Here is a 41,973-nt window from a genome sequence, read left to right as displayed (position 1 = left end):
GGGTTTGCCGGGGGTGTCGTTGGCGTGGGGGTTGTGGGGTGAGTCCAGTGGGATGACGGGTTCGCTGGGCCGGTCCGATCAGGCGCGTATGCGGCGCGGTGGGATCAGGGCGTTGTCCGTGGAGGAGGGGATGGCGCTCTTCGACGCCGGCCTCGTCAGCGACGAACCCGCCCTGGTACCGATCAAGTTCGACCTCGCCGCACTGTCCACGCAAGCGGGGAACGGCCAACTGGTCCCCATGTTGCAGGGCCTGGTGCGCCGGCCCCGGCGTGTTGCCGCCACCGCTGGACCGGCACCCGCCGAATCCCTCTCGGCCCGGCTGGCGCGGCTCCCGGACGAGCAGCAGACGGAGACGCTGTTGAACCTGGTCCGCGACGAGGTGGCCGCCGTACTCGGGCACACGGAACCCGACGACATCGTTCCGGGGCAGGCTTTCAGCGAGATGGGGTTCGATTCGCTCACCGCGGTCGAGCTGCGCAACAAGCTGGCCGGGCTGACCGGCATCCGCCTGCCGGCCACGCTGATCTTCGACTACCCGTCACCCACCGCGATCACCGAGCACCTGCGCGCGGAACTCGTTCCGGACGCTGCGACCGGACCCGTGGACCTCGCCGACGTGGACGAGGCCGGGCTGCGCAAGGCTCTCGCCTCCGTACCACTCAAGCGGCTGGAAGAGCTGGGCGTGCTGCGCCAGTTGATGCACCTGGTGGCTGCGGCCCCCGGTGCCGCGGACGTGGGCGCGGCACCGGCAGCCTCTCCGGAAGCGCGGCAGAACGCGGCGCACCTGATCGCCGACATGGACGTCGCCGACCTCATCGAACGCGCGATGGGCAACACCAACAACTGAGCCCGTCGCGGCCTACGGAGGAACTCAAGTATGTCTGTGTCCGAGGAGAAGCTCGTCGCGGCACTGCGTGCCTCGCTCATGGAGAACGAGCAGCTCAAGGAGGAGCGCGACCGGGTCATCGCGGCCTCGTCCGAACCGATCGCGATAGTCTCGGCCGCGTGCCGGCTGCCCGGTGGCGTCTCCTCGCCGGAGGACCTGTGGCGCCTCGTCGCAGAGGAACGTGACGGCATCACACCGTTCCCGGAGGACCGGGGCTGGGACGTCGACGGCCTCTACGACCCCAGCCCTGGCCTGCCCGGCAAGTCCTACGTCCGCGAAGGCGGGTTCTTACATGACGCGGGGGAGTTCGATCCGGCGTTCTTCGGGATCAGTCCGCGTGAGGCGTTGGCGATGGATCCGCAGCAGCGGTTGCTGTTGGAGACGTCGTGGGAGGTGCTGGAGCGGGCCGGGATCGATCCGACCACGCTGAAGGGCAGCCCGACGGGCGTCTTCGCCGGGGTGATGTACCACGACTACGAGGCAGCCGTGGCCGCCGGAAGTATCGTCTCGGGTCGGGTGTCGTACACCTTCGGTTTCGAGGGTCCGGCGGTGACGGTGGACACGGCGTGTTCGTCGTCGTTGGTGGCGTTGCATTCGGCAGTCCAGGCGCTGCGGAATGGTGAGTGCTCGCTTGCGCTGGCCGGTGGTGTGGCGGTCATGGCCCGGCCGGGGAGTTTTGTGGAGTTCTCGCGGCAGCGGGGTCTGGCGCCGGATGGTCGGTGCAAGTCTTTTGCGGCGGGCGCGGACGGGACGTCGTGGGCCGAGGGTGTGGGTCTGCTGCTGTTGGAGCGTTTGTCGGATGCGCGGCGCAACGGTCATCAGGTGCTGGCGCTGGTGCGGGGCAGTGCGGTGAATCAGGATGGTGCGTCGAATGGGTTGACGGCGCCGAATGGTCCTTCGCAGCAGCGTGTGATCCGGCAGGCGCTTGCCAGTGCCGGGCTGTCGGCCGCTGATGTGGATGCGGTGGAGGCGCACGGGACGGGTACGTCGTTGGGTGATCCGATCGAGGCGCAGGCGCTGATCGCGACGTATGGCCAGGAGCGTCCTGGGGCGGGTCGTCCGTTGTGGCTGGGTTCGTTGAAGTCGAACATTGGTCATGCGCAGGCCGCGGCGGGTGTGGCGGGTGTGATCAAGATGGTGGAGGCGATGCGGCACGGGGTGTTGCCGAGGACGTTGCATGTGGATGCTCCGTCGCCGAAGGTGGACTGGTCGGCGGGCGCGGTGGAGTTGCTGACGGAGACGCGGGAGTGGTCGAGGGAGGGCGAGCGCCCGCGTCGGGCGGCCGTCTCCTCCTTCGGCATCAGCGGTACCAACGCGCACGTCATTCTGGAGGGCGTAGAGGCCGCGGAGGCCGTGGCGAGTGAGGCGTCCGAGCCGGCTGCCGCGCACGGATTGCTGCCACTCGTCCTGTCGGGCAGGACAGCCGATGCCGTGGCCGCGCAGGCTCGCCGTCTGGCCGGTCACCTGGAGCTGAACCCGGCGCTGAGCCTCGCGGATACGGCGTATTCGCTGGCGACGTCTCGTGCTCGGTTTGATCACCGTGCGGTGGTGGTGGCGGGTTCGGTGGAGGAGGCGCGGGAGCAGCTGGCGTCGGTGCGTGGGGAGGCGGTGGTCGGGGGCCGTCTGGGGGTGCTGTTCACGGGTCAGGGTGCGCAGCGTGTCGGGATGGGGCGTGAGCTGTATGCGGCCTATCCGGTGTTCGCGGAGGCTTTCGACGAGGTGTGCGCCGCGGTGGACGGGAGCCTCGGTGGGTCTTTGAAGGAGGTGGTGTTCGGGGGCGGTGATCTGCTGGATGAGACGCGGTATGCGCAGCCGGCGTTGTTCGCCGTTGAGGTGGCGTTGTTCCGGTTGGTGGAGTCGTGGGGCGTGCGGGCGCATTGCCTGGCGGGTCATTCGATCGGTGAGGTGGTGGCGGCGTATCTGGCGGGTGTGTGGTCGTTGGAGGATGCCGCGGCGTTGGTGGTGGCGCGGGGCCGGTTGATGCAGGAGCTTGCCGTGGGTGGGGTGATGGTGGCGGTCGAGGCGTCGGAGGACGAGGTCGCTGCGTTGCTGACGGCCGGGGTGAGCATCGCGGCCATCAACGGTGAGGCGTCGCTGGTCCTGTCCGGCGTGGAGGACGAGGTGAAGGCGGTGCTGACCCGGTTCGAGGGGCGCCGGACGAAGCGGCTGCGGGTCTCGCACGCGTTCCATTCGCCGCTGATGGACCCGATGCTGGAGGAGTTCCGCCGGGTGGCGTCCACGCTCACCTATCACGCGCCGTCCGTCCCGGTGATCTCGAACCTGACGGGCGAGGTCGCGGACGCCGAGCGGCTGTGTTCGCCGGAGTACTGGGTGGAGCACGTGCGGGGCACGGTCCGTTTCTACGACGGTGTGCGTGCGCTGCGGGAGCGGAAGGTGACCACGTTCCTGGAGCTGGGCCCCGACGGGGTGCTCTCCGGGATGGTGGCCGAGGGAGGGTGCGTGCCGTCGCTGCGGCGCGACGTGCCCGAGGACCGCGCTCTGATGACCACCCTTGCCCGGCTCCACGCCCGCGGTGTCGACGTCGACTGGGAGAAGGTCTTCGCCGGTACCGGTGCACGCCGGATCGACCTGCCCACCTACGCCTTCCAGCACCAGCGCTACTGGATGAACCCGACTCCGTCCGGTGGGGACCCGGCGCTCGCCACCGGACATCCGCTGCTCGACACGGTGATCAGCGTTCCCGACACGGGCGGTGTCGTGTGCACCGGCCGACTCTCCCTGGCCGCGCAGCCGTGGCTGTCGGACCACTCGGTGGCCGGCACGGTGCTGCTGCCGGGCACCGCGCTGGTGGAACTCACGGTACGCGCCGGGGACGAGGTGGGTGCGCGCTCCCTGCGGGAACTGATCATCGAGGCGCCGGTCGTGATCCCCGACACGGGTGCGGTGCGTGTCCAGGTGTCGGTGGGTGAGGACGCGGACGGCGTGCGGCCGGTCGCGGTGTACTCGCGGCCGGACGACGCCGACTCCGATGCCCCGTGGGTCCGCCACGCCCGAGGCCAGCTGGCCGACGACGCGGCGACTCCCGGCGCCTCCTCCGCCGTGTGGCCCCCGGAGGGCGCGCGGCCTGTCGACCTGACCGGTTTCTACGCGGACCAGGCGACCGCCGGATACGGGTACGGGCCGTTGTTCCAGGGCCTCAACACGTTGTGGACCCACGGAGAGGACATCTACGCCGAGGTCGCGCTTCCGGTGGACGACAACGAGGCGGCGGCCGGCTTCGGACTGCACCCCGCGCTCCTCGACGCGGTGCTGCACTGCGGGGCCTTCACCGAGCGGAAGGCCGAGGAGGGCAAGCTCATCCTGCCGTTCGCGTGGAACGGCCTGACGCTGCACGCTTCCGGCGCGACCGCCCTGCGGGTGCGCATGACGCCCACCGGACCCGAATCGGTGGCACTGGAACTCGCCGACGGCGAGGGGGCCCCGGTCGCGTCGGTCGAGTCCCTCGTACTGCGGGCGGTGGCCGAGGACCAGGTCAAGGCTGCCGTCGGCGCCGATTACGGGGCGGACGCCCTGTTCGCCGTCGAATGGACCGCGCAGCCGACCGGGACGACGGCCGAGGCCACCTCCGCGGTCGTCCCGCACCCGGTCGCCATGGGCCTGGACATCGAGGAACTGGTGCGGTCCGGCGCGTCGATGCCGGAAGTACTGGTCGTCGACGCCGTCGACGGCGTCGTCAGTCCCGAACGGGTCCGGGGTCTCGTCGGCCGTGTCCTCGGCATCGTCCAGGCGTTCCTTGCCGCGCCGGAACTCGCATCGACCCGCCTGCTCGTCGTGACGCGCGGTGCGGTGGGCGTCCGCGGCGACACCGAGGTGAGCGATCCGGCGGGCGCCGCGGTCTGGGGCCTGGTCCGCGCGGCACAGGCCGAGAACCCGGACCGCGTCCTGCTGATGGACGTGGACGAGCTCCAGTCGTCCCGGCCGGCTCTGGCGGGCGTCCTGGCCACCGGGGAGCCCCAGGTGGCGGTGCGTGCCGACGTCGTCCACATTCCCCGGCTGGTGCGCGCCACGGCAAGTACCGGAACCGGAACGGTGCTGGACCCTGCGGGCACGGTACTCGTCACCGGCGGCACCGGAACGCTGGGCGGCCTGGTCGCCCGTCACCTCGTCACCGCGCACGGCGTATGCCACCTGCTGCTGACCAGCCGTCGAGGACCGGAGGCGCCCGGCGTCCAGGAGCTGACGGCCGAACTGGAGGCGGCCGGAGCGAGCGTCACCGTGGTGGCGTGCGACCTGTCGAAGCGCAGGGCGGTGAAGAAGCTCCTGGCGACGGTCGCGCCCGACGCGCCGCTGACCGGCGTCGTCCACGCGGCGGGAGTCCTCGACGACGGCGTGATCGCGAGCCTGACCCAGGAGCGGATCGGCACCGCCTTCCGGCCCAAGGCCGATGCCGCACTGATACTGCACGAGCTGACACGCGACATGAACCTCTCGGCATTCGTCCTGTTCTCCTCGGCCGCCGGTGTGATCGGTGGCCCGGGACAGGGCAACTATTCGGCCGCGAACGCGTTCCTGGACGCCTTCGCCCAGTGGCGCCGCGCACAGGGACTGCCGGCCGTCTCGCTGGCCTGGGGCCTCTGGGCCGAGTCCGGCGGCATGATCGCCACGATGAGTCAGTCGGACCAGGCGCGCATGAGCCGCGGCGGAGTGCTCCCGTTGGCCACCGAGGACGGCATGGCCCTGCTCGACACCGCCTTGTCCGGCACGGCGTCCACGCTGGTGCCGGTCAGGTTCGACTTCGCCGCCCTGGCGGAGCAGGCACGTGCCGGACAACTGCCGTCAGTGCTGCGAGGTTTGGTCCGCCGGCCGCGCCGTACGGCGCGCACCAGGGCCGCGGTCTCCGGCGGGACCGCCGCGGACTCCTTGGCCGGCCGGCTCGCGACGCTGTCCCGCGACGAGCAGCGGCGTCTTGTGGTGGAGTTGGTGTCGGGTGAGGTCGCGGTGGTGTTGGGGCATGCGGATGCGGGGAGTATCGGTGCCGGGCAGGCGTTCAACGATCTGGGTTTTGATTCGTTGACGGCGGTGGAGTTGCGGAACCGGTTGAATGCGGTGACGGGGTTGCGGTTGCCGGCGACGTTGATCTTCGATTATCCGTCGCCGGGTGTGCTGGCTGAGTTCTTGTGCGGGGAGTTGGTGGGTGAGGGGGCGGTGGCCGGTTCGGTGGTGGCGGGGGGTGTGTCTGTCGTCTCGGTGTCGGAGGATCCGATCGCGATTGTGGCGATGGGGTGTCGGCTGCCGGGTGGGGTGGGGTCGCCGGAGGATTTGTGGCGGCTGGTGGTCGAGGGACGTGAGGGCATCACGGCGTTTCCGGAGGACCGGGGTTGGGATGTAGCGGGGTTGTTCGATCCTGATCCGGACAGGGTGGGTAAGTCCTACGTTCGGGAAGGCGGGTTCCTTCATGACGCGGGGGAGTTCGACCCGGCGTTCTTCGGGATCAGTCCGCGTGAGGCGTTGGCGATGGATCCGCAGCAGCGGTTGCTGCTGGAGACGTCGTGGGAGGTGCTGGAGCGGGCCGGGATCGATCCGACCACGCTGAAGGGCAGCCGGACCGGCGTGTTCACCGGCGCCATGTACCACGACTACGCCACCAACCTCACCCGCGTACCGGAGGAACTGGAAGGCTTCCTCGGCAACGGCAACGCCGGCAGCTTCGTCTCGGGCCGGGTGTCGTACACCTTCGGTTTCGAGGGTCCGGCGGTGACGGTGGACACGGCGTGTTCGTCGTCATTGGTGGCGTTGCATTCGGCAGTCCAGGCGTTGCGGAATGGTGAGTGCTCGCTTGCGCTGGCTGGTGGTGTGGCGGTCATGGCCCGGCCGGGGAGTTTTGTGGAGTTCTCGCGGCAGCGGGGTCTGGCGCCGGATGGTCGGTGCAAGTCGTTCGCGGCGGGTGCGGACGGTACGTCGTGGGCCGAGGGTGTGGGTCTGCTGCTGTTGGAGCGTTTGTCGGATGCGCGGCGCAATGGTCATGAGGTGTTGGCGCTGGTGCGGGGCAGTGCGGTGAATCAGGACGGTGCGTCGAATGGGCTGACGGCGCCGAATGGTCCTTCGCAGCAGCGTGTGATCCGGCAGGCGCTTGCCAGTGCCGGGCTGTCGGCCGCTGATGTGGATGCGGTGGAGGCGCATGGGACGGGTACGTCGTTGGGTGATCCGATCGAGGCGCAGGCGCTGATCGCGACGTACGGTCAGGAGCGTCCTGGGGTGGGTCGTCCGTTGTGGCTGGGTTCGTTGAAGTCGAACATTGGTCATGCGCAGGCCGCGGCGGGTGTGGCGGGTGTGATCAAGATGGTGGAGGCGATGCGGCACGGGGTGTTGCCCAGGACGTTGCATGTGGATGCTCCGTCGCCGAAGGTGGACTGGTCGGCGGGTGCGGTGGAGTTGCTGACGGAGACGCGGGAGTGGTCGAGGGAGGGGGAGCGCCCGCGTCGGGCGGCCGTCTCCTCCTTCGGCATCAGCGGGACCAACGCGCACGTGATTCTGGAGGGGGTTGAGCCTGCCGATCCTGCGGTTCCGGTGGAGCGTGCGGGGGCGCCGGAGGGTCTGGTGCCGTTGGTGGTCTCGGCGAGGACACCGGAAGCGGTGCGCGCCCAGGCGGCGCGGCTGGCCCGCCACCTGGAGCTGAACCCGGCGCTGAGTCTCGCGGATACGGCGTATTCGCTGGCGACGTCTCGTGCTCGGTTTGATCACCGTGCGGTGGTGGTGGCGGGTTCGGTGGAGGAGGCGCGCGACCAGCTCGCTTCCATACGTGCGGAAGCCGTGGTTGCGGGTCGTCTGGGGATGTTGTTCACGGGTCAGGGTGCGCAGCGTGTCGGGATGGGGCGTGAGCTGTATGCGGCCTATCCGGTGTTCGCGGAGGCTTTCGACGAGGTGTGCGCGGCGGTGGACGGGAGCCTCGGCAGGTCGTTGAAGGAGGTGGTGTTCGGGGGCGGGGCTCCACTGGATGAGACGCGGTACGCGCAGCCGGCGCTGTTCGCCGTTGAAGTGGCACTGTTCCGGTTGGTGGAGTCGTGGGGCGTGCGGCCGGACTGCCTGGTGGGTCATTCGATCGGTGAGGTGGTGGCGGCGTATCTGGCGGGTGTGTGGTCGTTGGAGGATGCCGCGGGGTTGGTGGTGGCGCGGGGCCGGTTGATGCAGGAGTTGGCGGTGGGTGGGGTGATGGTGGCGGTCGAGGCGTCGGAGGACGAGGTCGCTGCGTTGCTGACGGCCGGGGTGAGCATCGCGGCCATCAACGGGGAGGCGTCGCTGGTCCTGTCCGGCGTCCGGGACGAGGTGGAGGCGGTGCTGGCCCGCTTGGAGGGGCGTCGCACGAAGCGGCTGCGGGTCTCGTACGCGTTCCACTCGCCGCTGATGGACCCGATGCTGGACGAGTTCCGCAGGGTGGCGTCCACGCTCACCTATCACGCGCCGTCCGTCCCGGTGATCTCGAACCTGACGGGCGAGGTCGCGGACGCCGAGCGACTGTGCACGCCGGAGTATTGGGTGGAGCACGTGCGGGGCACGGTCCGTTTCCACGACGGTGTGCGTGCGCTGCGGGACCGGAAGGTGACCACGTTCCTGGAGCTGGGCCCCGACGGGGTGTTGTCAGGAATGGTGGCGGAGGGATGCGTGCCGTCGCTGCGACGGGACGTGCCCGAGGACCGCGCCCTGATGACCACCCTTGCCCGGCTCCACGCCCGCGGTGTCGACGTCGACTGGGAGCGGGTCTTCGCTGGTACCGGTGCACGCCGGATCGACCTGCCCACCTACGCCTTCCAGCACCAGCGCTACTGGATCGAGGGTGACGGACCCGCCGTCTCGGAAACGGTGGCCGAGCCGGCCGATGCGGCGTTCTGGGAGATCGTGGACAGCGGCGACGCGGAGTCGCTGGCGCGGTCCCTGCGGCTCGACGCCGCGGCTCTGGACGGCGTGCTGCCCGCCCTGTCCTCGTGGCGCCGCCGCCATCAGGAGCAGGCGGTGCTGGACGGCTGGCGCTACCGGATGGTCTGGCGGCCCGTCGCTCCCGAGCTTGCGGCGGGCGCGGCCGACGCCGGCCCATGGCTGCTGCTGGCGCCCGCGGGGCACGCCGAGGCCATGGCGGAGGCGACGAGTGGTGCGCTGACCGCGCACGGCGGCCGCGTCGTACGGGTCGACGTGGACGGTGAGGGCCGCAAGGGCTTGGCCGAGCTCGTCCGGGCGCGTCTGGACGCGGAGCCGGGCACACCGGCCGGGGTGCTGTCCCTGCTGGCACTGGACGAGCGGCCCGACCCGGAGCACGCCTCGCTGTCCAGGGGTATGACGGCCACCGTCACCCTCGTGCAGTCGCTGAAGGACCTGGACGTCACCGCGCCGCTGTGGTGCCTGACCTCAGGGGCCGTCGCGGTCCAGGAGGACGGGGAGGTGAGGAGCGAGTCCCAGCCCGCGATCTGGGGACTGGGCACGGTACTTGCCCTCGACCATCCCAGGGCCTGGGGCGGGCTCGTCGATGTGGCCGCCGAGCCGGACGAGACCGCGTTGGGCCGGCTGGTCGCCGTGCTCCGCGGAGAGGACGGCGAGGACCAGGTGGCGATCCGGCCCACCGGGGCGTACGCGCGCCGCATGATCCGCGCCGCGTCCACCGCCGTGGCAGACGACGACGGCGACGGCATCGCGGCGGAGGAGCCCCGGGCGCCGCGCGGTACGGTCCTCGTCACCGGCGGCACCGGAGGGATCGGCGCGCACGTGGCGCGCTGGGCCGCGGGCCGTGGCGCCGAGCACCTGCTGCTGCTCAGCCGTCGCGGCCGGGCCGCCGAGGGAGCGAACGCGCTGGAGGCGGAGTTGGTCGCGCTCGGCGCCCGCGTCACCATCGCGGCGTGCGACGTCACGGACCGGGCGGCGCTCGCGGAGGTGATCGCGGCGGTGCCGTCCGACGCGCCCGTCTCCGCTGTCTTCCACACGGCCGGCGCCGCACAGGAGCCCAGGCAGCTGCCGGACAGCACCGTGGCGGAGTTCGCCGAGGTGGGCCGGGCGAAGGTCGCCGGTGCCGTGCATCTGGACGCCCTGCTCGCCGATCACCCGCTGGACGCCTTCGTCCTGTTCTCCTCCGGAGCGGCGGCCTGGGGAGGCGCGGGCCAGGGAGGCTACGCGGCCGCCAACGCCTTCCTGGAGGGGCTGGCGCATCGCAGGCGCGCTGCGGGCAAGCCGGCGACGGCCGTGGCCTGGGGCGCCTGGGGCGGCGGGGGCATGGTCGACGCCGCCGTGGCCGAAGAGTTCGCGGAGGTCGGCGTCGAGCTGATGCGGCCGGAACTCGCGGTGCGCGCCCTGGGTCAGGCGATGGCACGCGACGAGGGACACCTCGTGGTCGCGGGCATCGACTGGTCGAGGTTCGCCCCGTCCTACACGGTCGCCAGGGAGCGTCCGCTGCTGCGGGAACTGCCCGAGGTCGCCGCTCTCACCGCCACCGGCGCCGATGCGGGCGCCGGTGCGGACACGACGGCCGGGGACGACGGCGCGGCCCTGCGGGCGCGGCTGTCGGGGCTGGCCCCGCAGGAGCGGCTGACGGCGCTGACCGACCGGGTGCTGGCGGAGGCCGGACAGGTACTCGGCCATGCCGCGGGCTCCACAGAGGTCGAGGACGGGGTCGCCTTCCTCGACATCGGCTTCGACTCGCTGACCGGACTCGAACTGCGCAACCGGCTGAACCGGATGTCCGGGCTCGGCCTGCCGCAGGGGCTCATCTTCGACTTCCCCACCGCGGGCATGATCGCCGAGCTGATGCTGGACGAACTGGAACCCGGTCTCACCGTCCCATCGGAAACGGTCGCCGAAGAGATCGGCAAGCTGGAATCGGCGCTCACCCCGGCGCTGCACGACGACGCGGCACGTGCGCAGGCCGTCTCGCGGCTGCGCGAGCTGCTGGCCAAGTGGGACCACATCGAGAAGGGAAAGTAACCGGATGTTCGAGGTGAAGACGTACCTGCGCCGGCTGGGTTTCACAGAGGTCCCCGAGCCCGACATCGAGACGCTGCGCCGACTGCACAAGAACCACCTGATGACGCTGCCCTACGACAGCAGTCACTTCGTGAACAGCTTCACCGGCTTCCGCAACGTCGTCGACATCGACGTCGATGCCGCGTTCCGGGCGATCGTCGTCGGCGGTGCGGGCGGCGTGTGCCACGACCTGAGCGGCCTGTTCCGCAGGCTCCTGGCCGAACTCGGCTACGACGTCTCGATCCTGGCCGCTTCCCAGCGCTGGCCCGACGGGCGGTTCGGGCCGGACTTCGAGCACACCTTCACCGGTGTCCGGCTGGACGGGGCGACCTGGCTGGTCGACGTGGGCTTCGCCGGACCGTCGTACCTGGAGCCGCTGCGAATGACCGACGAGGTGCAGCACCAGTACGGGTGCGCCTATCGGCTCACCGCGGACGGCGCCCACCACGTGCTGGAACGCCGGGCCGCCACCGGGGACTGGCGGTCGGTGTACCGGTTCGAGCTGACGGCCCGCGCCGTCTCCGACTGGGACAGCCCGCGGGACACCGCCGCCGAACAGATCGTGAACGACTCGCTGTTCGCGAAGACCGTGCTGCGCGGACGCGCCACCAGAAACGGTCAACTCGTCCTCACCGGCAGGAGGTTGCTGACGGTGGAAGACGGCCGCGAGACGACCCGCACCCTGATCGACAAGGCCGAGTTCGAGGGCGTAGTGAAGACCATCCTCGCCGGTTCGGGCAACGGCTGAGACAGGGGCGCGAAGAGATGAAGGTGCAGACGCGGACTGTCGCCGGTGCCGAGGCGGGCCCCGACACCGACACGGACGTGGCCGTCGTCGGCTACGGCCCGGTGGGGCAGGTGCTGGCGATCCTGCTGGCCCGGGGCGGCTGGCGGGTCACGGTCCTGGAACGCTGGTCCCAGCCGTACCCCATGCCGCGGGCCGTCGGCTTCGACGACGAGGCCGCCCGTATCCTGGCGGCCGCCGGCATCGGTCCGTTCCTCGGCAAGTTCGGGGAGAACTCGCGGGACTACGCCTGGCGGAACGCCGCCGGCGAGACCCTGCTGCACATGGAGAGCGCCGAGAACGGCCACTGCGGCTGGCCGCAGGCAACAGCCATGTACCAGCCGGGACTTGAGGCCGCCCTGATCGACCGCGGCGCCGACTTCCCGAACCTGCGGGTCGTCCGCGGGCAGGAGGTCGTCGAACTCGACGACCGCGGCGACCTGGTCGAGGTGCTCTCCGAGGACACCGACGGGGAGGAGCACACGTTCACCGCGCGGTACGTCGTCGGCTGCGACGGCGCCAAGAGCTTCGTCAGGGAGTCCATGGAGGGGACCCTCACCGATCTCGGCTTCTTCTACGACTGGCTGATCTGCGACGTCGTGCTGCACGAGCCGCGCGACTTCAGCCCCAACAACCTCCAGATCTGCGATCCGCAGCGGCCGCGGACCGCGGTGTCGGCCGGCCCCGGGCACCGCCGCTTCGAGTTCATGCGGCTGCCGGGCGAGAGCATCGAGGAGCTGAAGCGAGAAGAGACGCTGTGGCGCATGCTGGAGATGTTCTCGGTCCGCCCGGACAACGCGACGCTCGAACGGCACGCCGTCTACACCTTCCAGGCCCGCTGGGCCGAGGAGTGGCGCAAGGGCCGGCTGCTGCTCGCGGGAGACGCCGCACACCTCATGCCGCCCTTCGCCGGGCAGGGCATGTGCTCGGGGTTCCGTGACGCGGCCAACCTGGCGTGGAAACTGGACCTGTTGCTGCGCGGCCTCGCGGACGACTCGGTGCTCGACACCTACACCGCCGAGCGCCGGGCGCACGTGCGACACGCCATCACCACGTCCGTGAAGCTCGGCAAGGTGATCTGCGTGACGGATCCGGCCGCCGCGGCGGACCGGGATGCGATCATGCTGGCCGGGCGGCGGCGTGAGGGCGCGGGCGCGCTGCCCATGTCGAGCGCGGTCCCCCTGTCCGACGGGCTTGTCCACCGCGCCGGCGACGGAGGCCCGCTGCCGCTCGCCGGCACCCTGTTCCCGCAGGCACGCGTGGCCGGCGCCGACGGGGACGGGCTGCTGGACGACATCATCGGCCTCGGCTTCGTCCTGCTCGCGGCCGACGACCCGGCGGCCCTCCTCGACGACCGGCGGCGCGCCTTCCTCGACGGTCTGGGCACGCGCTACGCGCACGTGGTGCCCGCGGGCGCGGGCTCGGGGCCGCCCGGCCCCGGTGTCGTCGCCGACTTGGCGGACCGCTATCTGCCCTACCTGGCCGAGCACGGTGTGACAGCCGTACTCGTACGGCCCGACTTCACCGTCTTCGGCGCCGCGCACGGCCCGGACGCAATGGGCAGGCTCGTGGACGCGCTGGCCCGTCGACTGGCGGCCCCGGCCCCGGCCGCCGACTGAGGTTTTCCCATCAATGGCAGGCCCGATGAGGCCCAATGAGACCCGATGAGACCCGATGAGAAAGGAACCCGGATCATGGGTGCACGCGAAGACATGTACGGCTTGTTCACGAGTGTCAACGAGATCAACCTGACCGACGACCAGGACGGGCAGAGCGCCAAGGAGGGCACGCACAAGAAGAACATCTCCACCAGCTACGACCTGCAGGCCAGGATGTCGAAGAAGGGCATCCTGTGGAACTGGGGCTACCACGACGAGCAGGTGGCCAAGGAGATCAACGACCGCATCCCCGGCTTCCTGGACTACGACACGGACGGCTTCTCCGAGGAGCTGTACTTCGCCGCCCTGCGGGAGGTGCCGTTCGATCTGGACGGCTACGCGGACAAGTTCGTGCTCGAGGTCGGCTGCGGGCTCGGTGAGGGCCTGAACTTCCTCTCCCGCGTCGTCGACGCGAAGAGCATGATCGGCCTCGACCTGTCGGACCAGGCCATCAGGCGGGCCAACGCCTCACTGTCCCGCCGGGGCCTGCGCTACGTCCAGGGCGACGCGGAGCACCTGCCGTTCGAGGACGGCGAGGTCGACGTCCTGGTGAACATCGAGAGCGCCCACAACTACCCCAGTCTGGAGACGTTCCTGCGGGAGGTGGCGCGGGTGCTCAAGCCGGGCGGCTACTTCACCCACGTCGACCTCTACACCACACAGCGCCACGCCTTCCTGACCCGGCTCCAGGAGAAGGACCTCGGTCTCGAGTGGGTCCTCGACCGTGACATCTCCGCACAAGTGCAGGCCGCGATCCACGGGCGGCTGGCCCCCGACGGCTCCTTCCACAAGGCGCTGCGCGAGCAGCGGGTCGGCGCCGTCCAGCGCCACATGGCCAAGCGGGTCGGCCCCGAGGCCGTGGGAGGTTCGTTCGCCGGCTACACCGACAGCGGATCCACCAGGCTGCTGAAGAAGATGGGCGTGCTGCCGTCGCAGTTCATGCCGCCGGTGGACAGCTACCGGCACTACGTGGCACAGAGGATCTGATCCTGGGCGAGCCCCGAACCGTTGCACGACAGTCCGGGGGAACCAGGGGTCCGCATGCCGAGTTCACTGTGGGGCTCAACGGAAAAGCACCGTCCCCATCGAGCTCTTCCCCTATGGCTGGAAAGGGCCGGATGATGTTGCGATTTCCGCCTCGTGGTGGGCAAGTTCAGCGTGCCCCCTATACCCTGCCGGGCATGCCGTGCTGGTTGCAGGGGTTCATCGAGTAGTCGACCCGTCCACTCGTTCCGAAGGAATGCATCCATGTCTCTGATTCTCGACCCCGCGGCGCAGGACCTGCTTTTCCGGCAGGCTCGTACCGCCAACACCTTCACCGACGAACCGGTGACCGACGAGCAGATCAAAGCCATCTACGACTTGGTCAAGTACGCTCCCACGTCGATGAACCAGCAGCCGCTCCGTATCGTCCTGGTGCGTTCGGACGAGGCGCGGCAGCGTCTGGTCCGGCACCTTGCCGAAGGAAACAACAAGAAGGCCGAGACGGCGCCGTTGGTCGCGATTCTCGCTGCGGACAACGAGTTCCACGAAGAACTTCCCGAGCAGCTTCCGCACGTCCCGCAGCTCAAGGACCTCATGTTCTCCGACCGGGGTGTGCGGGAGCAGTCCGCGAGGTTCAACGCGGCGCTGCAGATGGGCTATTTCATTCTCGGTATTCGGGCCGCGGGCCTGGCCGCCGGCCCCATGACCGGATTTGACGCCGACGGCATCAACGCGGAGTTCTTCAGCGACGGCGAGCACTCGGTTCTCGCCGTGGTCAACATGGGAAAGCCGGGTGAGAACGCATGGTTCGACCGTTCCCCTCGCCTCACCTATGACCAGGTGGTCACGACGATCTGACGCACCCGGGGTCAAGGCCGCACGAGGCGGTGCAGTGCGAGACGGGCGAGGGGTGCGTAGGCGAGCAGTACGAGCAGCGGGCCGTCCATCGTCAGACTCGTGACGCTGCCGCGGCCCCGCGCTCCCACCTCGTGGTGCAGCCGGATCCGGACGCGTCCCAGGCGTACCCGCCAGGTCCAGGTACGGCGGTCATGGTCGACGGCTTCCACGGTGAAGGCGGCACGGATGCCGGCGACTGACTCGACGGTGCCGCTCATGCCGGGCCGCAGACGGCGGGCCACGGAGTGGACGGCCTTGATCTGCGGGGACCAGGACGCCCACTGGTCGAGGCCGGCGTAACGCTGCCAGACCGTATCGGGGCAGGCCGCGCCCGCGGCGCTCAGAGTCACCCGTGCCATGACGGAGGGGTGGCAGGGGCGGGTGTCATCGGCTGCGGTCCTGACGCTGGGGGAGGGCTGCGCCCGTGGTCTCACCCCAGCATTCCGACGGGCGTGGCGGCTGTCACGGCGAGGTACGGCAACCGGAGCAGAACGGGCCCACCACGCCGAGACCGAGCGCGCCAAGCTGGTCAGCGGTGTGCCTACGGCTGTTCTTCCCGGCCGGCCCGGGCACGATGCGGCAGGCGGCTCCCGCGATCAGCGGCTGGAGCGGTACGCGGTCGTAGGCGCTCGCCCTGCGGGCCGAACATGATCAGGTACTCGACCGGATTGCCGGGGCTGGTGTTCGCCAACCCGTGCGGGGTGCGGGTGTCGAACTCGGCGACGTCGCCGGGAGCGAGGATGAGGTCTTGGTCGCCGAGTGCGAGCCACAGACGCCCGTACAGGACGCACAGCCACTCGTAGCCGTCGTGGGAGACCTGACGGGGCCGCGCGGGCGGTTCCTCAAGGGCGGGGAGGACGTGCTTGTGGGCGTGTAGGCCGCCGACGTACCGGGTCAACGGCAGAACCGCCTTGTCGTCGCCGAAGCTCAGCGGCGCCTTGGCGCGCGGCTCGGCCGCCGGGGCCGGCGCCGTGCCGGCCAGCTCGTCCAGGGAGACGCCGTACTCCTTCGCCAGGTGCAGCAGCACCTCCAGGGTGGGCTTGCGCCGGCCCGTCTCGATCCGGGACAGCGTGCTGGTCGAGATGCCGGTCGCGCGGCTGACAGCGGCGAGCGTCGTGCCGTGGCGCTCGCGTGCGACCCGCAACCGGGGCCCCATCGAGGCCAGCGTGCCGTCCACGTCGTCGACTGCCACCGTTACCGCTCCTTCTTGCTTGCAGACAGGGCCGCTCCACTGCCCTCTACCTGCGAGTTTGCCAGGCTGGCAAGGCTGATCGCGTCGGGCGGGCGTCGCGGCGCATGATCGACGGGCAGCCGCGTCCGCCGTGAACCGAGGAGAAGCCCATGCAGCCCGAGCCGACTGCCGAGTTCCGCCACCGTACCGTCGAGGCCCCGGCCGGGCGCCTGCACCTGGTCGAGCAGGGCACCGGCCCGCTGGTCCTGCTCGTGCACGGCTTCCCCGAGTCCTGGTACTCCTGGCGCCGCCAGCTCCCGGCTCTCGCCGCGGCCGGCTACCGGGCGGTGGCGGTCGACGTGCGCGGCTACGGCCGCTCCGCCAAGCCGGAGGCGGCCGACGCCTACCGGATGCTCGACCTGGTGGAGGACAACGTCGCCGTCGTGCGCGCCCTCGGCGAGGAGACCGCGGTGGTCGTCGGCCACGACTGGGGCTCCAGTATCGCCGCCGCCTCCGCCCTGCTCCACCCCGAGGTCTTCCGCGCCGTCGCCCTGCTGAGCGTCCCCTACGCGCCGCCCGGCGGCCCCCGCCCCACCGACGTCTTCGGCCAGATCGGCGGCCCCGAGCAGGAGTTCTACGTTTCCTACTTCCAGGAGCCCGGCCGCGCCGAGGCGGAGATCGAGCCCGACGTCCGGGGCTGGCTCGCCGGCTTCTACGCGGCCCTGTCCGCCGACACCATGCCCGACCAGCGCGAGCCCGACCCGCACTTCGTCACCCGCGGCGGCGGCCGGCTGCGCGACCGCTTCCCCACGGAAACCCTCCCGGCCTGGCTGAGCCAGGACGACCTCGACGTCTACGCCGGGGAGTTCGAGCGCACCGGCGTCACCGGCGCGCTCAACCGCTACCGCAACATGGACCGGGACTGGGAAGACCTCGCCCCGTACCGCGGAGCCCCGATCAAGCAGCCGTCCCTGTTCATCGGCGGCGCCCTGGACGCCTCCACCACCTGGATGTCCGACGCCATCGACGCCTACCCCACCACCCTCCCCGGCCTGTCGGCCGCCCACCTCCTGGACGGCTGCGGCCACTGGATCCAGCAGGAGCGCCCCGACGAGGTCAACCACCTGCTGACCGACTGGCTCGCCACCCTCCAGGACTGAACCAGGCAGACCACCCGAGCCGCCCGGCGGTTCGCGCGAAGCGCAGATACTCGGCCCGGGTCGCCGCCGGGTGACCGTCATCGCCGATGAGCCGTCCGGCGGCACCGGCACCGACCGGACCGCCGGTTTCCCATCCCCACCGCCGGGGATGGGCGAAAGCGACTGCCCAAACGATTGGCGCAAACGATTGGGTGGAGCGTACTGACCTCTCGCCAGATCTGATCGGGGCTTTGGGGGCGGCCTGGTGAAGTGGCTGGGCGGACGACGCAGGGGCGGCACAGGACCGCGAGTCGCATGCGGCACGGCTGCGGGAGGGCAGCAGGAGGGCTGAGCCGGCCGGCCGCCGGGGCCGGGCGGGCGAGGCCGCCGAGCACTAACCGGCCAGCCGACGATCAGCCTCCGTTCGGCGACGGTCTCGGCGGTGAGCTCGATGCCTCGCAGAGCGCCCGCGCGGGGTCAGGGGTACGCCCTCCCGGGAGGCGGAGTCCCGGAACGCGTCGACCGCACCGCCCCCGCGCGCACCGGCATGCCGAGGGCCAGTCGGAGCTGGGGGGCGAAGAGGCGGATGACGTCCTGGCGGCTCATGGAGCCGACGGGCTCCAGACGCAGCACATAGCGTGCCGTGATCAGCCCGGCCATGACGGTCGTGAAGGCGGCGGCGTGCCGGCGGGCGTCGCGTCCGCCGACGAGGTCGGCGAGCCGCTCCACGATCTCCCCCTCCAGGGCCTCCCGGACCAGGGCGCCGAGGGCGTCGTCACCGATGGCATTCCTGAACATGCCGATGAGGGCGGCACCGGACTGCGGCCCCTCCCACGCCGCGAGGACCTCCCGGAGCACCTGCTCCGGGAAGGTGTCCAGGGCGTGGTCCTCGGCCAGCAGCCGCGCCAGGAGCTCGGCGGGGTTGGCGGACAGCGCGAGGGCGGCTCCGAAGAGGCCCTTCTTGGAGCCGAAGTAGTAGCTGAGCAGGGCGACGTCGACATCCGCCTCCGCGGCGATCGACCGCATGGTCACCGCGCGGTAGCCGTCCTGGAGGAAGCGTCGCCGGGCCACGTCCAGGATCACCCGGCGGGTGTCCGGCCTGCCCCGTCTGCGCCCGCGTCTGGCTTCGTCGTCCGTCACGTCCGTGAGGGTAATTCATCAACGGCCGCGAACTCCTCACGAACCGTAGACGTCCGCGACCGTCCCAGAGGCGGGGCGCGTGTCGTCGTGCCCGGAAAGCGGCAGGTCGGCGTCCAGGCGGAGGAGTGCACCCGTCCATGGGATCGCCACTGCTCTCCGGTCCGGTGAATTCATCATGCTGGCCGTGGGACGTCCCGCGTGGCGAGTCTGGTCCCAGGCGCCTGGGCCGACGGATCCGGGCTTCGACGAAGAAAGGCACCGCATGCCCTCGCTCACCGCCACCGCGGCCCCGCCGGCGTCACGCCACACCATGGTCCTGATCGTCACCTGCCTCGCCCTCGGCACCGTGGTCGCGGCCATGGCCTCCCTGAACGTGGCGCTTCCCGGCCTCGCGCGGGACACGCACGCCACCCAGACCGACCTGTCCTGGATCGTCGACGCCTACAACCTGGTGTTCGCCTCGCTGCTGCTGCCGGCCGGCGCCCTCGGCGACCGGTTCGGCCGGCGCCGGGCCCTGCTGGTCGGGCTCACGGTCTTCGGCGCGGGCTCCATAGCAGCGGTGTTCACCACCAGCCCCACCACCCTGATCGCCCTGCGCGGCGTGCTCGGCGCCGGCGCCGCGCTGGTCATGCCGGCCACCCTGTCCACGATCACCAGCACCTTCCCGCGCGCCCAGCGAGCGCGTGCGGTGAGCGTGTGGGCGGCCGTCGCCGGGGCCGCGGCGCTGCTCGGCGTGTTCGCCACCGGTGCGCTGCTGGAACAGTGGTCGTGGCGCTCGGTGTTCTGGCTGAACGTGGCCCTGGCCGCCGTCGCCCTCGTGGGCACCCTCGTGTTCGTACCGGAGTCGGCCGAGGCGAACCGGCCCCGGCTGGACGTCGCCGGTGCGCTGCTGTCGGTCGCCGGACTGGTCGCCCTGGTCTACTCGGTCATCGAGGCGCCGACCCGCGGCTGGGCCGACCCGCTCACCCTGGGCGGCATCACTCTGGGCCTGCTGGTGCTCGCCGGGTTCACCCGCTACGAACTGGGCCGTCCGCAACCGCTGCTGGACCCGCGGCTGTTCCGCGACCGCCACTTCGCGGCGGGATCGCTGTCGATCATGCTCCAGTTCTTCGTCTTCTTCGGCTTCATCTTCGCGATGATGCAGTACTTGCAGGTGGTGCGCGGCGACAGCGCCCTGGTGGCGGCCGCGTCGATGTTCCCGATGGCCCTCGCCATGGTGCCCCTCTCGCGGCTCACCCCGCGCCTGGTGGCCCGGTTCGGCTTCCGCACCCCCTGGACGCTGGGCCTGGTGGCCGTGGCGGCGGCCATGGGCCTGCTCTCGCGCGTGGACGCCGACAGTTCCTACTGGCTGATCGCCGCCGGCCTGGTCCCACTGGGCGCCGGCATGGGCCTGGCCATGACACCGGCCACCACGGCGATCACGGACGCGCTGCCGCGCTCCCTGCAGAGCGTCGGGTCGGCGATGAACGACCTCGCCCGGGAACTCGGCGGGGCCCTGGGCATCGCCGTCCTCGGCAGCATGCTGAGCGCGTCGTACCGAAGCCACTTGCGTCTTCCCGGCCTGCCGGCCCAGGAGGCCGAGGCCGCCCGCTCCTCGCTGGCCGCCGCGCACGCCCTCGGCGGCCCGGTCGCCGCGCAGGCGCGCGGCGCGTTCGTCGACGGCATGCACATCGCTCTCCTCGGCGGTGGCGTGGCCGCCGTCCTGGCCGCCGTCGCCGTGGCCGCGCTCATGGCGCCCGGCCGCCGGGCCACGACCCTGGAGAACGCCGCTCGCGAAGGGGCCGGCTCGGCGACCGGCAGCCGCCGCTGACCGCCCCTTCACCGATCGCGCCGGGGAGACCCGCCCGGCCCCGTCAGGGCGAGCGCCCGCTCTGTGAGGGTGAAGCGGTGCCGGGACGGGCTGTGCCGCCCGTCCCGGCCCCGCTCATGCGGGTCGGTCTTCCGTGCAGTGCTGGGAAACGGCCTCCCAGTCCTTGGCCCACCAGCCGGCGAGGCGGTATACCTCGGCAGCGGTGGCGTCCTGTTCCTTCACGGACCGCAGATGGTCGAGCAGGCCGACGTCGCGGCGGCGCGCTGCGATCACATAGGCGAGTACATCGTCGCCGTCGATCCGCTCGTGGTCCGTCGCCCACAGCGCGTACTCGGGCCAGAGCAGTCCTGCGAAGTCGTGGAACTCGCCGAGATCGTCCTCCGAGTCCTGCCATGTGTCGTTGCAGGAGTCGAAGTCATCGATGGTGGCCCGTCCTTCGAGGACGTCGTCGATGAATGTCATACCTTGATCTTCGCCCCTTCACCTTCCGCTTGTAAGTGATCCTAGGAGGGGGCGCTGCCGCCGAGGACCGGGGCACGCAGCGCACCGTCGAGCCACTACTGGGAGAGTGCGGGGCGCCGCCCCTCGCACAACCCCGTCCGGACGGCGGCTTCCATGTCGTCGTCCTGCGCGTCCGTCCCGCCCGGATCGACGTTCGTCATGACCGTCGCCTGCCTGCCGTCGGCCGTGGCGCCGCCCGCGGTCTGGTAGCCGAAGATGTCGCCGCCGTGGCCCCAGTAGAGGCCGCCGCAGGGCAGCGGCCGGGACTCCAGGCCCAGGCCGTACGCGCGGCCGTCGTCGCTGCCGGTCGGCCGGGTGTTCATCATCGCCTTGAGCTGGGCCGGGCGCAGCAGCTTGCCGCGGAGGAGGGCGTCCAGGAAGCGGTTGAGATCGGCGCCGCTGGAGATCATCTCGCCGGACGCGCCCGCGACGGAGGGGTTGAACGCGGTGACGTCCATGAGCGGCGCGTCCGCGCCCGGGCGCACGTATCCACGCGGGTGCGGTCCGGGGATCGACGCGGCGTCGCCCGGCACGGACGTGTCGTGCAGGCCGAGCGGCTCGATGACGCGCCGGCGGATCTCCTCGCCGTACGGGTGTCCGGTCACCTTCTCGATGAGCATGCCCGCCAGCAGGTAGTCGGTGTTGGAGTAGTTCCACTCGGAGCCGGGCTGCTCGAAGGTCGGCGGGTGGGCGAGCGCGAGGTCCACCAGGTCGCGGGTGTCGTGGTGGGCCAGCGGGGCCTCGAGGATGTCCCGCGGGTCCAGGTAGTCGAGGTAGTCGGGCAGGCCGCTGGTGTGCTGGAGGAGCATACGGACCGTGATCACGCGGCCGTCGTTTCCGTGGCCGCGTACGACGCCGGGCAGGTAGCGCTCCACCGGGGCGTCGAGACCGACGCGGCGCTCTCCCACCAGCTGGAGCACGACCGTGGCCACGAAGGGCTTGGTCATGCTGCCGATCCGGAACCTGCTGTCGCCGCGCACCGGCGCCTGGCTGTCCACGTCCGCGACGCCGCTGGTCAGCACCGCACCGCCACGTCTGTCCCGCGTCGCGACGAGCGCCCCGGGCGCACCGTCCCCGGTGGTCAATCGGTGCAGGAGCGCGCGCAGTTGAGCGTCGTCGGCAGGGCGGGTGGACTGTGCGGTGGCGGCTACGGCCGGGGTCGCCGCGGCGGCGTTTCCCGACAGGCCGCCTCCCAGCGCCCCGACTGCCACGGCCAGCGTGAGTGCCCCACCCAGCGCACGCTTGTGCTTGATCACGTGTCTCGTCCTCCGTCGTCGTGGCAAGATCACCGCTGCGGAGGGCTCTTCACACCCCGCCCCCTCGTCGCTGGTTCACGATGCCCGAGCGGTGCCGGCCGCTGCGATGGGGCGATCATCCGGAACGGCAGGGGGGACAACCCCCGGCGAAACGGCGTCGCGGCCCGGGACCTCGAAGGGGTTGAAGCGCGAGTCGCGCCGAACAGCCATACGAGCGCGAGACCGCTTGCGCGGCCCCGCACCTTACGATCATCCGGTATGACTGCTGGAGGGGTGGGAATGCTCGAGGACGTCGAGGACGGGACAGCGGCGGCGACGCGGCTCGCGGAAGGAGCGCCGCTTCAACGCACGCTCGATGTCGCCGACCCCGGTGACTGGCTCGCGCTGGACGCAGGCGTACGCGAGGCGGCCTGCTTTCGCCCGCCGTTCCCGCCGAGGGGGAAGCACCCCGCCGACCTGGCTCAGCTCGACGAGTCCCGGCTCGCACTGGCCCTCTGCCACCGTGACGGGCGGATCCGCCAGGAGGCTCTGCGCCAGTCGGTCCGGTACCCCGGTCTGCTGCCGTTGGTCGTGATCCGCTGCGCCGATTGGGCCGGCCCGGTGCGCGAGCACGCCCGGCAGTTGCTGCGCGAGGCCCTCAACGTGGACTCCGCCCTCGACCTCGCGCCGCTCATCCTCCGCGTCGGCCGCCGCGACCGAGGTGCCTTCGGCGTCGACGTGCTCGGCCAGATCCTGCGCCAGGCAACCCGCGACCGGCTCGCCGCCCTCTTCGCCGACCCCGACCGCGTCGTCCGACGGTTCGCGTACCGGCTGGCCGTCGAAGGCCGACTGCTTTGTCCCGCTGAGCTGGCCCACGCGGCCGCCCGGGACCAGGACACCGTGGTCCAGGATCTGTGTGCCACAGCCGCGCTCACGGCTCTGGCCGACGAGGGCGCCTACGAGGATGTGCTGCCTCCCCTGCTGTCCGCACGCAATCCGCGGACCCGTTCGGCCGGCGTCACCGCGCTGCGACGAGCGGGACGGCCGGAGCAGGCGGCACCGTTTCTCAGCGACCGTTCCGCGCTCGTGCGTGCTTGTGCCCGCTACGTCGTACGACAGCAGGGAGGTGACCCGGAGGCATGGTACCGGGAGCGGTGCACGGCACCGGACGACCCCGATCTGCCGCCCGGTGCGGTGATCGGGCTGGCCGAGTGCGGGAACCGCGCGGACGCCGGGCTGCTGCGGCCGCTGCTCGTGCACCCGGCGGCCGGGGTGCGGGCGCGAGCGGTGGCGGGGCTGCGGGAACTGGACTGCGCGGACGCGGAGCGGTTGCGGCCGCTCCTCGACGACCCCGCCGCCGGTGTCGTCCGCGAGACCGCCGCCGCCCTGCTGCCCTCGGCCAAGGAACTGCCCGCCGACTGGCTGTCGGAGCGCACCGGCTCCGAACGGCCGCGACACGTCCGCGTCGGCGCGTTCCGGCTGCTCGACGCGCGCGGCGGCATCGTGGCGCTACGGACGGCGGTCGGTCTGCTCGACGACCCGGACATCAAGCTGCGCACCTGGGCCGCGCAATCAGTGCAGCGCTGGCATCCGGCGCCGGACGGGCGGCGCGGCGACGCGGAGGTGGGCGAACTGCTCGACCGGAGCCGACACCTCTTCAGCGACCATGTACTGCGCCGACGCAAGTGGGAAGCCGGGCTGGACGGCTGAGACCGCATCGCGCTTCAGAACGCTGTTCGGTCGCCCTCCCGACGCCGGCGCTCCCAAGGGAGCCGTGGGCATGCCCGGGACGACGGGCCCTGCGCCAACGGGACGACGTAGCGCTGTTTCGCTATGCGCCGGAAGAGAGTCGGCTCGCGGCCTGGTTCCACGGCTGAGGTTCGGCCAAGTCGTCCCTGTCGAAGGCATCCTCCTCGAACCAGCCCGTCCCCCCGAGCCACGTCTCCAGCCACGTCGCGAGGCCGGCGGAGTCGAGGAACCAACACTGCTCCCACGATCCGCCGCTGTACGGGTTCGGCTCGAAGAGCAGGACCTGACCGTCCTCACTGAGACAGTCAACGCCCGCGTACATGGCGCAGCCCCAGCTCAGGATCGGTACGACGCCCTCGGGCCACTGCGGGTGCTCCACTCCCACGGACGCGCCGCGTCGCGTCAGGTACTCGCCGACGACGCTGGAGCCCGGACCAAGCAGTGGCAGCAGTCGGTAGTCGGGGCCGAAGCCACCGTCAGCGACCTCGCGATACAGGCGCGCGAGCAGGGGGTGCAGCGTGACGCCCAGTTGCCTCTCGGCCGCCACGATCCGGGCATGGTCGACGGGCCCGGGCAGATCCCGGCTGTCCGACGCGGCCCGGGTGGCAACGCGGTGCACGAGGTCATCGATATCGATCATGACCGAGATGCTGTCAGAGCCCACTGACATGTCGACGGTCAGGACCGCCGGGCGGACAGCCGGGCGAAGGAAGTTCCGAGAAGCTGGCCAAGACCGGGAGAGCCCGGATACCGGCTCTGACCCTGTCACCGAGCGAGTCCGGCCCGGCGAAGGCCGCGGAACACCGCCGGCGTCGTCCACTGCGGCGCCGCCACATGGACGGCGCCGGACGGGGCACTCGTGTGTCCCTCTGACCGACCGCGAGAGCCGAACGGAATGCCAGTTGATGAACGCGGAAGACGCCGGGAAGCTGCTCGACGGACTGACCGTGGACGCCAGTCGGCGGGAGCAGCCGATCGTGCTGGACGCGGAGGGCCGCCCCATCCGCACGTGGCGGGAGAACTACCCCTACGACCACAAGGTGGGACGCAAGGAGTACGAGCGCGCCAAGCGCGTGCTGCAGATCGAGCTGCTCAAGCTCCAGCACTGGGTCAAGGACACCGGCACGCGCGTCGTCGTCGTGTGCGAGGGACGTGACGCGGCGGGCAAGGGCGGCACGATCCAACGGCTCACCGAGCGGCTCAACCCGCGCGGCGCACGCGTGGTCGCCCTGGACAAGCCCACCGAGCGCGAAGCGGGCCAGTGGTACTTCCAGCGGTACGTCGCGCAGCTGCCGACGGCCGGGGAGATCGTGTTCTTCGACCGCTCCTGGTACAACCGGGCCGGCGTGGAGCGCGTGATGGGCTTCTGCTCCCAGGAGGAGTACGAGCTGTTCCTCGACCAGTGTCCGACCTTCGAGCGGATGCTGGTCGACAGCGGCACCGTGCTGGTGAAGTTCTGGTTCTCGGTGTCCCGTTCCGAGCAGCGCACACGCTTCGCGATCCGGCAGGTCGACCCGGTGCGCCAATGGAAGCTCTCGCCCACCGACCTCGCGTCCCTGGACCTCTGGGACGCCTACACCGAGGCGAAGGTCGGCATGTTCCGCGCCACGGACACCGCTCACGCCCCCTGGACCGTCGTCAAGAGCAACGACAAGCGGCGGGCCCGCCTGGAGACCATGCGGAGCCTGTTGTCACGCATCGACTACGCGAGCAAGGACCACGAGGCGGTGGGCACACCCGACCCGCGCATCGTCGGCGCCGCCGACACCCTCCTGGAGCCCGGTGAGGAGGACACCACGCTCTCGCCCACGCCGCTCTCGCCCGGCCTCGGCGTCCCCGGCAAGCACCCCGGCAGCGACTGACCCCCGTCCGGAACCGTCCGACACGGGTCGGGCCCCGACCCCTCTCGCACAAGACCGGAGGGCGCTCACGCTCCGCGGCGCCCGCGCACACAGCGCCCTCGCCGCCGCGCACCGCTCGCGTCCGGCTCCCGCCCGCACCGTCGCCCCGCTTCAGCCAGCGTGGGCGATCTCCTTCGTGGGCGTGAGACTGTCTGGTCGTGGCAGACATGATGAGTGGGTTGGCGGCGGCCTTGGCTGCGGCGTCGTCTCCTTCGTGGGCGCAACGGGCTTGTGCCGGGCGTGACCTCGCTTCCTTCGCCGAAGCTCCTGAGGCTGCGGAGGCGCTGGTGGGGCTACTGCTGGACACCGAGGACACGGCGGTGACCCGGCAGACGGCAGAGGCCCTGACCCGGGTGGGGACGGTGGCCGCTGTCAGGCTCCTTGCTCTCGCGGTGGCCGAGGCTGACGGTCACCAGGCCGACTGGCTGCAGACCGGGGTGCACGACGCGCTCGTGGAACCGGACAGTGTGCCGGACGTCCCAGCGGCTTGCCGGAAGCTCGCGAGGGACCAGGACGAAGCCGTCCGGCGGGGCGCCGCGGAGATCTCGGCGTGGACAGACGGCACAAGGTGTTGACCTGCTCCCGGAGCAGACAGACCGGCGCGCCGTCTGAGGGACACCTGGTGGGCGGAGGTGCGGCTCACCCTCGGGGCCCGCTCGCGCTGCCGAGCATCGCCCCCACGGACGACACGGAACACTTCGGCTCCCGCCTCCCGCCTCCCGCCTCCAGCGGGGGGCCGAAGTACGTCCGCGCGCTGCTCCGTTGACGCCTGCGGGGCCCCAGGGTCGGCACTGATCCCGCGTGTTCCCCGGGCCACAGCGCGCGCATATCATGCACACGACATGCACCTGACCGGCGCCCCCTTCGACCGGAGCGGGCCGCCCGACCGGCATCCGGGAGCATCCGTCGTGCCCCGGGCGGACGCCCTGATCGGCCGGCCGACACTGTGCCGCATCCGAACGAAGTGGCCTGCGGCCGCCCGACGTTGGCCGGGAGGCGGATGTGGCTTGCGGGCGGGTTCTCGTCCGCCGGGCCGCGCCTTAGACTGCGACGGCTCCGAAATCTGGCGATCTTTTGGAGGGCGTGCAGGATGAACCGAGTTCTCATGACCGCAGTGGCGGCGACGGCGTTGGTCGTGTCCGGTGGCAGCACCACCGCCTCCGCCTCCGACGCCCCGCCGCGCACCACGCACGGTCCATGCCAGTACACCCAGACCCCGGACGAGCCGGCGGCGCGGCGGGTCTCCCTGCCGCCCGACCCGCGGCACACTCCCAGTCACGGCACGGTCGGTGTGGCTGTTCGGACCAGCCAGGGCCCGCTCCCGCTGCGTCTGGACCGGGCGAAGGCGCCGTGCACGGTCCAGAGCTTCGTGCACCTGGCGCGGCACCGGTTCTACGACCGTACGGTGTGCCATCGGCTGACGGCGTATCCGACGCTGAAGGTCCTGCAGTGCGGCGACCCCACCGGCACGGGCGAGGGCGGGCCGGGGTACAAGTACAAGGACGAGCTGCCGGTGGACCTGCCGCCGGCGCCGAGCGATCCCACCGGCGTCCGCCGCCTTTACGGCCGCGGGTTGCTGGCCATGGCCAACGCCGGTCCGGACACGAACGGTTCGCAGTTCTTCGTCGTCTACGGCGACTCCACGCTGCGCCCCGACTACACGGTGTTCGGCACCGTCGGCGCCGCCGGCCTGAAGACGCTCGACAAGATCGCTGCCGGCGGCATCGAGCCGACTACGCAGGACCCGGCACCTGTCGACGGCACGCCCGTACTGCGGTCCGAGCTGCTCAGCGTCCGGCCGTCCTACCTGCCCTGACGAACCGGGGCGCGGTCACCGTGGGTGGTCCAGCCACGCACCTGACCACGCCCACGAGCACCTCACCGGCAAGGTCACCCGCGGGGCCGGCAGCCCGGCTGCCGGCCCTCGCGACGGTATTCAAGCTGGTCGAGTCCGCCCAGGACCGCTGGCGCGCGATCAGCGGAGCCCGTCCCGTCCAGTCGGACAAGACCGCTCCGCTCACCGGCGACCGCGATGCAGAACGCCCGGTTGTCCCGGCCGTCCAGCGCCCCTCCTCATTGACGATCGCTCAGATCGATGCGGGGCGTACCGCCGAGGTTTACCCGTGATGTCCCACCGGTGCCGTACGCACCGGTGGGTGGCGTTCCCTAATCTCGACGACGACCGACCGAGACGAGCCGTCATCGCTTCGAGCGACCGACCGCGAATCCCGCATCCACCAACGGAAGGAATCGCCAGCATGAAGCTGCGCACGACTGCCACCGTCGCCATTTCGACCGCGGCGCTTGGAGCCGGGCTCGCCTTCGGCGGGCCTGCCACAGCGGCCCCCGCGTCGGCCAAGGCCGCCTCCGACACGGCCATGACCGCGCCGGCCGGCATCAAGGCACCGGCAACCGCCCAGACCACTCACCGAGCGCGGCTGTGGACCCAGGTCGGGGGCGGTGCGAACGGCTACGCCGACATCACCCACACCTACACGGCCGTCGGCCACGGCTACTACCAGGGCAGGATGAACGGCAAGCTCAGCCACTACTACGCCCCCAAGAACCGTCAGGTCGTCGTCATGTTCAGGGTCGACGGCACCCTCGGCGGCTATTCCAAAGTGACCAAGAACAACAACGTCTCCTTCAACAAGACCTACAGCCACTCCAAGCGGGTCTCCGCGAGGATCTGCCTGCACCGGTCGGGCGTACCCATCAAGCTCAACTCCGGGGTCTCCTACTGCAGTCCTTGGTGGGGATGACTCGCCCGAGTGACGCCCCGGACGCCCGGCGGGGAGTCCCCCGGGTCTCCCGCGGACGCGGCGACGGACGCGTCCACATCGCCGGCTCCGGCGTCCCGGGGGTGTACGCGGCCCGGTCACCCACATTCGATCGCCACGTGACCCACGCGAAGGGGGACACGTCCCAGGGGCATGGGAAAGATCTCAACGCGACTCCGGCCGACGTGGAGATCGCCGCCCTGACCCACCGCCTCGGAGACGTCTGGCCGACGGCCGGGTACGGCGACGGCTTCACCTACGACGCTCTCCCCCGACGGATCGACTACGTGTTCACCTCACCGGACATCCACACCCGCCACGCCGAGCCCGGACGCGGCACCCGCAGTGAATGGAGGGAGGTCTCCCGAGGGCACGTGACTCGCCTGCGGTGGCCGCATGGGGGCGGCCGGCAACGGCGTCAGGCGGTGGCCGCGGCCGCCAGGTCGAGGGCGATGTCGGTGATCATGTCCTCCTGGCCGCCGACCATGCCGCGTCGGCCGGCCTCGACCAGGATCGTGCGGGTGTCGACTCCGTACCGGTGTGCGGCCGCCTCGGCATGGCGCAGGAAGCTGGAGTAGACGCCCGAGTAGCCGAGGGTGAGGGTCTCGCGGTCGACGCGGACCTCGCGGTCCTGGAGCGGTCGGACGATGTCGTCGGCGGCGTCCATGAGGGGGAAGAGGTCGCACCCGTGCTCCCAGCCCATCAGGTCGGCGACCGCGACGAACGCCTCCAGGGGGCAGTTGCCGGCGCCTGCTCCTTGGCCGGCGAGTGAGGCGTCGACACGTGTGACGCCGTTCTCCACGGCGACGACGGAGTTGGCGACGGCCAGACCGAGGTTGTGGTGGGCGTGGATGCCGACACCGGTGGCGGGGGCGAGGGTGTCGCGGTAGGCGCGGACTCTGTCGCGGACGCCGTCCATGGTGAGCCGGCCGCCGGAGTCGGTGACGTACACGGCGTGGGCGCCGTAGGACTCCATCAGCTGGGCCTGGCGGGCGAGTTCGGCGGGTTCGGCCAGGTGGGACATCATCAGGAAACCGGCGACGTCCATGTCCAGTTCGCGGGCGGCGGCTATGTGCTGGGCGGAGATGTCGGCCTCGGTGCAGTGGGTGGCCACGCGCACCGATCGGATGCCGAGGGCGTGGGCCCGGCGCAGGTCTCGCAGGGTGCCGATGCCGGGAAGAAGCAGAGTGGTGGGGATCGCGCGGGTGACGGCGCCGACGACGGCCTCGATCCACTCCCAGTCGGTGTGGGCGCCGATGCCGTAGGTGAGGGAGGAGCCGGCGAGGCCGTCGCCGTGGGCGACCTCGATCGCGGCCACCCCGGCGGCGTCGAGGCAGGCGGCGATGATCCGCGCCTGATCGACGGTGTAGCGATGGCGGACGGCGTGCATGCCGTCCCTCAGGGTGACGTCCTGGACGTAGAGAGGGGATACGTTGCTCATGCGGTCACCGTCTTCGCGTGGGCGGCCATGCGCTCGGCGGTGCGGAGCGCGGCGGAGGTCATGATGTCCAGGTTTCCGGCGTAGGCCGGCAGGTAGTGCGCGGCGCCCTCGACTTCGAGGAAGACGGACACCTTCGTCGCCTCGGCCCCATGGCCGCCGGGCGGGAGCAGCGAGCGCAGCGGGTCGGCGGCGGCCACCCGCTCGAACTGCACCTTCTGCTTCAGCCGGTAGCCGGGGACGTACGTGCGCACCCGCTGGGCCATCTCCTCGACGCAGGCCGTGACGGCCTCGTCGTCGCAGTCGCCGACCAGGCAGTGGACGGTGTCCCGCATGATCAGCGGAGGCTCGGCGGGGTTGAGGACGATGATGGCCTTGCCGCGCCCGGCGCCGCCGACCTTCTCGATCGCGGCCGAGGTCGTCTCGGTGAACTCGTCGATGTTGGCGCGCGTTCCGGGGCCTGCCGAGCGGGAGGAGATCGACGCGACGATCTCGCCGTAGTGCACCGGGGTGACCGCGGAGACGGCCGCGACCACGGGGATGGTGGCCTGGCCGCCGCAGGTGACCATGTTGACGTTGGGCGCGTCGAGGTGGGCGTCGCCGTTGACCGGCGGCACCACGTACGGACCCAGGGCGGCCGGGGTGAGGTCCACGACCCTGCGCCCCAGGGCGCGCAGCACCTCGTCGTGGCGGCGGTGCGCTCCGGCGGAGGTGGCGTCGAAGACGATCTCGACGTCGGCGAACTCGTCCATCGCGACCAGGCCGTCGATGCCCTCGTGGGTGGTGGCGACCTTCAGCCGACGAGCGCGGGCCAGACCGTCGGACTCCGGGTCGATGCCGACCAGGGCGGCGATCTCCAAGTCGTCGGAGAGCCGAAGAACCTTGATCATCAGGTCGGTGCCGATGTTGCCGGAGCCGATGACGGCGACCTTGGTGGTCATGCCGGGGTTCCTTCCGTGTCCGTGTTCGTGTCCGTGTCCGTTTCGGTGGCGGCGAAGGCCGCTGTCACCGTGCCGAGGCCCTCGATACGGGCGGTGAACTCGTCGCACGCGGCGGCGACCGCCATCGGGCCCAGCGCGCCGGTGAGGATCACGTCGCCGGCCCGGAGCGGGTCGCCGAGACCGGCGAGGGTGGCGGCGAGCCAGAGCGCCGCGGTCAGCGGGCCGCCGAGGCAGTCGGCGCCGCTGCCGGTGGAGACCGTGCCGCCGTTCTTCGCGAGGGTCATGCGGACGGCTCGCAGGTCGACCCGGTCCAGCGGAACGGGTGTGCCTCCGAGGACGAACACTCCGCAGGAGGCGTTGTCGGCGACGGTGTCGACGATGGTGATGTCCCAGTCGGCGATCCGGCTGTCGACGATCTCCAGAGCGGGCAGCGCGAACGCGGTGGCCCGCAGCAGGTCGGCGACGGTCGGCTCCCGGTACGGCAGGTCCTCCGCCAGGACCAGGGCGACCTCCGCCTCGACCTTCGGCTGGAGCAGGCGGCCCGGGGCGATCGGCCGGCCCTCGGGAACCGCCATGTCGGCGAAGAGCACCCCGAAGTCGGGCTGGCCGACGCCGAGTTGGCGCTGCACGGCCGGTGAGGTCAGACCGATCTTGCGGCCCACCGCGCGTCGGCCGTCCGCCAGGGACCGCTCGACGTGGCGGCGCTGCACCGCGTAGGCCGCGGCGACGTCCCCCTCGGGGAGCAGGCTCCGCACGGGCGGACACGGGACGCGGGTGCGGGCGGCCTCTTCCAGGACGGAGGCGGCCTCGGCCACCGCTGCGGAACCGGGGGCGCTCATGGCCGTGCCCCTTCGGGGCCAGGGCCGGTGCGTCGGGTGTGGGACATGGAGGACACCTCGGGGGAACGGGGGAGGGGGTCTGCCGGCGGTGCCGGCCGTCGGCGTAGGACAGGTTTAGGCGCGCCCGGGAGGATGCGGCAACATCTGTTCCATGACACGGAACAGCGGGCAGGGGAACATGCTGGACAAGGCGGTCGCTGTGCTCGACTGCTTCCGTCCCGACGGCGGCAGGTTCCGTCTGACGGAACTCGTCGAGCGGACGGGGCTCAGCAAGACCACGGTGTTCCGGCTGTGCGCGGACCTGGTACGGCTCGGACTGCTCGAACGGGAGGCCGAGGCATACCGGCTGGGCGACAAGCTGTTCACGTGGGGAGCGCTGGTACCGCACCGCCGTGATCTGCGCGAGGCGGCGCTGCCGTTCATGCAGGACCTGTTCGAGGCGACGCACGAGACGGTCCACCTGGGGGTGCGCGAGAAGCACGAGGTGGTGTACGTGGAACGCATCCACGGCCACGAGGCGCTGCGGCTGCCCTCGCGGATCGGCGGACGTCTGCCGCTGTCCTGCACGGGTGTGGGCAAGGCCCTGCTGGCGTTCTCCGGGACGGCGCTCATCGAGGAGGTGCTGGCGGCGCCGCTGCCCCGGCTCACGCCCCACTCGGTCACCGACCCGGAGCGGCTGCGCACCGCTGTCGAGCAGGCCCGGCTGGCGGGCCTGGCCTACGAGGAGGAGGAAGCCGCGGTAGGTGTCAGCTGCATCGCCGCGCCGGTCTTCGACGGAGCGGTGGCCGTCGCGGCCCTCTCGGTCGCGGTGCCCCGTGCCCGCTTCCACCCGGCGCAGCTCGCGCCCGCCGTGCGGACCGCGGCTCTCGGCCTGTCCCGAACGCTGCGCGCGGGCCGGCAGATCCGGGGGGCGGCCGGAGCCTGAGGCTACGGCCGGGGTGGCCGGGGCCCGAGGCCCAGGGCCGGACACCCCACAGACCGCTGGCGTCCGCGGTCGGCGACCGGGCCAGGCGGTGACGTCACCGGAGGCGGGACCGCATCGTTCGCGGTCGAACGGTCCGACGCCCTCGCGCTGTTCCCGTGCGGCGGTCACGCGTCGGGGATGCCCGTGCCGCTGAGTGCGGGCACGGTGTCTTCGGTGCGGGTCAGCGATCGGGCGCCGGCCCGGAACTGGGCGAGCTTGTCCAGGATGGTCCGGCCGACCGGGAGATGTCCCCAGACGCTGATGCCCTGGTGGGTGGTGGGCTCCCAGGTGTCCTCATCGATGACGAGGGGGTTCCAGCCGACCTCCCACTCGAAGCCGGAGGGGGTGCGGGCGTAGTAGGACAGCTCCTTGTCGTTGGTGTGCTGGCCGACGGAGAGCGCCATGTCGAAGCCGAGCTCGTGGACGCGCCGGTAGCTCTGGGCGACGTCGTCGAGGGTGGCGGCCTGGATGTTGAGGTGCTGGACGCGGGTGCGGATCGGGTCGATCGGCAGGCCCTGGGTCGCCGCGACGGCGATGGAGTGGTGGCGTTCGTTGACGCGCAGGAATCGGATCTTGAGCTTGACGCCGCTGATGGTCTCGTCGATGCAGTCGGTGAGCCGGGCGTCGAAGACGGTGTCGAAGTAGCCGCGCAGCTGGGCGGGTTTGGTGGAGGTGATCGCCACGTGTCCCATCCCGGAGTCGCCGGTGACGAATCCGGAGGCGAGCATCCGCAGCGGCTCGGTGGACAGCCGGGGGGTGGTGTAGATCTCCTGGGTGATGCCCTTGGGGCCGGGGAAGCGCAGCAGGCGTTCCACTCCTCGCAGGGCCGCCTCTTCCGCGGAGCCCTGGACGACGGGCACGCCGTGGGCGCGGATACGTGTCTCGATCCGCTCGAAGGAGGTGTGGTCGTCGATGTGCCATCCGGTGGCGACGACGTCCTCGGCCGGACCGCGGCGGAGCAGGAAGCGGCACTCCTGGTCGTCGAGCCGGAAGCGCATGAGGTCGCGGGAGAGCGCGTCGTGATGCATGCCGATCGCGTCGGTGCCGAAGCGGCGCCAGTCGGCGAAGCGGTCGGTCTCGATGACGAGGTAGCCGAGGTGGACGGCCCCGAACACGGAGGCGTCGGCGGTGGCGGTCATCGGCGGCCCGCCAGGAAGTCGGCGCAGAGGCGGTTGAAGAGGCCGGCGCGTTCGAACTGCACCCAGTGGCCGGTGTTGGCGACCAGGTAGAGGTCGCAGTCGGGCATCCGGTCGGCCAGCATGAGGCCCCCGGAGGGCCGGTTGACCTTGTCGTCCGCGCCCCACAGGACGAGGGTGGGGACGGGCAGCCGGTTCAGTCGCGGGTCGCGGGTGAAGTCCATCCGCCAGAGGGTGCGCAGCGCTCCCGGGCCCGACGGGCGGCGCAGCGGCGGCGAGGCGACGACCTCGGGGTCGATGCTCGCCTCGTAGCGTTCGTCGATGGCGGCGTCCGGTACGTCGGCGGCGTTGAAGACCAGATAGTCGCGGATGAACTTCTCCAGCTTCGCACGCGAGGGCCCGTCGCCCGTGTAGTAGTTCAGGAGGCTGTTGAGGCCGGGGGTGGGCAGGGCGCGGGTGGTGCCGATCCCGCCCGGTCCCATCAGCACCATGCGGTCGACCCGCTCGGGCGTGTCCAGGGCGAGGCGCAGCGCGCAGGCGCCGCCGTAGGAGTTGCCCACCAGATGGGCTTTGTCCAGGTCGAGCGCGTCGAGAAGACCGCGGACGCCGCCGGCGAGGTCGCCGAACGGGTCGACGGGATCGATCCCCTTGGTGCTGCGGCCGTAGCCGGGCAGGTCGGGGACGATGACGCGGTACTCCTTGGCCAGTTCCGCGATGTTGCGGGCGTAGTTGGCGACGCCGGAGGCTCCTGGGCCGCCGCCGTGCAGCAGCAGCACGGGCGCGCCGTCACCGGCCTCCGCCGCGAAGATCTTCCGGGCGCCGATGTCGTAGGTGGTCTCCCGCAGCACGGGCAGGCCGGTGGTCGAGGTCATGGCTTCGGTCCTCAGTGGGCGGTGGTCGTCGGAGCCGGGACGGTGACCGTTCCGGCCGCGGTCGTGCGGGCGGCCGGTGCGAATCCGTCCGGCGGGCCAGGGAGCCGACCGCTCCCAGCGGCGGAGGCGTAGACGTAGGCGTCGGGGCGCAGCGCGAGCGTCGCGGCGCCGCGCGACTCCATCCAGGGCAGCAGGATCCCGTCGCTGTCGACGAGCGTGCCCTCGGCGGGCCGGGAGCCGCGGGGCGTGACGGTCAGGGCGGGCACGCCCAGGCGGTCCCAGGCCGGCCGGGCGGTGGCGGTGCGGGCGTGCAGGAGCAGCCAGCGGCCGCCCAGCGCGTCGTCGAGGCGTATCCGGTCGCCGTCGGGGCCGGTCACCCAGGGCTGGGGGACCTGGCGTCCGGACGTCTTGGTGCGGGGATGCGCCTGGAGGCCCTGGGCGTAGCGGGCCACCGGTATCCAGTGGGAGTCCTGCGTCCAGTCGCTGAAGCCGGGTATCCGGTCCAGGGCGCGCAGCACCCGGTCGCGGGTCGCGGCGACTCCCGGGCGGCGCTCGGTGATGAGGCGGCCGACGAACACGGCCCGCCGGGTCACTTCCCTGACATGCGGTTTCCGTTCGGTCTCGTAGCTGTCGAGGACGGATTCCGGCAGTTCGCCGCGCAGGACCGCGTCGAGTTTCCAGCACAGGTTGGCCACGTCGCGGACGCCGGCCGCCATGCCCTGCCCGATCCACGGCGGCATCGCGTGGGCGGCGTCGCCCGCGAGGAACACCCGGCCGGAGCGGAAGCGGGCGGCGAAGCGGACGTGGTGGCTGTAGACCGTGGCCCTGAGCACTTCGACGGCGTCCCGTCCGATCCCGTAGCGGGAGACCAGGGCGTACACCGCTTCCTCGGTGGTCAGTTGCCGCTCGTCGTCTCCGGGGAGGATCGGGAACTCCCAGCGGTGGTGGCCGAGCGGGGTGGGGCAGTCCACGGCCGGGCGCGCCGGGTCGCAGTGGAAGCGCAGTTTGTCGTGGCCGGGCCACGGCTTGAGCATCTTGGTGTCGATGACCACCCAGCGGTCCTCGTACGTCCGCCCCTCGTAGCCGATGTTCAGCTGGGCGCGGGTGAGGCTGGAGCCGCCGTCGGCGGCGATCACGTAGGCGGCGCGGATCCGGCGCACCGAGTCGTCGGCCGTGCCGACCACCGTCAGCTCGACCCCGTCGGCGTCCTGCCGCAGCCGCAGGCACTCGTGCCGCAGGAGCACCTCGACGTTGGGGTAGCGGTCCACCCCGTCGCGCAGGACCTGCTCCAGCGCCGGCTGGTAGATGAACATCTGCGGCGGGTGGCCGTGGCCGCGCGGGGTGGGACGGGCGCTGATGAAGGGCCGGCCGCCGGCGTCCACGAAGTCGACGGGCCGTTCGGTCAGCATGTCCCGCTTGAGGCGTTCGGCCAGCCCGACGCGCTGCCAGATCCGGACGACCTCCTCGTCGGTGGAGATGGCCCGGGCCCGGGAGAACACCTCCGGTTCCCGTTCCAGGACGAGAACCCGCAGGCCCATGGCGCCCAGCAGGTTCGCCGCGGTCACTCCCGTGGGGCCGTATCCGATCACCGCGACGTCGTACGGCGCGTCGTCCCCGGACCTGATCCGGATGCCGTCCGCTGACATCAGACCACCTCGCATCATCCTTGATGTAGCGTTCACTCCAATTGGAATGAACGCTACGCTAGGCTCGGCACGGGTATACGGTCAAGGCCCGGTGCGACAGGAGGGACGTCACATGACCAGGCCGCAGACAGTGCGCAGGAAGCGGGCCAACGGGGTGGAGTCGCGGCAGCGCATCCTCGACGCCGCCGCCGACATCGCCGGTGAGCGCGGATACGAGGGGACGTCGATCGCGGCGGTCAGCGCCAAGTGCGGGCTGCCCGCCAGCTCGATCTACTGGCACTTCAAGGACAAGGACGACCTGATCGCGGCGGTCATCGAGCGCAGCTTCGACACCTGGCTGACCGCGGTGCTCCTGCCGGGCGAGGAAACAGGGAGCGCCCTGGACCAGGTCATGGCCATGGCGGCCCGGGTGGCGAGGTCGCTGGTGGATCAGCCCGACTTCCTGCGGCTCGGCCTGATGCTCGCCCTGGAGCGGCGGCCCGTCGAGCCGCGCGGCCGGACCGTCTTCCTGGAGGTGCGCGCCATCGCTTCCCGCAAGATCGCCGAGACCGTCGCCGAGCTCTTTCCCGGCCTGGACGACGCGGCGGTCCGCATGCTCACCACCTACGCCGTCGCCGGGGCGGACGGGCTGTTCGTGCAGCGGGAGATCGGCGGGGACCCGATGGACCTGGTGGCGATGTTCGAGCTGCACGCCCGCTCGGTGCACGACCTGGCGATCCGTATGTGCGAGGGGCGAACGGAGGCGCCCCCGTCGTAGGACGGAGCCGTCGACACCGTTCTCGACCGCCGCCGACGCCTTGTCACGAACGCGGGCTCGTGTAATACCGTCAGCCCCCTCACCGCCCGGCCCTCAGGGATCACTCAGGCCGGCTGGGCGGTTCCGCCACGGGACGTGGGCCCAGCCGCTGCCTCCACCGCCTGCGCGAACGTGCCCCGGCGCGCGCCCGCGCCGGCGGCACCCGCACTCTCCGCGCCGCCCCTTCCCGGCGCCGCGACCGACCGGCCCGTCCTCCTCCCCGCCGTGCCACGCACCTCTCGCGAAAGGCCGCCTCCTCATGACCTCTTCGGTTCAGCGCATCGACGTCCACCAGCACCTCGTGCCCGACTTCTACCGCGACGAGCTCACCGCGGCGGGCATCGGTGAGGCCGGCGGACGCCGGCTGCCCGACTGGAGCGCCGCATCGGCTCTGGAGCTGATGGAGCTGCTGGGCACCCGCAGCGCCATCCTCTCCGTCTCCACCCCCGGCGTCGGATTCCTCCCCGACCCCGACGCGGCGGCCGCCCTGGCCCGGCGCCTCAACGACCACTCCGCCGAGCTGGTGGCACAGCACCCCTCGTCCTTTGGCTACTTCGCCACCGTCCCCCTCCCGGACACCGCCGCCGCGGCCCGCGAGGCGGCCCGCGCCCTGGACGAGGTGGGCGCGGACGGCGTCACCCTGCTCGCCAACAACCGCGGGACCTACTTGGGCGCCCCGGACCAGGACGAGCTGTGGCAGACGCTGGACGCACGCGGCGCGGTGGTGTTCGTCCACCCCGCCGAACTCCCGGCGCCCGCGGTCGACGGCATTCCGCCCTTCGCCGCCGACTTCCTCCTGGACACGACCCGCGCCGCGTACCTCCTCGTCCGCGGCGGTGTGGTCCGGCGGTTCCCCGGCATCCGGTTCATCCTCAGCCACGCCGGCGGATTCGTGCCGTACGCCTCCCACCGGATGGCCGTCACCATCGCCTCCGACACCGGCCGCAGCCCGCTGGACGTCCTCGACGACTTCCGCAGCTTCTACTTCGACACCGCTCTGTCCTCCAGCCCCGCCGCGCTGCCCACCCTCCTCGCCTTCGCCCGGCCCGGACACGTCCTGTTCGGCAGCGACTGGCCCTTCGCCCCCACCCCGGCCGGCCAGTACTTCGCCAACGGCCTCGACACGTCCCTGCCGGCAGCGCAGTTGACGGCCGTCAATCACACCAACGCCGAAGCGCTCTTCCCGCGTCTCGCGACCTCGGGGACCGCCGCCGTGCGACGGCCCCCCGTCCCCGTCCGCCTGCGCCAGTCGGCCCAACGCGCCGCCGCCCGGCTTGCCTTCAAACTCGTCCAGCCCGGAACGGACTGAGAAGGCGCCCACACCTGCCCGGTCGTCGCGTCGGCGTCGGCATCAGCACTGAACCCGGCCCTGCCCGGCCTCGCCGTCGCGCCGGTGGGTGCCGATCCGGCGTGCGCGCGGCTCACCTGGTCATGAAGCGCACCACCGCGTCAGTACGGCGAGCACCTCGCACGTGTGTCGCTTCCGCGTGCTCGACGATCGGCAATTGCCGTGATCCGGTCACTCGCCTATCTCGGCATCACCACACCTTCCTACGAGCAGTGGGCGACCCTCGGCCCCGAGATCGAAGCCCTCTTCCCCCGGCTCGCCGCCGCCTGAGCCCCCTGCTCTCCGCCCCGGTTCACGCTTCGTCGCGGTGCGTGAGGTGGCCGTCGGTGAGCCGCCAGTAGCGCCGGTGGGCGGTCAATCGCCAGGTCTCGTCGGCAGCCATCGCCTGGGTGATCCATGCGTGCAGCTGCGGGAGGGCATGCGCCCGGAGGGCGGCGCGGGTGGCGGCACGTTCCGTGGCATCGACCGGGTGGACGTCTATCCGGAAGCCGACCATGTCCGGGTGCGTGCCGCGACCGTAGTTGCGGGGGATCGGAGCGGTCCATTCCGCTCCCAGGACGATGCTCCCGCTGTCGTGACCCGTGAGAAACCGCAGGTCCGTGACACGGCTCGTGCGAGGGCCGAGACACTCGTTGATGTCGGTGGTGGTCAGGGGCCAGGCGCGGTGCCGGGGCAGCCTTCGATTTCGTGCGGACATGGCAAGCAGGATGGCAGAAGGTCACTGCCGCCTCTCGCGGGTTTGCGCGGTGACCTGTTCCAGCGGTGCCCGCGCGCAGTCCGCGTGGCGCGTCGTGGCCTTCTCATCGAGCCGGAACACTTCGGCGCGATGCGGCGGATCGGGCCCGGCCACCGGCCGCACCGGTGCTCCAGCCCGTCCAGCAGCAGCTTCACGCACCGGAGCTTCTTCGACCGGCCGCACATGCTCGGGCGCGCGCCCGGCCCCACACCCGGTACGCCGCCGCCTCCACACGGCCGCCCAACGGGTGGAGGGGCCGTCTCCCGAGGGCGTGCTATTCACGGATGTCTACGGTCTCGATCGCAGGCCGACGGCTCGCACTCCAGGTCGCGGCCGACGCGGTGGCCAGGGCGACGAGGGCGCACAGCGCGACGGTCCCCGCTATCTGGGTCCATGGGATCACCGTCGGAGCCGTCGTCACGAGCCTGCTCAGCGAGGCATGTTGAGTCACCGACACGTTGGGCACATCGCCAATCCGGTTCTCGATGAAGTGCCCGCCAGCGACCGTCGCCTGGTGGAGGAGCCCGGAGGCCGCCGGTCGGTCCCCGGCCCCTGCCGCCCGGTGCCCCGCCTCGATCGTGCTGTCGTCCGGGGCCGCGACAAGGACGGCCATCCTCTGGTGATCGAGGGCAGGGGGTATTTCGCTCGGTGCCTGCAGCACGAGACCGATCACCTGAATGGGCGGCTGTATCTAAACCGGCTCTCGAAGAGGGAACGGCAGTCCGCTCTTCGGGAGATGTGGGACACCCAGGACAAGGTGTTCGCCCGGCGTGCCTCGGCGGCGAAGCTGCTCGGGAAGTGAGTGGCGTCAGCGTCCTCACCGCCCGGCGATCTCTGCGAGCGGCCTACCGCGATGCGGCCGGCCTGGGCAGGTCGTCCGTCAGGGCCGGGCAGCAAGGGCCGACCTCGGGGGCCGGTCCCAGCGGCCGGCACAGTTCCTCCCGGCGCCGGGCGTCCTGGACGAACGCTACCGTGCCCTCGCTCGCCGTGAGCGCGTGCGCGACTTCCGGAGCCGGAGGGTGACGCGGAGTCAGGCGGAAGGGGCTTGGAGGAGGACTTCGGCTGCGGCGGTGCGGGCGTAGAGGACGGAGCGGCCGACCCGGTGGGCACTGACCAGGCCCGCGTCGCGAAGCGCGGTGAGGCATTGGGATACGGCTGCCGGGGAGAGCCCGGTGCGGTGGGCCAGCTGCGTGGTGGAGTCCGGGATCTCCAGCTCGGTCAGCAGCAGGGTTCGCGAGCGGCCCAGTACGGCGCGGAGGGCGTCGGCCCGGGTCACGGAGCGTGGCTCCCACAGGGTGCCGGTACCGCGCGCCGGATAGGCGAGTTGAGGCGGGTCCGGCAGTGTCGTTCGGGTGCGCAGTCCCGGCCCGGTGAAGGCCGAGGGGATCAGCAGCAGTCCCGCTCCCGCTGTCGGGCGGGTCAGCGGCTGCTTTCGGCCGGCCATCCGCAGCGCGTTGCCGTCCCAGCTCAGCGATGTGTGCAGGTCATTGAGAAGGTGACCGGTACCGTGCTCGGCGGCCAGGCGGGCCCGGTGGACGATATCCGCGTCCAGGACCGCCCGGATCCGCGCCCAGTAGGGGGCAAGTGCCAGCTCCCAGTACGCTTCGAGTTCTTCCGCGACCTTGGCCAGAAGTGTCTGCGGGTCGCTGCGCAAGGCTCGTAGCCGGGGACCGAGGTCGCCCTGGTGGCGGGCCAGGTGGTCGAGGTCCTGGCGTACCCGGTCGGTGGGCGAGGCCCGGATCGCGTCCCGCTCGGCCGCCAGGGTGGGGGCCGGTCCGGAAGGGGCCGGGTTGAGGAAGTCGGGGACGTACCCGCCGGTCGGTGGGATCAGCTCGCAGAGCCATCCCCGGTCCAGCCCGGCTGCCACCATGCGCGGGCGTACCTGGTCGGCCCAGGGCCGGTGGACCGGATGCGCGGTGCCGGACCTCAGCAGGCGGAAGCTGGGCGCGACCTCCCACATCGGTGAGACGGCGAACCGCACCTGCGCCAGATCGCTCGTCGAGAACGCCAGCTCTGCCAGGACGGCCACTCCTCAACGGATTCAGGCATGGGTGAATCAATGGCGGGCCAGCCTACCGCGCGGAGATCATCGGGCCATGACCTCACAGAAGATCACCGCGGCTGCGTCAGGCACCTGGAAGCTCGGCGACCGCACCGTCAACCGGATCGGTTTCGGCGCGATGCGCCTGCCGCAGCACGGCGAGGCATTCGCCGCCAATGCCGTCCCACGCGACCGTGACCAGGCGATCAGTGTGCTCCGCCGGGCGGTCGAACTCGGTGTGAACCACATCGATACGGCCGCGTTCTACTTCTCGCGGCTGCGCTCGGCCAACGAGCTGATCAACCGCGCCTTGGCCCCTTACCGGGACGATCTCGTCATCACCACCAAGGTCGGACCGGGGCGCGACCCTGCGGGCCAGTGGCTGCCGCACGCCACTGCCGGGCAACTGCGCGGTCAGGTCGAGGAGACCCTGCGCCAGCTCGGCCGCGACCATCTCGACGTGGTGAACCTGCGCATCGTCGGCACCGATTCCATCGCCGAACGTTTCGGCGCACTCGCCGAACTTCGCGAGGCCGGACTCATCCGTCACCTGGGCCTGTCCAACGTCCGCCCCCACCACCTTGCCGAGGCCCTGCGCATCGCGCCCGTGGTCTGCGTCCA

At 71.4% G+C, this 41,973-nt stretch carries 31 protein-coding genes and 1 pseudogene (1 of these 32 running past the window's edge); 18 read left to right on the top strand and 14 right to left on the bottom strand.

Features of this window, described 5'->3' with window-relative positions; all coding sequences use genetic code 11:
- The first annotated feature begins 130 nt into the window (after positions 1–130).
- From ABEB07_RS02765 to ABEB07_RS02740, 6 genes are all read left to right on the top strand, one after another.
- Positions 131–847, top strand: a complete 717-nt coding sequence (locus ABEB07_RS02765; protein WP_345666840.1) for an acyl carrier protein — start codon at positions 131–133, stop codon at positions 845–847.
- Positions 848–883: 36 nt separating this feature from the next.
- Positions 884–10,807 carry a type I polyketide synthase gene (locus ABEB07_RS02760; protein ID WP_425588938.1) on the top strand — a complete coding sequence of 3,308 codons (9,924 nt, stop codon included), beginning with the start codon at positions 884–886 and terminating at the stop codon, positions 10,805–10,807.
- A 4-nt stretch (positions 10,808–10,811) separates the two neighbouring features.
- On the top strand, positions 10,812–11,594 hold the full coding sequence (locus ABEB07_RS02755) for an arylamine N-acetyltransferase family protein (protein ID WP_345666838.1): 783 nt from the start codon (positions 10,812–10,814) through the stop codon (positions 11,592–11,594).
- Between the two features lie 23 nt (positions 11,595–11,617).
- Complete coding sequence (gene mhpA, locus ABEB07_RS02750) at positions 11,618–13,249, top strand: bifunctional 3-(3-hydroxy-phenyl)propionate/3-hydroxycinnamic acid hydroxylase MhpA (RefSeq protein WP_345666837.1); 1,632 nt, start codon at positions 11,618–11,620, stop codon at positions 13,247–13,249.
- Positions 13,250–13,324: 75 nt separating this feature from the next.
- Complete coding sequence (locus ABEB07_RS02745; protein ID WP_345666836.1) at positions 13,325–14,275, top strand: class I SAM-dependent methyltransferase; 951 nt, start codon at positions 13,325–13,327, stop codon at positions 14,273–14,275.
- 261 nt (positions 14,276–14,536) lie between these two features.
- Entirely contained in the window at positions 14,537–15,130 is a 594-nt protein-coding gene (locus tag ABEB07_RS02740; RefSeq protein WP_176146634.1) for a malonic semialdehyde reductase, read from the top strand.
- Between the two features lie 11 nt (positions 15,131–15,141).
- Here ABEB07_RS02740 and ABEB07_RS02735 read toward each other — a convergent pair whose 3' ends face one another.
- A complete protein-coding gene (locus tag ABEB07_RS02735) occupies positions 15,142–15,528 on the bottom strand; it encodes an SRPBCC family protein (protein WP_345666835.1) in 387 nt (128 codons plus the stop codon).
- 182 nt (positions 15,529–15,710) lie between these two features.
- Positions 15,711–16,361, bottom strand: a complete 651-nt coding sequence (locus ABEB07_RS02730) for a helix-turn-helix domain-containing protein (RefSeq protein ID WP_345666834.1) — start codon at positions 16,359–16,361, stop codon at positions 15,711–15,713.
- A 149-nt stretch (positions 16,362–16,510) separates the two neighbouring features.
- On the opposite strand from ABEB07_RS02730, the gene ABEB07_RS02725 reads away from it, so the two are divergent.
- Positions 16,511–17,500, top strand: a complete 990-nt coding sequence (locus ABEB07_RS02725) for an alpha/beta fold hydrolase (RefSeq protein WP_345666833.1) — start codon at positions 16,511–16,513, stop codon at positions 17,498–17,500.
- Between the two features lie 456 nt (positions 17,501–17,956).
- On the opposite strand, the gene ABEB07_RS02720 is transcribed toward ABEB07_RS02725, so the two are convergent.
- Entirely contained in the window at positions 17,957–18,619 is a 663-nt protein-coding gene (locus ABEB07_RS02720) for a TetR/AcrR family transcriptional regulator (RefSeq protein WP_345666832.1), read from the bottom strand.
- A gap of 262 nt (positions 18,620–18,881) precedes the next feature.
- Between ABEB07_RS02720 and ABEB07_RS02715 the strand changes: the two genes are divergently transcribed.
- The gene (locus tag ABEB07_RS02715; protein ID WP_345666831.1) at positions 18,882–20,429 is read left to right on the top strand and encodes an MFS transporter; all 1,548 of its coding nucleotides are present in this window, start codon (positions 18,882–18,884) and stop codon (positions 20,427–20,429) included.
- Between the two features lie 114 nt (positions 20,430–20,543).
- On the opposite strand, the gene ABEB07_RS02710 is transcribed toward ABEB07_RS02715, so the two are convergent.
- Both ABEB07_RS02710 and ABEB07_RS02705 read right to left on the bottom strand, forming a co-directional pair.
- On the bottom strand, positions 20,544–20,891 hold the full coding sequence (locus ABEB07_RS02710; protein WP_176146628.1) for a Rossmann-fold NAD(P)-binding domain-containing protein: 348 nt from the start codon (positions 20,889–20,891) through the stop codon (positions 20,544–20,546).
- 95 nt (positions 20,892–20,986) lie between these two features.
- Positions 20,987–22,186 (bottom strand): serine hydrolase domain-containing protein, encoded by a 1,200-nt coding sequence (locus ABEB07_RS02705; protein WP_345666829.1) that lies wholly within the window; start codon positions 22,184–22,186, stop codon positions 20,987–20,989.
- 279 nt (positions 22,187–22,465) lie between these two features.
- On the opposite strand from ABEB07_RS02705, the gene ABEB07_RS02700 reads away from it, so the two are divergent.
- The gene (locus ABEB07_RS02700; RefSeq protein ID WP_345666850.1) at positions 22,466–23,875 is read left to right on the top strand and encodes a hypothetical protein; all 1,410 of its coding nucleotides are present in this window, start codon (positions 22,466–22,468) and stop codon (positions 23,873–23,875) included.
- A gap of 121 nt (positions 23,876–23,996) precedes the next feature.
- Here ABEB07_RS02700 and ABEB07_RS02695 read toward each other — a convergent pair whose 3' ends face one another.
- Positions 23,997–24,554, bottom strand: coding sequence for an SMI1/KNR4 family protein (locus ABEB07_RS02695; protein WP_345666827.1), 558 nt, complete (start codon positions 24,552–24,554; stop codon positions 23,997–23,999).
- 265 nt (positions 24,555–24,819) lie between these two features.
- On the opposite strand from ABEB07_RS02695, the gene ppk2 reads away from it, so the two are divergent.
- The 4 genes from ppk2 to ABEB07_RS02675 all read left to right on the top strand — a co-directional run bounded on the left by ppk2 (position 24,820) and on the right by ABEB07_RS02675 (position 28,577).
- Positions 24,820–25,776 (top strand): polyphosphate kinase 2, encoded by a 957-nt coding sequence (ppk2, locus tag ABEB07_RS02690; RefSeq protein ID WP_176146624.1) that lies wholly within the window; start codon positions 24,820–24,822, stop codon positions 25,774–25,776.
- A 206-nt stretch (positions 25,777–25,982) separates the two neighbouring features.
- Entirely contained in the window at positions 25,983–26,390 is a 408-nt protein-coding gene (locus tag ABEB07_RS02685) for a hypothetical protein (protein ID WP_345666849.1), read from the top strand.
- 530 nt (positions 26,391–26,920) lie between these two features.
- Positions 26,921–27,631: a peptidylprolyl isomerase gene (locus ABEB07_RS02680; RefSeq protein ID WP_345666826.1), complete on the top strand. Its 711-nt coding sequence runs from the start codon at positions 26,921–26,923 to the stop codon at positions 27,629–27,631.
- A gap of 442 nt (positions 27,632–28,073) precedes the next feature.
- On the top strand, positions 28,074–28,577 hold the full coding sequence (locus ABEB07_RS02675) for a hypothetical protein (RefSeq protein ID WP_345666825.1): 504 nt from the start codon (positions 28,074–28,076) through the stop codon (positions 28,575–28,577).
- Between the two features lie 436 nt (positions 28,578–29,013).
- Here ABEB07_RS02675 and dmpG read toward each other — a convergent pair whose 3' ends face one another.
- The 3 genes from dmpG to ABEB07_RS02660 are packed head-to-tail and all read right to left on the bottom strand — an operon-like array spanning position 29,014 to position 31,813.
- Positions 29,014–30,036 (bottom strand): 4-hydroxy-2-oxovalerate aldolase, encoded by a 1,023-nt coding sequence (gene dmpG, locus ABEB07_RS02670; RefSeq protein ID WP_345666824.1) that lies wholly within the window; start codon positions 30,034–30,036, stop codon positions 29,014–29,016.
- Positions 30,033–30,974, bottom strand: coding sequence for an acetaldehyde dehydrogenase (acetylating) (locus tag ABEB07_RS02665; RefSeq protein WP_345666823.1), 942 nt, complete (start codon positions 30,972–30,974; stop codon positions 30,033–30,035). The genes dmpG and ABEB07_RS02665 overlap by 4 nt, the downstream gene beginning before the upstream one ends.
- Positions 30,971–31,813 (bottom strand): 2-keto-4-pentenoate hydratase, encoded by an 843-nt coding sequence (locus tag ABEB07_RS02660; protein ID WP_345666822.1) that lies wholly within the window; start codon positions 31,811–31,813, stop codon positions 30,971–30,973. The genes ABEB07_RS02665 and ABEB07_RS02660 overlap by 4 nt, the downstream gene beginning before the upstream one ends.
- A gap of 178 nt (positions 31,814–31,991) precedes the next feature.
- Between ABEB07_RS02660 and ABEB07_RS02655 the strand changes: the two genes are divergently transcribed.
- A complete protein-coding gene (locus ABEB07_RS02655) occupies positions 31,992–32,738 on the top strand; it encodes an IclR family transcriptional regulator (protein WP_345666848.1) in 747 nt (248 codons plus the stop codon).
- Positions 32,739–32,902: 164 nt separating this feature from the next.
- On the opposite strand, the gene ABEB07_RS02650 is transcribed toward ABEB07_RS02655, so the two are convergent.
- From ABEB07_RS02650 to ABEB07_RS02640, 3 genes are read right to left on the bottom strand one after another with little or no spacing between them, the layout of a single operon-like run.
- Positions 32,903–33,916 carry a VOC family protein gene (locus tag ABEB07_RS02650; RefSeq protein WP_176146618.1) on the bottom strand — a complete coding sequence of 338 codons (1,014 nt, stop codon included), beginning with the start codon at positions 33,914–33,916 and terminating at the stop codon, positions 32,903–32,905.
- Positions 33,913–34,785: an alpha/beta fold hydrolase gene (locus tag ABEB07_RS02645; protein WP_345666821.1), complete on the bottom strand. Its 873-nt coding sequence runs from the start codon at positions 34,783–34,785 to the stop codon at positions 33,913–33,915. Before ABEB07_RS02645 ends, ABEB07_RS02650 begins: the two co-directional genes overlap by 4 nt.
- Positions 34,786–34,796: 11 nt before the next feature.
- Positions 34,797–36,431 carry a bifunctional 3-(3-hydroxy-phenyl)propionate/3-hydroxycinnamic acid hydroxylase gene (locus tag ABEB07_RS02640; protein ID WP_345666820.1) on the bottom strand — a complete coding sequence of 545 codons (1,635 nt, stop codon included), beginning with the start codon at positions 36,429–36,431 and terminating at the stop codon, positions 34,797–34,799.
- A 112-nt stretch (positions 36,432–36,543) separates the two neighbouring features.
- On the opposite strand from ABEB07_RS02640, the gene ABEB07_RS02635 reads away from it, so the two are divergent.
- Both ABEB07_RS02635 and ABEB07_RS02630 read left to right on the top strand, forming a co-directional pair.
- Positions 36,544–37,188: a TetR/AcrR family transcriptional regulator gene (locus ABEB07_RS02635; RefSeq protein WP_345666819.1), complete on the top strand. Its 645-nt coding sequence runs from the start codon at positions 36,544–36,546 to the stop codon at positions 37,186–37,188.
- A gap of 298 nt (positions 37,189–37,486) precedes the next feature.
- Positions 37,487–38,536, top strand: coding sequence for an amidohydrolase family protein (locus ABEB07_RS02630; RefSeq protein WP_345666818.1), 1,050 nt, complete (start codon positions 37,487–37,489; stop codon positions 38,534–38,536).
- Between the two features lie 331 nt (positions 38,537–38,867).
- Here the strand turns inward: ABEB07_RS02630 and ABEB07_RS02625 are convergent, their stop codons facing one another.
- A complete protein-coding gene (locus ABEB07_RS02625; RefSeq protein ID WP_345666816.1) occupies positions 38,868–39,272 on the bottom strand; it encodes a hypothetical protein in 405 nt (134 codons plus the stop codon).
- A gap of 490 nt (positions 39,273–39,762) precedes the next feature.
- Here ABEB07_RS02625 and ABEB07_RS02620 point away from each other — a divergent pair.
- A pseudogene (locus tag ABEB07_RS02620) lies at positions 39,763–40,113 on the top strand (peptide deformylase); the annotation flags it as partial.
- 228 nt (positions 40,114–40,341) lie between these two features.
- On the opposite strand, the gene ABEB07_RS02615 reads toward ABEB07_RS02620, so the two are convergent.
- Positions 40,342–41,340, bottom strand: coding sequence for an ArsR/SmtB family transcription factor (locus ABEB07_RS02615; protein WP_345666815.1), 999 nt, complete (start codon positions 41,338–41,340; stop codon positions 40,342–40,344).
- Positions 41,341–41,407: 67 nt separating this feature from the next.
- Between ABEB07_RS02615 and ABEB07_RS02610 the strand changes: the two genes are divergently transcribed.
- Positions 41,408–41,973: the 5' portion of an aldo/keto reductase gene (locus ABEB07_RS02610; RefSeq protein WP_345666846.1), read on the top strand. Its footprint extends 343 nt past the window's final position; the window shows 566 of its 909 coding nt (coding positions 1–566); it begins with the start codon at positions 41,408–41,410; its stop codon lies beyond the right edge, outside the window.

The organism is Streptomyces similanensis, assembly GCF_039543625.1.
GTDB lineage: Bacteria > Actinomycetota > Actinomycetes > Streptomycetales > Streptomycetaceae > Streptomyces > Streptomyces similanensis.
This window is presented reverse-complemented; position numbering and strand designations above follow the sequence as displayed.

Bases quoted from the DNA above. Each gene is read 5' to 3' on its own strand.
- ABEB07_RS02630 (WP_345666818.1), top strand. From the start codon at position 37,487: ATGACCTCTTCGGTTCAGCGCATCGACGTCCACCAGCACCTCGTGCCC.
- ABEB07_RS02725 (WP_345666833.1), top strand. From the start codon at position 16,511: ATGCAGCCCGAGCCGACTGCCGAGTTCCGCCACCGTACCGTCGAGGCC.
- ABEB07_RS02745 (WP_345666836.1), top strand. From the start codon at position 13,325: ATGGGTGCACGCGAAGACATGTACGGCTTGTTCACGAGTGTCAACGAG.
- ABEB07_RS02700 (WP_345666850.1), top strand. From the start codon at position 22,466: ATGCTCGAGGACGTCGAGGACGGGACAGCGGCGGCGACGCGGCTCGCG.
- ABEB07_RS02645 (WP_345666821.1), bottom strand. From the start codon at position 34,785: ATGACCTCGACCACCGGCCTGCCCGTGCTGCGGGAGACCACCTACGAC.
- ABEB07_RS02685 (WP_345666849.1), top strand. From the start codon at position 25,983: ATGATGAGTGGGTTGGCGGCGGCCTTGGCTGCGGCGTCGTCTCCTTCG.
- ABEB07_RS02640 (WP_345666820.1), bottom strand. From the start codon at position 36,431: ATGTCAGCGGACGGCATCCGGATCAGGTCCGGGGACGACGCGCCGTAC.
- ABEB07_RS02655 (WP_345666848.1), top strand. From the start codon at position 31,992: ATGCTGGACAAGGCGGTCGCTGTGCTCGACTGCTTCCGTCCCGACGGC.
- ABEB07_RS02715 (WP_345666831.1), top strand. From the start codon at position 18,882: ATGCCCTCGCTCACCGCCACCGCGGCCCCGCCGGCGTCACGCCACACC.
- ABEB07_RS02740 (WP_176146634.1), top strand. From the start codon at position 14,537: ATGTCTCTGATTCTCGACCCCGCGGCGCAGGACCTGCTTTTCCGGCAG.
- ABEB07_RS02650 (WP_176146618.1), bottom strand. From the start codon at position 33,916: ATGACCGCCACCGCCGACGCCTCCGTGTTCGGGGCCGTCCACCTCGGC.
- ABEB07_RS02625 (WP_345666816.1), bottom strand. From the start codon at position 39,272: ATGTCCGCACGAAATCGAAGGCTGCCCCGGCACCGCGCCTGGCCCCTG.
- ppk2 (WP_176146624.1), top strand. From the start codon at position 24,820: ATGAACGCGGAAGACGCCGGGAAGCTGCTCGACGGACTGACCGTGGAC.
- ABEB07_RS02665 (WP_345666823.1), bottom strand. From the start codon at position 30,974: ATGACCACCAAGGTCGCCGTCATCGGCTCCGGCAACATCGGCACCGAC.
- ABEB07_RS02660 (WP_345666822.1), bottom strand. From the start codon at position 31,813: ATGAGCGCCCCCGGTTCCGCAGCGGTGGCCGAGGCCGCCTCCGTCCTG.
- ABEB07_RS02695 (WP_345666827.1), bottom strand. From the start codon at position 24,554: ATGATCGATATCGATGACCTCGTGCACCGCGTTGCCACCCGGGCCGCG.
- dmpG (WP_345666824.1), bottom strand. From the start codon at position 30,036: ATGAGCAACGTATCCCCTCTCTACGTCCAGGACGTCACCCTGAGGGAC.
- ABEB07_RS02635 (WP_345666819.1), top strand. From the start codon at position 36,544: ATGACCAGGCCGCAGACAGTGCGCAGGAAGCGGGCCAACGGGGTGGAG.
- ABEB07_RS02680 (WP_345666826.1), top strand. From the start codon at position 26,921: ATGACCGCAGTGGCGGCGACGGCGTTGGTCGTGTCCGGTGGCAGCACC.
- ABEB07_RS02765 (WP_345666840.1), top strand. From the start codon at position 131: ATGGCGCTCTTCGACGCCGGCCTCGTCAGCGACGAACCCGCCCTGGTA.
- ABEB07_RS02755 (WP_345666838.1), top strand. From the start codon at position 10,812: ATGTTCGAGGTGAAGACGTACCTGCGCCGGCTGGGTTTCACAGAGGTC.
- ABEB07_RS02735 (WP_345666835.1), bottom strand. From the start codon at position 15,528: ATGGCACGGGTGACTCTGAGCGCCGCGGGCGCGGCCTGCCCCGATACG.
- ABEB07_RS02710 (WP_176146628.1), bottom strand. From the start codon at position 20,891: ATGACATTCATCGACGACGTCCTCGAAGGACGGGCCACCATCGATGAC.
- ABEB07_RS02675 (WP_345666825.1), top strand. From the start codon at position 28,074: ATGAAGCTGCGCACGACTGCCACCGTCGCCATTTCGACCGCGGCGCTT.